This window comes from Micromonospora sp. NPDC003944 (assembly GCF_053605225.1).
The window spans coordinates 1-44,689 of record NZ_JBSGIV010000059.1 but is presented as its reverse complement, the minus strand read 5'-3'; the positions used below and the strand labels follow the sequence as shown (position 1 = coordinate 44,689).

39 protein-coding genes are annotated in these 44,689 nt (G+C 70.5%); 21 read left to right on the top strand and 18 right to left on the bottom strand.

Going from position 1 to position 44,689, the window contains the following annotated elements; translation table 11 throughout:
* Positions 1–36: 36 nt before the first annotated feature.
* Together ACWER9_RS25125 and ACWER9_RS25120 are read right to left on the bottom strand one after the other, a co-directional pair.
* Positions 37–2,940 (bottom strand): transglycosylase domain-containing protein, encoded by a 2,904-nt coding sequence (locus ACWER9_RS25125; protein WP_452304132.1) that lies wholly within the window; start codon positions 2,938–2,940, stop codon positions 37–39.
* Between the two features lie 197 nt (positions 2,941–3,137).
* On the bottom strand, positions 3,138–3,587 hold the full coding sequence (locus ACWER9_RS25120) for a DUF5318 domain-containing protein (RefSeq protein WP_355004535.1): 450 nt from the start codon (positions 3,585–3,587) through the stop codon (positions 3,138–3,140).
* A gap of 175 nt (positions 3,588–3,762) precedes the next feature.
* Between ACWER9_RS25120 and ACWER9_RS25115 the strand changes: the two genes are divergently transcribed.
* The 3 genes from ACWER9_RS25115 (at position 3,763) to ACWER9_RS25105 (ending at position 6,288) form a co-directional block, all read left to right on the top strand.
* Positions 3,763–4,401 carry a PadR family transcriptional regulator gene (locus ACWER9_RS25115; protein ID WP_452304131.1) on the top strand — a complete coding sequence of 213 codons (639 nt, stop codon included), beginning with the start codon at positions 3,763–3,765 and terminating at the stop codon, positions 4,399–4,401.
* Positions 4,402–4,424: 23 nt separating this feature from the next.
* Positions 4,425–5,504: an inositol-3-phosphate synthase gene (locus ACWER9_RS25110; RefSeq protein WP_269681798.1), complete on the top strand. Its 1,080-nt coding sequence runs from the start codon at positions 4,425–4,427 to the stop codon at positions 5,502–5,504.
* 154 nt (positions 5,505–5,658) lie between these two features.
* Positions 5,659–6,288, top strand: coding sequence for a hypothetical protein (locus ACWER9_RS25105; protein ID WP_452304130.1), 630 nt, complete (start codon positions 5,659–5,661; stop codon positions 6,286–6,288).
* Here the strand turns inward: ACWER9_RS25105 and ACWER9_RS25100 are convergent.
* Positions 6,271–6,750, bottom strand: coding sequence for a methylated-DNA--[protein]-cysteine S-methyltransferase (locus ACWER9_RS25100; protein ID WP_452304129.1), 480 nt, complete (start codon positions 6,748–6,750; stop codon positions 6,271–6,273). The two genes, ACWER9_RS25105 and ACWER9_RS25100, sit on opposite strands and share 18 nt — an antisense overlap.
* 22 nt (positions 6,751–6,772) lie before the next feature.
* On the bottom strand, positions 6,773–7,219 hold the full coding sequence (locus ACWER9_RS25095; protein WP_452304128.1) for a hypothetical protein: 447 nt from the start codon (positions 7,217–7,219) through the stop codon (positions 6,773–6,775).
* Between the two features lie 62 nt (positions 7,220–7,281).
* Here ACWER9_RS25095 and ACWER9_RS25090 point away from each other — a divergent pair, with 62 nt between their 5' ends.
* Complete coding sequence (locus tag ACWER9_RS25090) at positions 7,282–7,803, top strand: hypothetical protein (protein ID WP_452304134.1); 522 nt, start codon at positions 7,282–7,284, stop codon at positions 7,801–7,803.
* 29 nt (positions 7,804–7,832) lie between these two features.
* On the top strand, positions 7,833–9,350 hold the full coding sequence (locus tag ACWER9_RS25085; RefSeq protein ID WP_452304127.1) for a flotillin family protein: 1,518 nt from the start codon (positions 7,833–7,835) through the stop codon (positions 9,348–9,350).
* Positions 9,351–9,437: 87 nt separating this feature from the next.
* Here ACWER9_RS25085 and ACWER9_RS25080 read toward each other — a convergent pair whose 3' ends face one another.
* Both ACWER9_RS25080 and ACWER9_RS25075 read right to left on the bottom strand, forming a co-directional pair.
* Positions 9,438–11,480 (bottom strand): S8 family serine peptidase, encoded by a 2,043-nt coding sequence (locus tag ACWER9_RS25080; RefSeq protein ID WP_452304126.1) that lies wholly within the window; start codon positions 11,478–11,480, stop codon positions 9,438–9,440.
* Between the two features lie 194 nt (positions 11,481–11,674).
* Positions 11,675–13,135 (bottom strand): CCA tRNA nucleotidyltransferase, encoded by a 1,461-nt coding sequence (locus ACWER9_RS25075; RefSeq protein WP_452304125.1) that lies wholly within the window; start codon positions 13,133–13,135, stop codon positions 11,675–11,677.
* A gap of 126 nt (positions 13,136–13,261) precedes the next feature.
* Here ACWER9_RS25075 and murJ point away from each other — a divergent pair, with 126 nt between their 5' ends.
* From murJ to ACWER9_RS25040, 7 genes are all read left to right on the top strand, one after another.
* Positions 13,262–15,010 (top strand): murein biosynthesis integral membrane protein MurJ, encoded by a 1,749-nt coding sequence (murJ, locus tag ACWER9_RS25070; RefSeq protein ID WP_452304124.1) that lies wholly within the window; start codon positions 13,262–13,264, stop codon positions 15,008–15,010.
* Positions 15,011–15,455: 445 nt separating this feature from the next.
* The gene (locus ACWER9_RS25065; RefSeq protein ID WP_452304123.1) at positions 15,456–17,063 is read left to right on the top strand and encodes a protein kinase family protein; all 1,608 of its coding nucleotides are present in this window, start codon (positions 15,456–15,458) and stop codon (positions 17,061–17,063) included.
* Positions 17,064–17,106: 43 nt separating this feature from the next.
* Positions 17,107–17,823, top strand: coding sequence for an RNA polymerase sigma factor SigM (gene sigM / locus ACWER9_RS25060; protein ID WP_452304122.1), 717 nt, complete (start codon positions 17,107–17,109; stop codon positions 17,821–17,823).
* Complete coding sequence (locus tag ACWER9_RS25055) at positions 17,820–18,830, top strand: hypothetical protein (protein ID WP_452304121.1); 1,011 nt, start codon at positions 17,820–17,822, stop codon at positions 18,828–18,830. The genes sigM and ACWER9_RS25055 overlap by 4 nt, the downstream gene beginning before the upstream one ends.
* A 184-nt stretch (positions 18,831–19,014) precedes the next feature.
* A complete protein-coding gene (gene trxB / locus ACWER9_RS25050; RefSeq protein ID WP_452304120.1) occupies positions 19,015–19,965 on the top strand; it encodes a thioredoxin-disulfide reductase in 951 nt (316 codons plus the stop codon).
* A gap of 31 nt (positions 19,966–19,996) precedes the next feature.
* Entirely contained in the window at positions 19,997–20,320 is a 324-nt protein-coding gene (gene trxA, locus ACWER9_RS25045) for a thioredoxin (protein ID WP_030331849.1), read from the top strand.
* A 170-nt stretch (positions 20,321–20,490) separates the two neighbouring features.
* Positions 20,491–21,654, top strand: coding sequence for an N-acetylmuramoyl-L-alanine amidase (locus ACWER9_RS25040; RefSeq protein WP_452304119.1), 1,164 nt, complete (start codon positions 20,491–20,493; stop codon positions 21,652–21,654).
* Between the two features lie 13 nt (positions 21,655–21,667).
* Here ACWER9_RS25040 and ACWER9_RS25035 read toward each other — a convergent pair whose 3' ends face one another.
* Positions 21,668–22,333 (bottom strand): GNAT family N-acetyltransferase, encoded by a 666-nt coding sequence (locus ACWER9_RS25035; RefSeq protein WP_452304118.1) that lies wholly within the window; start codon positions 22,331–22,333, stop codon positions 21,668–21,670.
* A 295-nt stretch (positions 22,334–22,628) separates the two neighbouring features.
* Here ACWER9_RS25035 and ACWER9_RS25030 point away from each other — a divergent pair, with 295 nt between their 5' ends.
* Complete coding sequence (locus ACWER9_RS25030; RefSeq protein WP_452304117.1) at positions 22,629–23,942, top strand: aminotransferase-like domain-containing protein; 1,314 nt, start codon at positions 22,629–22,631, stop codon at positions 23,940–23,942.
* Between the two features lie 7 nt (positions 23,943–23,949).
* The gene (locus tag ACWER9_RS25025; protein ID WP_452304116.1) at positions 23,950–24,951 is read left to right on the top strand and encodes a D-alanine--D-alanine ligase family protein; all 1,002 of its coding nucleotides are present in this window, start codon (positions 23,950–23,952) and stop codon (positions 24,949–24,951) included.
* Between the two features lie 74 nt (positions 24,952–25,025).
* On the opposite strand, the gene ACWER9_RS25020 is transcribed toward ACWER9_RS25025, so the two are convergent.
* The 9 genes from ACWER9_RS25020 to rpmH form a co-directional block, all read right to left on the bottom strand.
* Positions 25,026–26,162, bottom strand: coding sequence for a hypothetical protein (locus tag ACWER9_RS25020; RefSeq protein ID WP_452304115.1), 1,137 nt, complete (start codon positions 26,160–26,162; stop codon positions 25,026–25,028).
* A gap of 1,493 nt (positions 26,163–27,655) precedes the next feature.
* Positions 27,656–28,672: a ParB/RepB/Spo0J family partition protein gene (locus tag ACWER9_RS25015; protein ID WP_452304114.1), complete on the bottom strand. Its 1,017-nt coding sequence runs from the start codon at positions 28,670–28,672 to the stop codon at positions 27,656–27,658.
* A gap of 27 nt (positions 28,673–28,699) precedes the next feature.
* Positions 28,700–29,773 carry a ParA family protein gene (locus ACWER9_RS25010; protein ID WP_452304113.1) on the bottom strand — a complete coding sequence of 358 codons (1,074 nt, stop codon included), beginning with the start codon at positions 29,771–29,773 and terminating at the stop codon, positions 28,700–28,702.
* A gap of 507 nt (positions 29,774–30,280) precedes the next feature.
* Positions 30,281–31,135 (bottom strand): 16S rRNA (guanine(527)-N(7))-methyltransferase RsmG, encoded by an 855-nt coding sequence (gene rsmG / locus ACWER9_RS25005; protein WP_452304112.1) that lies wholly within the window; start codon positions 31,133–31,135, stop codon positions 30,281–30,283.
* A 4-nt stretch (positions 31,136–31,139) separates the two neighbouring features.
* Entirely contained in the window at positions 31,140–31,757 is a 618-nt protein-coding gene (locus ACWER9_RS25000; RefSeq protein ID WP_452304111.1) for a Jag family protein, read from the bottom strand.
* A 213-nt stretch (positions 31,758–31,970) separates the two neighbouring features.
* A complete protein-coding gene (gene yidC, locus ACWER9_RS24995) occupies positions 31,971–32,960 on the bottom strand; it encodes a membrane protein insertase YidC (RefSeq protein WP_452304110.1) in 990 nt (329 codons plus the stop codon).
* Positions 32,957–33,253: a membrane protein insertion efficiency factor YidD gene (gene yidD, locus ACWER9_RS24990; RefSeq protein ID WP_452304109.1), complete on the bottom strand. Its 297-nt coding sequence runs from the start codon at positions 33,251–33,253 to the stop codon at positions 32,957–32,959. The genes yidC and yidD overlap by 4 nt, the downstream gene beginning before the upstream one ends.
* Positions 33,250–33,666 carry a ribonuclease P protein component gene (gene rnpA, locus ACWER9_RS24985; protein ID WP_452304108.1) on the bottom strand — a complete coding sequence of 139 codons (417 nt, stop codon included), beginning with the start codon at positions 33,664–33,666 and terminating at the stop codon, positions 33,250–33,252. Before rnpA ends, yidD begins: the two co-directional genes overlap by 4 nt.
* Positions 33,667–33,700: 34 nt before the next feature.
* Complete coding sequence (gene rpmH, locus ACWER9_RS24980) at positions 33,701–33,838, bottom strand: 50S ribosomal protein L34 (protein WP_007453904.1); 138 nt, start codon at positions 33,836–33,838, stop codon at positions 33,701–33,703.
* Positions 33,839–34,478: 640 nt separating this feature from the next.
* Here rpmH and dnaA point away from each other — a divergent pair.
* The 5 genes from dnaA to ACWER9_RS24955 all read left to right on the top strand — a co-directional run bounded on the left by dnaA (position 34,479) and on the right by ACWER9_RS24955 (position 40,880).
* Complete coding sequence (dnaA, locus tag ACWER9_RS24975) at positions 34,479–36,308, top strand: chromosomal replication initiator protein DnaA (RefSeq protein ID WP_452304133.1); 1,830 nt, start codon at positions 34,479–34,481, stop codon at positions 36,306–36,308.
* A 774-nt stretch (positions 36,309–37,082) separates the two neighbouring features.
* On the top strand, positions 37,083–38,216 hold the full coding sequence (dnaN, locus tag ACWER9_RS24970; RefSeq protein ID WP_357348393.1) for a DNA polymerase III subunit beta: 1,134 nt from the start codon (positions 37,083–37,085) through the stop codon (positions 38,214–38,216).
* 40 nt (positions 38,217–38,256) lie between these two features.
* Positions 38,257–39,129 (top strand): phosphogluconate dehydrogenase (NAD(+)-dependent, decarboxylating), encoded by an 873-nt coding sequence (gene gnd / locus ACWER9_RS24965; protein ID WP_452304107.1) that lies wholly within the window; start codon positions 38,257–38,259, stop codon positions 39,127–39,129.
* Between the two features lie 16 nt (positions 39,130–39,145).
* Entirely contained in the window at positions 39,146–40,279 is a 1,134-nt protein-coding gene (gene recF, locus ACWER9_RS24960; protein WP_452304106.1) for a DNA replication/repair protein RecF, read from the top strand.
* Positions 40,269–40,880 (top strand): DUF721 domain-containing protein, encoded by a 612-nt coding sequence (locus tag ACWER9_RS24955; protein WP_452304105.1) that lies wholly within the window; start codon positions 40,269–40,271, stop codon positions 40,878–40,880. Before recF ends, ACWER9_RS24955 begins: the two co-directional genes overlap by 11 nt.
* Positions 40,881–40,889: 9 nt before the next feature.
* Here the strand turns inward: ACWER9_RS24955 and ACWER9_RS24950 are convergent, their stop codons facing one another.
* Positions 40,890–41,117, bottom strand: a complete 228-nt coding sequence (locus ACWER9_RS24950) for a hypothetical protein (RefSeq protein ID WP_452304104.1) — start codon at positions 41,115–41,117, stop codon at positions 40,890–40,892.
* 125 nt (positions 41,118–41,242) lie between these two features.
* On the opposite strand from ACWER9_RS24950, the gene ACWER9_RS24945 reads away from it, so the two are divergent.
* The gene (locus tag ACWER9_RS24945; RefSeq protein ID WP_452304103.1) at positions 41,243–41,719 is read left to right on the top strand and encodes a MarR family winged helix-turn-helix transcriptional regulator; all 477 of its coding nucleotides are present in this window, start codon (positions 41,243–41,245) and stop codon (positions 41,717–41,719) included.
* Here ACWER9_RS24945 and ACWER9_RS24940 read toward each other — a convergent pair.
* Positions 41,704–42,258, bottom strand: a complete 555-nt coding sequence (locus ACWER9_RS24940) for a hypothetical protein (protein WP_238657701.1) — start codon at positions 42,256–42,258, stop codon at positions 41,704–41,706. The genes ACWER9_RS24945 and ACWER9_RS24940 overlap by 16 nt on opposite strands.
* Before the next feature lie 520 nt (positions 42,259–42,778).
* Here ACWER9_RS24940 and gyrB point away from each other — a divergent pair.
* Positions 42,779–44,689 (top strand): DNA topoisomerase (ATP-hydrolyzing) subunit B (gene gyrB / locus ACWER9_RS24935; protein WP_452304102.1); only part of this gene is annotated, 1,911 nt, incomplete at its 3' end.

The window sequence follows — 44,689 nt, the reverse complement described above, 5'->3', positions numbered from 1 at the left end:
CGTCGTCCCCCGCCCACGGGAAGGCCCCCGATGTCCTCACCACTGCGCCGCGCCCTCGCCGCCGCCACCTGGGTTGCCGCCGCCGCCGGGGTTGCCGCCGCCACCTGGGTTGCCGCCGCCACCTGGGTTGCCGCCGCCGCCGGGGTTGCCGCCGCCACCTGGGTTCCCGCCGCCACCGGGGTTGCAGAAGAGGTCGATCAGCGGGTTACAGGGCACGTTGGGTTGGTTCGGTGCCGTGGGCGGCGGCGGTGGCGCTTCACCGTTCCCGGAGTCCGGATCGCCAACGTTCGCCGCCGGCGGGAAGTCGACCTTGGGTTTGCCCTTCAGCGCCTCGTCCATGAACCGCTCCCAGATGTCGCCCGGGAGGTTTCCACCACTGACCTTGCGGCCGTCCTTGAGGATGAGTGGCTTCCGGTTCCCCACGTTGCCCACCCATACCGCGGTGGCCAACTGCGGCGTGTAACCGATCATCCAGGCGTCGCCGTTGTCCTCGCTGCCTTCCTTGAGCTCCCAGGTGCCGGTCTTGGAGGCCGCCTTGCGACCGTCGTCGAGCCGGTGGTTGACAGCGGCCGGGTAGTCCTTCAACACCGAGGTCACGTCGTCGACGACGCCCTTGTCGATCCGGCGCTTCGAGTCGAGCTTCTCGCTGTAGATCTTGTCCCACTTACCGCTGTTCGGGTTCTGCTTCTCCACCGAGTAGAGGAAGTGGGCCTTGTTGTAGACGCCCCCGTTGGCGAAGGTCGCGACGCCGTTTGCGTGGTCCAGCACCGTGATCGGGTACTGGCCGTAGCCGACCACGTTGAAGAACGGCTCCGGCGTGATGTCCTTCGGGTCGCTCTTGGTCAGGTCGTAGGCCTTCGCCGGGTTGGTGTCCGTACGCCACATGGTGGTGACGCCGGCCTGCTTGGCCATGTCGACGACCTTGTCCGCGCCGATCTCCTCGGTGACGTAGTAGAACGGCACGTTCAGGGACTTGAGGGTGGAGACCTTGAGGGTGCAGGAGTTGCCGCAGGACGGGTTGTCAGTGCCGGCGTTGCTGACCTTGAAGGTGCCCGTCGGCTTGAAGGCCTTGCCCTTCCACCGAGACTCGAGCGCCTTCTTCTCCTTCAGCGCGGCCGCCAGGGTGTAGATCTTGAAGCTTGAACCCGGTGAGTGACCACCGCTGATCGCCCCGGAGGAGTCGGTGTTCTTGCCGGCATAGTCGGTGCCGGTGCCGTTGTCACCGCCGTAGTACGCGACGACCCGACCGTTCGTGGGGTCGATCGCCACCACCGCGGCCATGATGTTGCTCTTCTGACCGTCCAGCTCGGAGCCCTTGGACTTGCGCTGGGCCGTCTCGACCGCCGCCTTCTGCATCTTGGTGTCGACGGTGGTGCGGATCCGGTAACCACCGGCCATCAGCGCCTGGGAGCACGACGGCTTGGCGTCCGTCACCTCCGCGTCCTTCTCGACACAGATGCCCTTCTCCCGCATCTCCTGCCGGACGTAGTTGATGACATTGCCGTACGGGGTGTCGACGCCGAAGTCGACGCCGATGCCGCCCTTCTTCGGGGCCTTGATGGTCTTGGGGTAGGCGTCCGGCCGTGGCTCCTTGCCGGGCACACCGAGCCAACCCTCCTTGACCATGCCGTCGATGACGTAGTTCCAGCGATCCTGGGCCGCGGTCGGGTTGATCGCCGGGTCGTAGCCCTGGTGGGTGGAGCTGGGCTCGGGTTGCTTGATCAGGGCTGCGAGCACCGCGCCCTCGGCCGGCTTGAGGTCCTTCACCGACTTGCCGAAGTAGGTCTGCGAAGCAGCCTCGATGCCGTAGGCACCTCGGCCGAAGTAGATCACGTTGAGGTAGTGCTGCATGATCTGCGGCTTCGTGTACTCGTCGTTGAGCTTGGAGGCGAAGATCGCCTCCTTCACCTTCCGGGCGTACGTGTCGTCCTTCAGGTTGTCGTAGGCGTTACGCGCATACTGCTGGGTGATGGTGGAGGCACCCTGCTTGTCGCCGCCGGAGAGGTTGTTCCAGCCGGCCCGGGCGATGCCCTTGTAGTCCACACCGGAGTGTCGGTAGAAGTTCCGGTCCTCGGCCGCGGCCACCGCGTTCTGCACGTACTCCGGAATCTGGTCGATGGTGACCAGGGTGCGGTTCTGATCGCCGACCTTGGCGATCGGCGTCTTGTTGTCGAAGGCGTACAGCGTGGTCGCCTGCGGCGGGGTGATCTCGTCGGGGAGCACCACGCTCGTCGAGTAGTACGTGAACCCGACCACGCCGATGCCGGCGAGCATGATGAAGACGGCGAACCCGGCGATGAGCAGGTTCATCCGCTTGCGCTTCTTCGCCCGCGCCGCAGCGCCCGGGTCACCCGGGCCACGGCCGCCCCGACCGGGACCACCCGGCCCGCCAGGGCCTCCCGGCCCATTGGGGCCGCCCGGCCCACCGGAGACCGGCGAGACGCTCGCCCGTGCCACCGCGGCACGGCCACCGACCGAGGCGGAGCCGACGCTGGCCCGACCGGCCGAGGCGGAGCCGACCGAGGCCGCTCCGACCGAGGCCCGGCCTGCCGGTGCGCCCGGGGCCGGGGAGACGGGCACCGAGGCCCGACCTGCGCCGGCACGGCCCGCGGCCACGCCCGGTGCCGGCGACACCGGCACCGAGGCCCGACCGGCCCGGCCGGTCGCTGCAGAACCCACCGAGGCGGACCCGGCTGCCGCACCGCCACGCGGCGGCACCGAGGCCGAACCGCCGACCGTGGCGCGACCACCGGCCGCTCGCGGCGTCACCGAGGCGCGGCCCGGGGTCGCCGCGCCGCCCTCCGAGGCTGACCAGCCGCTCCCGCCGGAGTCACCGCCGGACCGGCGGTACGCGTCGTCCGCGCCCGCTCCTGGGTCACCGTCTGGACCCGAGTACTGGGCCCTTCCGCGCGCAGAACTGGGATCGCCGTACGAGTTCATTCCTCACACCCTGCCGGTCGCGGTGGGGCGCGGCTGCGCCGCCACCGGGTTGCCGTGAGTTGCTTCACCCGGAACGCCGGCACGGGGGTGCCAGCCGAGCGGGGTCATTGCCGTATCAATCGGGCCAATCGGACCACCTTGCGGTCGACCGTCCCGGGTTTCGCCTGCGGCCCCGGGGCCGGTACAACCAGCTGAGATCACCGTTGCGCCTCTCGCCTCCGCCGGCCGGCGCCCTCGGCGCCCGCCGCGTCCTGCTCGCTGGTGCCGTCGCTGTCGCCGGTAAGACCGTCCCGGCCGAGCAGGTACTGCTCGACGAGATGGTTCCAGTCACAGCCGAGGCACACCTCCACCACGAAGACCTGGAACTCACGCAGCGTCATCGCCAGCACGGGCAACTCGGCAAGTGTCCGAGCCTGGCCGGCGGACTGCTTGAGCTCGTCCCCGTAAATGTAGTGGACGAGGGTCAGGTTTTCGCTGCGGCAGATCGGGCAGCGCCGATCGGTCGGCTCACCATGGAACCGAGCGGCGTTCTTCAGGTACGGCGACGCGTCGCAGACGTCGTACGTGCCGACTCGGCCGGCCAGGAGTTCACGCAGCACTGCTCGCTTCTGAAGCGAGTAGTCCACGACCTGGCGCTGCGTACGCATGCGGAGAAGGGTACGCGGTCCGGCCCAAGCAGGCGACCACGCTCACAATCCGTGACAACGACATCTCGGAACGGGGGTTTGCCCTGACCCGTACAAGCCGCTAACGTGCGATGTATCGGTCCGATACATCGCGGCGGTTACCACTTCACGCCGGAGGGTAAAGAGAGGGTGGCCAGTGCTCGAGTTCGCCATCCTCGGCCTCCTGCAGGAGTCTCCGATGCACGGCTACGAGCTGCGCAAGGAGTTGACCGCCAAACTCGGCGCGATCCGGGCGGCGATCAGCTACGGCTCGCTCTACCCCACGCTACGCAGACTGCAGGCGGCGGGTTGGATCACCGAAGCTGCTGAGACACCCGCCACTGCCGAGGAGGTTCCCGCGCTGACCAGCCGACGAGGTCGGGTGGTCTACAAAATCACCGCGGAAGGCAAGGAACGCTTCGCCCAGCTGATCGCACAGGCGGGGCCCGAGACGTACGACGACACGGGCTTCGGGGTGCACTTCGCGTTCTTCGCCCGGACCGACCAGGCGACCCGCCTGCGCATTCTGGAGGGTCGCCGCCGCAAGATCGAGGAGCGTCGCGAAGGTCTTCGTGACGTGCTGGGCCGGGCGGCCGAGCGCCTCGACGCTTACACGCTGGAACTGCAGCGCCACGGCCTTGATGCCTGTGAGCGCGAGGTCCGCTGGCTGGAGGAGCTCATCGCCAACGAGCGCTCCGGCCGTGCCCCGACAGTCCCGGACATCGGGACAGCCGGCGGCCGACGAGAAGACAACAGCCCGCCTCCGCCTGGAGAGACCAGGAATGAGCGGCCGTGACAGAAAAGAAGGAGGCAGACGCTATGGGCTCCGTCCGCGTCGCCATCGTCGGTGTGGGTAACTGCGCCTCGTCCCTGGTTCAGGGCGTCGAGTACTACCGGAACGCCAACCCGAACGACCGCGTCCCGGGTCTCATGCACGTCGCCTTCGGCGACTACCACGTCAACGCCGTGGAGTTCGTCGCGGCATTCGACGTGGACGCCAAGAAGGTGGGCATGGACCTCGCGGAGGCGATCGTCGCCAGCGAGAACAACACCATCAAGCTCTGCGACGTGCCGCCGACCGGCGTGAGCGTGCAGCGCGGTCCGACCTTCGACGGTCTGGGCCAGTACTACCGCGAGATCGTCGAGGAGTCGGACGCGACCCCTGTCGACGTGGCGCAGGCGCTGCGTGACGCGCAGGTCGACGTCGTCGTCTGCTACCTGCCGGTCGGCTCCGAGCAGGCCGCCAAGTTCTACGCCCAGGCGGCGATCGACGCCGGCTGCGCGTTCGTCAACGCCCTGCCGGTCTTCATCGCCTCCGACCCCGAGTGGGCCAAGAAGTTCGAGGACGCGGGCCTGCCGATCGTCGGTGACGACATCAAGAGCCAGGTCGGCGCCACCATCGTGCACCGTGCCCTCGCGAAGCTCTTCGAGGACCGCGGCGTCGAGCTGCTGCGCACGTACCAGCTCAACTTCGGCGGCAACATGGACTTCATGAACATGCTGGAGCGCAAGCGGCTGGTCTCGAAGAAGATCTCGAAGACCCAGTCGGTCACCTCGCAGATCCCGCACGAGATGAGCAAGAGCGACGTGCACATCGGCCCGTCGGACCACGTGCCGTGGCTGGACGACCGCAAGTGGGCGTACATCCGCCTGGAGGGTCGCTCGTTCGGTGACACCCCCCTGAACGCCGAGCTCAAGCTCGAGGTGTGGGACTCTCCGAACTCGGCAGGCGTCATCATCGACGCGGTGCGCGCCGCGAAGATCGCCCTGGACCGGAAGATCGGCGGCCCGATCCTGTCGGCCTCGTCGTACTTCATGAAGTCCCCGCCGGTGCAGTACGCCGACCACGACGCCCACCAGGCCGTCGAGGAGTTCATCGCCGGCGAGGTCGCGCGCTGACCCGCTGACCACCAGCACCGTCGAAGGGCCGGGTCCGTCGGGACCCGGCCCTTCGACGTGGGTCGGCCCCTTTCCTGGGTACGACATCCGTCCCGTGATCATCCCCACCGCCTACGGGACCACGGGCGGCAACGAGGCTCTCGATAATCCGGTCATGGCCTCCCGGACCGGCACCTCAGCGACTATCCCGCACCCGGGCCGGCCTCCTCGGCCCCGCTTCGTCGCTCTGGCCTGCCTGCTGTTGGCCCTGGCCGCCGCCGCGCAACTGGCCGCGCTGCCATTCACCTACTGGCACCAGGACTTCTTCCACCAGGCCGCCGCGTCCTTCGAGCCGGTGGGCGGGGTGGGCTTCGCCGCCCTGGGCAGCACCGCCGACCTGGCGGCTGACCTGTTGACCGCACTGCTGTCACTCGCACTCCTCGCGCTGGCCGCCGCCAACCTCGTGGGGGTGAACGGCGCGCGGATCGCGTCCTGGGCCACGGCGCCCTTCCTCGCCTGCTGCGCCACCGTCGGTGCGGTCCGGTCTCCCCGGCCGCTCTACTCCGTGTACTCCGCCGAGGACATCGACCGGATCACCGTGATGGCGCGGGACGCCATGCCGGGCTGGCTGGAGCCCCTGCTGCTCACCCTGGGCCTGGGCGCGCCGGTGGCGATAGTGGTCGCGCTGGTCCTGCTGGCCCTGCCTCCGGCACACGCCTTCTTCCGGCCGAGGCCCCCGGTCGACCCGCCGTGGCTGGCCCACCCGGGTGGCAACGCGCCGAAGAACTCAGTGCCAGGCGCGTAGCAGGGCGACCCCCGCCTCCAACTCCAACAGCTTGACCTTGCGGGGCAGGCCACCGCCGAAGCCGACCAGCTTGCCGCCCACGCCGACGATCCGGTGACACGGCACGATCACCGGGACCGGGTTCCGGTTGCAGGCCACACCCACCGCCCGGGCCGCCCCGGGATCGCCGACCAGGCGGGCCACCTCGCCGTACGTCAGCGTCTCGCCGTACGGAATCCGCGTCATCTCCCGCCACACGGCCCGCTCGAAGTCGGAGCCGCGTGGCATCGACACCGGGATGGTGAACGCGGTCAGCTCACCGGCGAAGTACGCCCTCAGCTCGGTCACCGCCTGCCGGGACAGCGCGTCGCCGGGCTGGTCGACCGCCGCGTCGACCCGGCCGAAGGCGGCGCCACAGACGTTCGTGCCGTCCGTGGCGACGGAGAACTCACCGATCGGCGAGTCGAGCACGGTCCAGCGCATCCACCCATTCTCCCCGACACCGCTACCAGCGTCGGGCCGAGCGCCACTCCTCGGCGGCCCGGATCGCCTCTTTCGCCGCAGCCCGTTCGGCGCGGGCCCGGTCGCGGTCGCGGAAACCCAGGTAGAGCTTGCGCCCGGCATAGATGGGGAGCAGCACAGCCCCGTAGAAGAGCACGACAGTTTCGTCGTTCGAGGCGAGCAGGTAGTAGGCGTAGTAGCCGGCGAGGGCACCACCGACACCGGCCAGTACCCGGTCGACCCGGGAAGTGGTGGCGAACGAGGTGACCGCGACGCCCAGCAGCACGACCGCGGTCACCGCCAGGCTGACGATGTAGATGACGACCACGGCGTTCGGGAGAATCGGGTCGGCCACGGGCAGGTCCTCTCGATGCGTGTTGACCGGGACGATCTGCCGGCGGCGTAGAAGATAACGCGCCTGAGCACCTGGCACCGCCCCCTTTTCGATCATCAGCAGAGAAAGATCCTTTCTGCGTCGAGCGCGACCGTCGGACGTTGCGCCACATCGCTACCGTGCAGGTCGTGGCAACGGGGACGCTCATCTTTCTGATCATCGGTGGGGCGGGCATCGGGGTGCTCGCGCTCGCCCTGCTCGGCACCGAGTTGCTCCATCTCGGCCACGCCGACGTGGACGGCCCGATCTCGGTCGAGACGGTCGCCGGCTTCGCCGGAGCCTTCGGTTTCGGTGCGGCCATCGTCAACGAACTGCTCGGCGCGCGTACGCCGGGAATGGTCGTCGGCGCGGTGGTCGGCGGCGTGCTCGCGGCCGTGCCCACCGGCTGGTTGGCCTCCCGGCTGAGCCGGGCGGCCCGGAACATGCGCACGGATCCCACCCCCACCCGCGACGACCTGGTCGGCGCGCTCGGCCTGGTCGTCACCCCGGTGCCGGCCAACGGGTACGGCGAGGTCCGCATTCGCCTCGCCGGCCAGCCGGTCAAGCTCAGCGCCCGCGCGGACCAGCCGATCCCGATCGGCGCCCAGGTCTTCGTCGTGCAGGCGCTCAGCGAGACCAGCGTGCACGTCGAGACCTACTGACCTCACCCCTCGTAGACGGGACTCCTTGTATGGCCCTACTCATCGCCATCGGTGGCGCAGTCGTCCTCGCGCTCATCCTGGTGCTCTTCGTCCTCTCCCGGATCAAGGTGGCCGGCCCGAACGAGGCGTTCATCGTCACCGGTCGCAAGGGCCGCACCACGCAGACCGCCGACGGCGGCCGGTCGACCGACACCTCGGGGCAGAAGGTCGTGCTCGGCGCGTCGGTGTTCGTGCTGCCGGTGGTGCAGAAGCTGCAGTCGCTCGACCTGTCCAGCCGACGCATCGACGTCGGCATCCGGGGCGCGGTGAGCAAGCAGGGCATCCGCGCCGACCTGCACGGCGTGGCGATCGTCAAGGTCGGCGGGACCGAGGACGCGATCCGGGCCGCCGCCCAGCGGTTCCTGCACCAACAGGACGAGATCGACAACTTCACCCGCGAGGTGCTCGCCGGTGCGCTGCGCTCGATCGTCGGCCGGCTCACCGTCGAGGAGGTCATCCGGGACCGGGCGGCGTTCGCGAGCGCGGTGGCCGAGGAGGCCGAACACTCGATGACCAACCAGGGTCTGGTGCTCGACACCTTCCAGCTCCAGGACATCCTCGCCGAGGGCTCCTACCTGCAGGACCTGGGTCGGCCGGAGGCCGCCCGGGTGCTCAAGGACGCGGCGATCGCCGAGGCGCGGGCCCGGCAGCAGGCCGAGCAGGAACGACTGCTCGCCGAGGAGGCCATCGCCGAGGCGAACCGGAACCTGGCCCTCAAGCAGGCCGGCATCCAGGCCGAGATCGACGCGGCGAAGGCGAAGTCCGCGGCGGCCGGCCCGCTCGCCCAGGCCGAACGGGACCAGGCGATCCTCTCCGAGCAGCAGAAGGTCGCCGAGCGCAACGCCGAACTCAAGCAGCGCCAACTCGACACCGAGGTCCGCAAGCCGGCCGACGCGGCCCGCTACAAGGTGGAGCAGGAGGCCGAGGCGGCCCGCAACGCGGCGGTGCTGCACGCCGACGCGCAGCGCCAGTCCGTCATCGCCGCCGCGCAGGCCTCCGCCGAGCAGGCCCGCCTCACCGGTGAGGGCGAACGGGCCCGCCGGGCCGCGCTCGCCGAGGCCAACGCCATCGAGGGCGCCAAGGAAGGTGAGGCCGAGCAGCGCCGACGCTCCGCGATCGCCGAGGCGGTGGAGCGGGAAGGGCAGGCCGACGCCGCGGCCATCCTGGCGAAGGGTGAGGCCGAGGCGGACGCGATGGCCCGCAAGGCCGAGGCGTTCGCCGCGTACGGCGAGGCGGCCGTGCTGGACCTGCTGGTCAGGGTGCTGCCGCAGGTCGTCGAGGCGGCCAGTGCGCCGATCGGGGCGATCGACAAGATGACTGTCATCTCCACCGACGGCGCGTCGTCGCTCACCAAGTCGGTGGCCGGCAACGTGGCCCAGGGCCTCCAACTGGGCAGTGACCTCACCGGGATCGACCTGCCCGGCCTGTTGGCGCGGCTCGCTGCGAGCCGGACCGCCGCCGACACCAGCGGCGCCACCACTGTCGACGGAAACGCCGTGGCGCGCTGACCTGACGGCCGGACCCGTGACGAGCGGCGCCCGCCGGCACCTTCCCCGAGGGAGAGGTGCCGGCGGGCGCCGGGGGTTGCGAACCGGTCAGGCGGGGTCGACGACGAACTGCTCGCCGACGCCGAGGCCCAGGGTTTCGCTCGCCCAGTCGATCGTCTGGTTGGGGATCAGCTGCGCGAGGCCCTCACTGCCGGCGCTGATCGCCTGCCCGTCGACGTAGGCGCGCAGGTAGACCGAGCCGTTGGCGTTGTAGTCGAGGAAGTCGAAGACCTCCCAGGTGTCGATCGTCGGACCGCTGGCCCGCAGCGGCGAGCTGCCGGCGCCCTCCGCCGAGACGTACTTGCCGTTGACGAGCGCGCGGAGGCCGAAGAACCCACCCTCCAGGTTGACGACCTCGAACTTCTCCCACGTGCTGACCGAGGTGACGAGCGGGGTGAGCGGGTCTTTGCCGGCAGCGTCGGCGGAGACGTACCTACCACTCGCCACCGACTTGATGCTGACCACCGGGGCCGGCGCCTCGACGAAGAACTTCTCCCAGGTGCTGATCGACGGCGCGCTCGCGGTCAACGCCGCGCCGCTGTTCGGTGCCGAGACGTACTTACCGTTGATCTTCGCCTTGAGGCTCACCGTGCCATCGGCGTTGTTGATGAGCTGGAACTGCTCCCAGGTGCTGACCGCCGGGCCCTCGGCCACCAACGGCTTGGTGCCCGCGCCGGTGGCGGAGACGTACTTGCCGTTGACCTTGGCGCGAAGCGCGACAAGGCCGCTGCCGGCGTCGACGACGTCGAACTTCTCCCAGGCCCCGAATGCCGGGCCGACAGCGGCGAGGGGCTTGCTGCCCGCAGCGTCGGCGGAGACGAACTTGCCGTTGGAGCGAGCCCGCAGGGCGTGTGAGCTACGCGCCGGGGAGGTGCTGCGGACGTTGAGCAGCCGATCGGTCGACCCCGCCGGGTCGTGCACCGCTCCGGCGACACCACCCGTGACGATCTGGTCACGCACCTGCTGCGGCGTCAGGTTCGGGTTGGCCTGCAGCAGCAGCGCCGCGGCACCCGCCACGTGCGGCGAGGCCATCGACGTACCGCTGATCGACAGCGTGCCATCGCTGGTGCCGGCGGCAGCGGAGACGATGCTCACGCCCGGGGCGAAGGTGTCGACGCAACTGCCGTAGTTCGAGAACCAGGCCCGGAAGTCGATCTTGTCGGTGGCGCCCACGGTGATCGCCGCCGGCACGCTTGCCGGCGAGACGTAACAGGCGTCCTGCATGCTGTTGCCCGCCGCCACCGCGTAGGTGATGCCGGTGCCGATCGAACGGCTGATGGCGTCGTTGACGGCCTGGTTGTTGCTGTTGAACCCGAGGCTCATGTTTGCCACCGCGGGCTTCACCGCGTTTGCGGTGACCCAGTCGATGCCGGAGAGGACCTGCTCGCTGGTGCCGCTGCCGGCACAGTTCAGGACACGCACGGCGACCAACTGGACGGCCTTCGCCACCCCGAAGGTGGTGCCGCCCACGGTGCCGGCGACGTGCGTGCCGTGCCCGTCGCAGTCCTGGGCGACGTCGTCCTGGTCGACGGCGTCCCACCCGTACCGGGCCCGCCCACCGAAGTCCTGGTGGGCGATGTCGATGCCGCTGTCCAGAACGTAGGCGGTGACGCCGCTGCCGGTCGTCGGGTACGTGTAGCTGTTGTCCCGCTTCGAGCCGCTCTGGTCGATCCGGTCGAGGCCCCAGGACGGCGGGTTGGTCTGGGTGTCGGTGGCCGAGAAGACCTGGACCTGCTCCACGTAGGACACCGCCGGGTCAGCGGCAAGCCGCTGCGCCTGCCGGCTGTTCATGGCCGCGGAATATCCGTTCAGGGCGCTGCTGAAGACCCGGCGAACGGTGCCCCCGTTGACCGCCGCGAGCGCGGACGCCTTGGCCTTGACCTCTTTCGAGCTGGCCTTCTTATCCTTCAGGACCACGATGTACCGGTCGGGCACCGCCTGCTGGGTGCTGGCGCCGCGCACCTCAGGTCGTTTGGCGGAGGGCTGGTCAGCCGGCGCGGCACCAGCGGCGCCCGCGCTGACGATGATGGTTGCGGAGGCGAGAGCGAGGCTCGCCACCGCCGAGCGGCGTATCACGCCACGACGCTTCACTTGATGATCTCCCCGTTGGTCGTCGCCCGTCCGACCCGAAAGTCGGGCGGGCGGAAATTCGGCGGCGGTGTTGGTCACCGCATGCCGACGGACGTCTGGACATCATGGATGAATGTCGAAGCGACAGGCTTCAGCCGTTCGGTCGATACGGCCCGTTTCGTCGTAACAATGCAGCGTCGAGACGGAGGCCTCCGTCAATCGACGAGACCCTCGGCGCGCGCCCAGCGCAGCAGTTCCACCTCTGCGGCGTCGCGGTCCAGCGGGCCGCGCTCGAGGCGCTGCTCCTTGAGGTGCTTCCACGCCCGCCCGACCACCGGCCCCGGCGGTACGCCGAGCAGCTCCATGATCGCGTTGCCGTCCAGGTCGGGTCGGACCCGCGCCAGGTCCTCCTCGGCCGCGATCCGGGCGATCCGATCCTCAAGCGCGTCGTAGTCGGCCGCGAGCTGGGCGGCCTTACGCCGGTTGCGGGTCGTGCAGTCGGAGCGGGTCAGCTTGTGCAGTCGGGGCAGCAGGTCACCGGCGTCGGCGACGTAGCGGCGGACCGCCGAGTCGGTCCACTCGCCCCGCCCGTACCCGTAGAAGCGCAGGTGCAGCGCGACAAGCGCGGTCACCTTCGCGGTGACCTCCTTCGGGTACCGCATCGCCTTCATCCGGGCCTTGGTCAGCCGGGCGCCGACCACCTCGTGGTGGTGGAAGCTGACCCGGCCGTCGGACCCGACCGCCTTCGTCGCCGGCTTGCCCACGTCGTGCAGGAGGGCGGCCATCCGCAGGATGAAGTCGCAGCCCTCCTCTTCGTGGGAGACCGCGTTCTCGACGACCGTCAACGTGTGCTCGTAGACGTCCTTGTGCTGGGCGTGCTCGTCGATCTCCAGCTTCAACCCGGTCAGCTCCGGCAGGAACCGCTCGGCCAGGCCGGTGTCGACGAGCAGCCGCAGCCCGGTGATCGGGTCCGCGCCGCAGAGCAGCTTGGTGAACTCGTCGCGGATCCGCTCGGCGGTGATCCGGTCCAGGTCGGCGGCCATCCTCGTCATCGCCAGGTGCACGTCCGGGTGCACCGCGAAACGCAGCTGCGCGGCGAACCGGGCGGCCCGCAGCATCCGCAGCGGGTCGTCGCCGAACGACTCACCGGGCGTGCTCGGGGTACGGATCACCTTGGCCGAGATGTCGCCGAGCCCGCCGTGCGGGTCGGTGAACCGGTGGTCCGGCAGGCTTACCGCCATGGCGTTGATGGTGAAGTCGCGCCGCTTCAGATCCTCGTCGAGGCTGGTGCCGTACACCACCACCGGGTTACGGCTGACCTGGTCGTACGACTCCGCGCGGAAGGTGGTGATCTCCAGCCGCAGGCCGTCGCGCTGCGCACCGATGGTGCCGAACTCCCGACCGGTCTCCCAGATCGACTCGGCCCAGCCCTTGATGATGCGCAGGGTCTCGTCGGGGTGCGCGTCGGTGCAGAAGTCGAGGTCGTCCCCGAGGCGACCGAGCAGGGCATCCCGGACCGAACCGCCCACCAGGTGCAGTTCGTGACCGGCACGGACGAAGCGACGGCCCAACTCGTCGGCGACCGGGGACACCCGGAGCAGTTCGGCGACGGCGTTGCGCTGCGCGCCGGTGAGTTCACGGCGGTCGGCGGCGTGGGGAGCGGAGGCTTCGGACATGGGATCGCCAGCTTATCGGGCCGGGGTGTGATCCGATCCGCCGGGCGCGGGTAACGAGTGGGGGTTGACTATGGTCTGTGGCGTGCGGGTCGGTGCCCGACTCGACGTACCCCTGGGAGGCTGGAGATGAGCGGCGGGCTCTACCGCAGCGCCAACGCCGCGAACGACGGCGGCCCTGACATCCGTCCCGGGGACGGTGCCACGTTCATCTCCGCCGAGCCGTTGAACCAGCCGGCCATGGAGTCGACCGCGCCGCCGCAGGAGCAGGTGGGCGAGGCGAGCGCAGCCACCAACAGCGCGGTGATGGCGATCGGCAGCCTGGTCAGCCGGGGCACGGGCTTCCTGCGGACGTTGGTGTTGACCGCCGCGCTGGGTGGGGCGCTCGTCGGTGACGCCTACACGACCGCGCAGATCCTGCCCGGGATGGTGTACGAGTTCCTGCTCGGCGGCATCCTCACAAGCGTGTTGATCCCGGTGCTGGTCCGTCGGCGCAAGGTCGACACCGACGGCGGCCAGGCGTACGCCCAGCGGTTGTTGACCTTGGCGGTGGTCACCCTGGCGGTGGCCGCGCTGGTCGCGGTGGCCGCCGCGACGCTGCTGACCAAGCTCTACACCAGCGACAACCGCGGGACGGATTACCAGGAGCTGGTCACCAACCTGTCGTACCTGATGTTGCCGATGATCTTCTTCACCGGTCTCAGTGCGCTGATCAGTGCGGTACTCAACACCCGCGGGCACTTCGCCGCCCCGATGTGGGCGCCGATCCTCAACAACATCGTGGTGATCGCCACCGCCGGGTTGTACATCGCGATCTTCGGCGCGGAGATCGTCAAGCCGGAGGAGATGACCCCCGGTCGGATCCTCCTGATCAGCGGTGGCACCCTGCTCGGTGTCGCGATCCAGGCCGCCGGCCTGCTGCCGGCGCTGCGCAAGGTCGGCTTCCGGTGGAAGCTCCGCTTCGACTTCCGTGCGCTCGGCCTGCGGGAGCTGGGCCGGCTCGGCGGCTGGATGTTCTGCTACGTGGCGGTCAGCCAGGTCGGCCTGATCGTGCTGTTCAACCTGCTCAACCGGGCGGGCGACGGGGACGCGGGCGCCCTGATCTACAACAACGTCTTCCTGCTGCTGATGATGGCGCACGGCATCATCGCCGTCTCGATCATCACCGCGTTGATGCCCCGGATGAGCGCCGCCGCCGCCGACGGCCGCTACGCCGACGTGGCCGCCGACCTGTCCCGGGGCACCCGGACGGTCTCCGCGGTGCTCGCTCCGATCGCCGTCTGCTACGCCGTGCTCGCCACCCCGCTGGCGGTGGTGCTGTTCCGCTACGGTGCGTTCAGCGACGAGAACGCCGCCGACACCTCGCTGGTGCTGCTGCTGGCCGCGCTCGCGCTGGTGCCGTTCGCGATCAGCCAGCTCTTCACCTTCGCCTTCTACGCCCTGCCGGACACCCGCACCCCGGCGTTGATCAACATTCCGGTCGTGGCGCTGCGGATCGGCGTGCAGATCGTGCTGTTCGCCGCGTTCGCCGCCCACTTCGCAGCGGCCGGGATGATGATCGGCAACGCTGTCTCGTACGTGGCGGCGGCGATCGGCTCCGCCTGGCTGCTCCGTCCACGGGTCGGCCGGATCGGGCTGGGCCGCATCATGCGCACCCTGGGCCGGGTCCTGGTCGCCGCGCTCGGCGCCGCGCTTGTCGGCCTGCTCGTGATCAACCTGCTGCCCGGTGGCGAAACGCCAAGCTGGGCCCAGGCCGTCATCCAACTGGTGATCGGCGGCGCGGTGATCGGCGGGACGTACCTGGGTCTGGCCATGCTGTTGCGGATCGGGGAGATCACCGAAGTGGTCGGGATGGTCCGCCGCCGGCTCGGTCGCTGAACGCCAGCTTCTGATTACAACAAGTTGGCATTCATACGGACCGTGACGGCGGATCACCAGGCTGGGGATGCTCCTGTGGATAACTCCGCGATTCGCCGGTCAACCACCGCTTCAGTCTGTGGATAACCAACCGTACGGCTGAGCGTGGCGACCCGATCGGTGGGAACGTACGAGGCAGCGCGAGCGCCACGCCAGCCCAGCCCCGGCGTCGGTCACTTGCGGTGAAGCCGTAGATTAGCTAGTACATGTGCCAGCAACGTGGCTGACAACGGTCGTAACCGGACGAGTTCGCCGACTGCCGGAACCCCGCCAGGTACGGCGGGAAGATGACATGTCGGAGAGACGGGCAACCCGGGTAAGGTCGCTCTCGACGGGTACGGCAGGGGCCGACGCTGGGCGTCGACACCGGTCGGCCGGTTCCTTCAACGGCAGAGCGGGAAGCCACATGCCCAGCAGTTCGGGTTCATCGATCGACACGATCACCGAGGGAGGACGGGTGACCCAGGTCGGCGAGGGTCAGGAGGCAGACGAAAGCACTCCTCCGGTCATGACCTTCGGTGCTCCCACGGCCGGTGAAGTCCTCGCCGAGCGGTACGAACTGGTTGAGCACATCAACAACGACAGCGCGGGTCGGCTGGTCTGGCGCGGGGTCGACGTCATCCTGCGCCGTCCCGTCGCCGTGGTGCTGCGTTACCCGGGTGGCGACTCCGCCACCGAGATGCTTCAGGCCGCCGTCGCGGCCAGCCGGGTCATCCACCCCAATCTGGTCGGCGTCTACGACGCGATCGACGAGGCCGACCGGGCGTACGTGGTGCGCGAGTGGGTCGACGGGCAGTCCCTGCGGGACCTGGCCGCCGACGGCCCACTGGACCCGGCTCGGGCCACCGCCATCGGCAACGCCGTGGCGAGTGCGCTCGCCGCGGTGCACGCCACCGGGATGGTGCACGGCAACGTCCACCCGGGCACTGTCATGATCAGTGACGAGGGCCGGGTGGTGCTCGCCGACGCCCGCACCGACGGCGCCGACAGCCAGGAGAACGACATCCGGGCGGTGGGCGGGGTCCTCTACTTCGCGCTCACCGGTTCCTGGCCGCACGCCGAGGCGCCGCTGCGCGGTGCCACCGCCGGCCACGGCCGTGCCGCCATTCCGGACGCCGTCCGGGACGCCGCCGGCGCCATCGCCGCACCCCGTCAGGTGCGCGCGGGCGTTCCGGCGTACCTGGACGACCTGACCATGGATCTTCTCGACGCGGAGATCGCGCCGCCGTCCTCGGACGTGCTCGCCGCCGAGTTGGCGCGACTCGACGTGCCGGCGGAGGAGGAGCACTACCTCGACAACAGCGGCCCGCTGCGGTTCGCCGCCGAGACCGGGGAAGAGCCGTCGCCGCTCGCCGCCGCCGGGGGTCGCAAGGTCGCCGTCGGCATCGCCGGCCTGCTGGCCGTCGCCCTTGTCGGTCTGCTGATCGGGATCATCGCGCTGGGCGGCGACGACAAGGACCCGCAGTCCAACCCGGTTGCCGCGCCGACCTCCAGTGCCCCGGCCGGCGCCGCCACCCCGGCTGCCGCTACGGCTCGCAAGCTGACGGTGAAGGACGTCCGGATCATCGACCCGGACAGCAAGAACCGCAGTGAGATCGACGGTGCCAAGAAGATCATCGATGGTGACGAGGACAAGGGCTGGGAGACCGAGACCTACGTGAACAAGCCCAACTTCGGCAACCTGAAGTCGGGCATGGGCGTCTGGATCGACCTCGGCGAACCGCACACCGTCAAGTCGGTGCAGGCGGTGTTGTCCGCCACCAACGCGTCGGCCCGGCTGCTCGCCGGCACGACCAACCCGCCGTCCAGCTCCAGCGGCGACAAGCAGTTGGTCGAGAGCTACAAGACCGCCATCGGCCAGCCGTTCGAGGACCACGACGGCACCACCATGACGTTCAACGGCTTCGACGCCGACAAGAAATACCAGTACCTGCTGTTCTGGATCACCGAGTTGGCTCCGGCCGAGGGTGGGTTCAAGCTGGGGGTGCAGGAGATCACGGTCCAGGGGTCGTGATCCGGGCACCACGATCCGGACCCCGCACCCGCTGGACGCGGTGATGGACGCGCGTGCGGCAGCAACGGACCTGGAGCTGTTGCGCGCGCACGTCTCCGGCGACCGGGACGCCTTCGCCGAGCTGTTCCACAGGCACCGCGACCGGTTGTGGGCGGTGGCCCTGCGGACGCTCGGCGACCGCGAGGAGGCAGCCGACGCACTCCAGGACGCCCTGCTGTCGGCTCATCGGGCGGCGGCCCGATTCCGGGGTGACTCCGCCGTCACCACCTGGCTGCACCGGATCGTGGTGAACGCCTGCCTGGACCGGATCCGACGCCGGCAGTCGCACCCCACCGTGCCGCTGCCGGACGGCAACCGGGCCGCGGACGGATCGGGCACCGGAGGGCTGGAGCCAGCGGCCCCGGCCGAGGACCACGACACCGTGCTTGTGGTCCGCGAGGCGCTCGCCGCGCTGCCCCTCGATCAACGCGCCGCGCTGGTGCTCGTCGACGTGCAGGGCTATCCGGTCGCCGAGGTTGCCCGCATCCTCGGCGTCGCCGAGGGGACGGTGAAGAGCCGGTGCGCCCGGGGTCGGGCGCGGCTGGCGGTGCTGCTCGGGCATCTCCGCCCCGCTGCCGGCGCGACGCCGTCCACCCGACTGGACCCCGCCGCCCCGGTCATCGGCGTGCCCGGCGTCACGCCGGGGAACCCCGGCCCGGTGGAGGGCGTCGGATCGGGGTCGGGCCGGTTCCGGCGCGACGCCAACCAGGAGGACACGTGACGACCGAGGGGTTCCGGGAGGTCGACGCCGACCTCCTCGCTGACTACCTCGGCGGGGCGTTGGTCGGCACCCCGCAGCAGGACGAGGTCGCCCGACTGGTCTCCGCTGACCCGTCCTGGGCCGAGGCCCACGCGCTGCTGGCCTCTGCCGTGACCGAGGTTCGGACGGACCTGACCCGGTGGGCCGAGCCCTCTGCGGAGATGCCGTCGGCGATCACCGACCGTCTCCTTGCCGCGCTGGCCTCTGCCGGGCCGACGAACGACACCTCCACCGTCTCCCGGCCCGGCGTCGATCCGGACGGTGACGCGCCGACACCGTTGGTCGTGCCCGCGCAGGGCGGAGCCGGTCGCCGGCCGGCCGTTCCCCCGCCCGGCGGGGCGGCGCGCCGGGCGTCCAGCGGTCCGGGCCGCCGCCAGCACGGCTGGGCCCGCCGCCACGCGCCGGTGGCCGCCGCCGTCATCGCCGTCATCGCCGTCGCGCTTGGCCTCAACCAACTGTCGACGCTCACCTCGGAGGACTCCGGCAGCACCAGCACCATGGACCGGCCGGCCAGCGCGCCCGAGGACGCCGCAGGGGCCGGCACGGTCCGCACCACCGGGCCGACACTGCGCAGCGGTACGAACTACACCCCGCAGACCCTCGGCAACGGCTACGGCACGGACGCGCCGAGCGCACCGGCTGCGAGTCGGGCGACCGACGACACCCTCAGCGAGCAGCCGGGGGTGGATGCCGAGGGCGGCCGCCGCCCCTCCCCGGACGGGTCGAACCAGCTGGCCCGGTTGACCGACGAGGCCGCGCTGACCACCTGCCTGGCCACCGTCGCGGCGGAGCACGGGGCGGCCCCGCTGGTGGTCGAGGTCATCGACTACGCGCGGTTCCAGGGCGACCAGGCGCTTGTCATTCGTTTCACCGATGCGACCGGGGCCCGGTGGGCCTGGGTGAGCGGCCCGGAGTGCGGAGTGCCCGGGTCCGGCTCGGACAGCCGGTATTCGGCGCGGGTAGGGTGAATCCCACGGTCGATGGCACGATGACCACCCGCGTGACCTGACCCACCGGATGCCCGGCTCGGGAATCCCCGGTTCGTACGATGACGTTCTGGAAGTCAGCTGCCGGCCCCACCCAGGCGTCGGCAACTCGGATCAGCATCGGTGCTCGCGCCGACGCCGAACACACACAACTCGGGAGACGGCAGTGGACGAGGTCCGCAACCTGATCATCATCGGCTCCGGGCCGGCCGGTTACACAGCGGCGGTCTACGCCGCGCGCGCCAACCTGAAGCCGCTGATCATTGAGGGCGTGCAGTCCGGTGGCGCGTTGATGACCACCACCGAGGTGGAAAACTTCCCCGGCTTCGCCGACGGCATCCTCGGCCCCGAGCTGATGGACAACATGCGCAAGCAGGCCGAGCGGTTCGGCGCCGAGTTCCTCACCGACGACGTGACCCGGGTCGAGCTGGTGGACACCGGCGACGCCGGCTCCGGCGCGGTGAGCACCGTCTGGGTCGGCGAGACCGCCTACCGGGCGCGATCCATCATCCTCTCCACAGGTTCGGCCTGGCGTCCGCTGGGCGTGCCCGGCGAGCAGGAATACCTGGGCCACGGCGTCTCGGCGTGTGCCACCTGTGACGGCTTCTTCTTCCGCAACCAGCAGATCGTGGTCGTCGGCGGCGGCGACTCGGCGATGGAGGAGGCCACCTTCCTCACCCGCTTCGCGGAGTCGGTCACCATCATCCACCGCCGCGACTCGTTCCGGGCCAGCAAGATCATGGCCGACCGGGCGCTGAGCAACGAGAAGATCAAGGTCGAGTGGAACAGCACCGTCGAGGAGATCCTCGGCGACGACGGCAAGGTCACCGGCGTACGCGTCCGCAACGTGCACACCGGCGAGACCAAGGTGATGGACGTGACCGGCGTCTTCGTCGCCATCGGTCACGACCCTCGCAGCGAGCTGTTCCAGGGCCAGGTCGAGCTGGACGACGAGGGCTACGTGAAGGTCCACGCCCCGAGCACCCGCACCAACGTGCCAGGTGTCTTCGCCGCGGGCGACGTGGTCGACCACACCTACCGTCAGGCGATCACCGCGGCCGGCACCGGTTGTGCCGCCGCGCTCGACGCCGAGCGGTTCATCGCGACGCTCAGCTGAAACAAGGAACACATCCCGGAGGAGGGGCATAGTGGGAACAACCAAGGCGGTCACGGACAAGAGCTTCGTCGCTGACGTGCTGCAGGCCGACAAGCCGGTGCTGGTGGACTTCTGGGCGGAGTGGTGCGGGCCGTGCCGCAAGGTGTCGCCGCTGCTCGAGGAGATCGCCCGGGAGATGGGTGACCAGGTCACCATCGTCAAGCTCAACATCGACGAGAACCCGGAGACCGCGCGGGCCTACCGGGTGATGTCGGTGCCGACGCTCACCGTCTTCAAGAACGGCCAGCCGGTCCAGTCGATCGCTGGTGCCAAGCCGAAGGGCGAGCTGGTCCGGCTCATCGAATCGGCTCTCTGACCAGCAGAAACATCAAACGAACCCCGTACCCGCCCACCGGGTGCGGGGTTCGGCGTCTTCCCGGCCGTACCGTCGACGTATTTCTCGGCCCGGCCACCTCGCCGCCCCGCAACGCATAGCCTCAAGCCTGGGCCGCCCGGCCAGCCAGCGTCGTGCAGAGGGGGTCGTGCGTGCGTCCGATCCGACCCGGTGACCGGGGACCCGCGGTCACGGAGATCCGTACCATCCTGACCGGCCTCGAACTTCTCGCCGCCGACGGCCCGCACACCGACGAGTTCGACCTCGACACCGAGCGGGCGGTCCGCGCGTTCCAGCAGTCGCGAGGGCTCAGCGTGGACGGCCGGGTCGGAGCGGAGACCTGGCGCGCTCTGGACGCCGCCCGCTGGCGGCTCGGCGCCCGCACCCTCTACCACGCCGTCCCCGAGCCGCTCACCGGCGAGGACGTCCGGTCGCTGCAGGAGCGACTGCTGGAGATGGGGTACGACGCGGGCCGCGCGGACGCCATCTACGGTGTCCGGACCTCCCGGGCGCTGGCCCAGTTCCAGCGGGAGGTAGGGCTCACCCCGGACGGCTCCTGCGGACCACACACCATGAACGCCCTGCGCCGGATCGGCCGCAAGGTCGTCGGTGGTCGGCCACAGTGGCTCCGCGAGTCAGACGCGATCCGGCAGTCCGGGCCCGCGCTGGTCGGCAAGACAGTCGTCATCGACCCGGGGCACGGCGGCACCGACCCCGGGATGGTGGTGCCCGACGGCTCGCTGCGCTGGACCGAGGCGGACCTGGTGCACGACCTGGCCAGCCGGCTGGAGGGGCGGCTCGCCGCCTCCGGGGTACGCGTGCAGCTCACCCGGGGGCCGTCGCCCGACAGCTGCCTGCCGGACACCGAACGGGCCCTGCTCGCGAACTCGCTCGGTGCCGACGTCTTCATCTCGCTGCACCTGGACGGTCACGCCAACCCGGACGCGGAAGGCGTCGCGACCTACCACTACGGCACCGACAACGGGGTGACCTCGGCGACGGGTGAACGCCTGGCGGGGCTGGTGCAGCGGGAGATCGTCGCCCGCACCGGGCTGCGGGACTGCCGCACCCACGCCAAGACGTGGGAGTTGCTGCGACTGACGCGGATGCCCGCCGTCCGGGTCGAGGTCGGCTACCTCACCTCGCCGACCGACCGCGCGCACCTTGTCGACCCCCGGTTCCGGGACCGGGTGGTGGAGGCGATCGTCGCCGCGGTGCAGCGGATGTACTACCCCGTCGAGCGGGACGTGCCGACCGGGTCGCTCGACGTCAGCGAACTGCGTGCCGTCGTGACCGCCGGCACGGTGGTCGACTGAGCCGTCGCCGACGTCAGCCGTTCGTGGAACGGGTGGCCGGGGCGGGACGGACCGGCCGGAGCAGGGTCTCCGGGCTCATCGACCCGAGCAGCTTCTCCAACGCGTACTCGACGTCGGACTTCCAGCTCAGCGCCGTACGCAGCTCGAGACGCAGCCGAGGGAAGCGCGGGTGCGGACGGACGGTCTTGAAGCCCACGGAGAGGAAGAAGTCGACCGGGGCGACGCAACCACCGGCCGGGTCGTCGGCGTTGCCGAACTTGGCATCACCGAACGCCTCGATCGCCTTGATCCCGCGCTTGGTGAGGTCCCGGGCGACCCCCTGCACCAGCATTCGCCCCAACCCACCGCCGGCGAACGCGGCGACGACGTTGGCCGTCATCAACAGCACCGCGTCCGCGGAGACCGGTGAGGTCGGGAAGGCCATCGAACGGGGCACGTAGGCGGGCGGGGCGTACATCACGAAACCGGCCGGCATGCCGTCGACGTACGCGAGTTTGCCGCAGGAGCCCCACTCCAGCAGCGTCTGGGAGACCCACGCCTCCTTCTCCAGGCCCGGGTCACCGGCCGCGCAGGCCCGGTCCGCGGAGACCGGATCGAGCTCCCAGTAGACGCACTGCCGACATGGGCGCGGGAGGTCCTCCAACGTGTCGAGGGTCAGGCTGACCAGACGTCGCGACATATGGCGCATCCCCACAATAGGCTCGGTGGTGAGACCGGCATGGAACGACAGCGCCGCCTTCCTGCCCCCGACGAGCGATCGTACGCCGCCGATCGGCGATGCGGGAGGGGACGCGCAGATGCCCACCGCTGCGGGGGACGCCGACGACGGTCCGCCATGTGGTCGATCTGCCTCGGCACGGCAGCAGCCCGCCGCAGGCGGACTAGGATCGACAATCGGTGTGTCCGCCGCCATGGTCAGCGGCGTGCGGGGTACCCGGGGCGGGAACCACCCGAGCAGCGATCGAGGTGAGGTCATGACCGGCACGACACTCGACGACTACACCGACCGGTACGCCCGGCGGGTCCGCGGCATGACCGCCTCGGAGATCCGAGCACTGTTCGCGGTGGCCAGTCGTCCGGAGGTCGTCTCGCTCGCTGGCGGTGCACCGTACATTGCCGCCCTTCCGCTGGACGCGGTCGGCGAGATGCTCGGCCGGCTCGGCTCCGAGCACGGCGTGAGCACCCTTCAGTACGGCATCGGTCAGGGCACCCTCGATCTGCGCGAGCGGATCTGCGAGGTGATGTCGCTCTCCGGGATCGACGCCGCGTGCGGGGCCTCGCCGGAGGACGTCGTGGTCACCGTGGGCGGGCAGCAGGCACTCGACCTGGTCGCCCGGCTCTTCCTCGACCCGGGCGACGTGGTGCTCGCCGAGGGGCCGACGTACGTCGGGGCGCTCGGCGTGTTTCAGGCCGCCCAGGCGCAGGTCGTCCACGTACCGATGGACGAGGACGGGCTGATCCCGGAGGCGCTGGAGACGGCCATCGCCGACCTGGCCCGCGCGGGCCAGCGGGTGAAGTTCCTCTACACGATCCCCACCTACCAGAACCCGACAGGTGTGACGCTCAGCGAGGAGCGCCGGGAACGGGTGCTCGACATCTGCGAGCGCGCCGGCCTGCTCGTCGTCGAGGACGACCCGTACGGTCAACTGGGGTTCGAGGGTGAGGCCCCGGCTCCGCTGCGGGCCCGCCGCCGGGACGGCGTCTTCTACCTCAGCACCTTCTCCAAGACCTTCGCCCCGGGGCTGCGGGTCGGCTGGATCCTGGCGCCGCACGCGGTCCGCGACAAACTGGTGATCGCCAGCGAGGCGCAGATCCTCTGCCCGAGCGGTTTCGCCCAGGCCGCAGTGGCCACCTACCTGCGCACGATGCCCTGGCGGCAGCAGCTCAAGGTCTACCGCGAGGTCTACCGGGAACGCCGGGACGCCCTGCTCGACGCCATGGCCGACCTGATGCCCGAGGGCACCAACTGGACCACGCCGACCGGCGGTCTCTTCGTCTGGGCCACCCTGCCCGACGGGCTCGACTCGAAGGCCATGATGCCGCGCGCGGTCGCCGCTCGGGTCGCCTACGTCCCCGGCACGGGCTTCTACGCCGACGGCACCGGCACCGGCGCCATGCGGCTCAATTTCAGCTTCCCGCCGCCCGAGCGGATCCGCGAGGGCGTCCGCCGGTTGGCTGGTGTCATGGAGCAGGAGATCGCGATGCGCCGGGTCTTCGGCGCGGTGGGTGGCGCCGGCGGCCGACGTGGCCGGGCCGGCTCCGACGTGCCCGGGCCCGACTTGGCATGATGCCGGCATGGGTACGACCGCCGAGCGCCTCCTCGTGACCGATTCCGCTGTCGCGGCCGACCTGCGCGTCGTGGTGCTCGCGGGTGGGCTCTCCTACGAACGGGACGTGTCGCTGCGCTCCGGTCGTCGGGTGCTCGACGCGCTGCGCGCCGTCGGGGTGGAGGCCGAGCTTCGCGACGCGGACGTGGCGCTGTTGCCGGCGCTCGCGGCCGACCCGCCGGACGCGGTGGTCATCGCACTGCACGGCGCGACCGGCGAGGACGGCTCACTGCGCGGAGTGCTGGATCTCTGCGACATCCCGTACGTCGGCTGCGACGCCCGAGCTTCCCGGGTCGCCTGGGACAAGCCCTCGGCCAAGGCAGTGCTCCGCGAGGCCGGCATCCCCACCCCGGACTGGGTGGCGCTCCCGCACGACCGGTTCTCCGAGCTTGGCGCGGTCGCCGTCCTGGACCGGATCGTCGACCGCCTGGGTGTCCCCCTGATGGTCAAGCCGGCGCAGGGCGGGTCCGGGCTGGGTGGGGCCGTGGTCCGGGACGCCGCCGCATTGCCCGCCGCCATGGTCGGCTGCTTCGCGTACTACTCCACGGCACTCGTCGAGCGGTACGTGTCGGGGATGGACGTGGCGGTCTCCGTCGTCGACCTCGGTGACGGCCCGCAGGCCCTACCGCCGGTCGAGATCGTCCCGCGCAACGGCGTGTACGACTACGCTGCCCGCTACACCGCAGGACGTACCACCTGGCACGCCCCGGCCCGACTGGACCCGGAGGTGGCTGTCCGGGTCGCTGACGTGGCTCTCGCCGCACACACCGCGCTCGGTCTACGGGATCTCTCTCGGGTGGACGTGATCGTGGACGCGGCCGGCCAACCGCACGTCCTGGAGGTCAACGTCTCGCCGGGCATGACTGAGACGTCACTGCTCCCGCTCGCCGTGCAGGCGGCCGGGCTGGACTTCGGCCGACTCCTCGGCACCCTGGTCGCCCGGGCGGCGGCCCGCCTCGCCGCCCACTGACCTACCGCGCTGCACCGCCCGCGGGTCGGCCAGAGGTAGACCCGACGGGGTCCAACCTCATGGCCGGTTCCGGGTCAGCGGCTCGCGCGTACGTCCGGAGTGCCGCTGCCGTTGGTGCGCGCGTCTCCGCCCGCAGTGTTGGTCTCCCCGTCGCCGGACTCCGGAACGGTCTTGCTGACGGCATCCCCGTCGGCGGGAGCGGGGTGGACGGGGGTCCCTGTCGTGGCGGCACTGTCGGTCGACGCGCTGTCGGTCGACGCGCTGTCAGATGCGGCGGTGCCGGATGCGGCGGTGGGGGCCGGGATGTCAGCGGCCAGGGTGCCGGGCGGGTTGGTGGCGGATGCCGGCCGATCGGAGTCGGTCGCCGAACCGCTCTCCATAGCCGGCCGAGCCGGCTCGGCCGATTGGTCGGTGACTGTCGCCGTCGGGCCGGCGTCCGTGCCCACGACCGGTTCGAGCGGGGGCGCGCTGTCGGCGTCGGTCGAACCTGGAGTCGAGTCGAGCGCCGGCTCCGGGATCTCCTCTGCCGCCTCGATGACCGAAACCGCCTCAGCGGCCGCTGCGGCTGCGGCGGCCTCCGCTGCGGCAGCGGCATCCGCGGCCGCGGACTGCGCAAGCAGACTCGACGGTGCCTGCCACTGGATGCGGGGCGGCTCGGCGAGCGGACGGCCGCCGAACTCGGCGAGCCAGGCGGCCACCAGCGCCAGATTCTCCCGCCACTGTGCCTCGGAAATCGGCGGCAGGATCGAGTCCCACAGGGACAGGAACGTCCCCCGCAGTTGAAGGCGGCCGTACGGACGGGCGAGGAACCACATGTGCAGATGAGCCGAGCCGTCGCCCCAGCGGTTGACGTGCACCCGCGCCACGCCGTCGAGCGACCGGATGGCCCGCTCCAGACGTACGGTCATCACCCCGAGCTCGGCGGCCAGGAGGTTCGGCAGGTCGCCGAGGTCGAGGTGGCTCCGAGACTCGAGGATGAGCACCATGGGCAGGCCGGTGGGCCGGTCCATGGCGCGTACCCGCCACCGTTCGCCCACCCAGATGTAGGCGTCGTCGGGTGCGTTGCAGGCGGTGCATTCCCGGAGACCCTCGCCCTTCCGGGGCGGTTCGACCGGGACCGGATCATCGAGATGCTTCACGTGGAGGTCGCCCTCGAAGGGGAACGACGGCCACTGGGTGAAGTCCGGGACTGAGGGAGGGGTGTCGTGCACGACGCTGACCCTAACCGAGTCTGGCACCGCTGTCCCTACCTGTTCGAGCCGTCCTGGACCCCCGGATCGGTGCCCGTCGTCCGCCGAGACCGCGAAGTCGCACAGGCCCCGAGAGGCGATATCCACAGGCTGCCGAGATCCTGAACACAGGCCGTCATCCACAGGTCCACACCCGCTCCCACGCGCTGTTTCACGTGAAACGGGGGGTGCCTGTGGACAACCGGTGTGGATAACTTTTTGGCCACTCGGTCGTTGTCCGCGAACCACCAGATCGCCGGCGTCGGCCATTCCCGGGTCCCGCTCTGGACGGGTCGCCTCCGATCGCAGCGCGGGCCGCAGCCGATGCGACATCCGCCGACCCACCGCCCGCCACCGACTCACGGCACGGCCCCGGGTAGACGGCTGGTCCGCTCGCCGTACCGTGTCGGCGCGGGCCCTCGACCCAGCGCCGGAACCGCCGGCAGCTCTCGCTCCGGGAAGCGGCAACCGACCCCACGTCGGACCTCCGATGGCGCGTTGACGCCGCAGGCACGCCACTCCGAGGTCGCGGGGTTCGGCTGCCCCCCGAACCGGGGGTCTCTGTTTCACGTGAAACGAGGCGCGCGGTGCCGAGTCGCCGGCTAGCGCCCCGCTGCCTCAGTCGGCTATCGGCGGGTGCCGCCAGACCACCACGCCCACGTGCTCAGCCGCGCCCATGGGGTTGACCATCGAAAGGGCGTTCCGCGCCACTCAGCGGCTCACTGACGCTTCAGGCAATGCAAGGGGTGGTTGCGGTCGAGTGAGCCAATCCGAAGCCTTCAGCGAGACGCCCAGCGGGCCGCCGTCACCGCATCCGCCCGCGGGGGCCGCTGCCCGGTAGTACCGCCCCGGCGTCGCCCCACCCGCCGCGTCCGCCGCCACCCACCCGTCGCCCACTCGCTGCGCCCGCCGCCGCCCGCCCGTCGCCCGCCCGCCCGTCGCCCGCCCGCCCGCTCGCCGCCCGCCCGCCCGTTGCCCGCTTGCCGCCGCCCACTCGCCCTCCGCTCAGGCCGCCCGCCCGCTGCCGCCGACCCCATCGCCCGCCGTCGCCCGTCCGCGGTAGTGGTTGCGAACAACAGGCACGCGCACCGCTCCGGCTGACAGCGCAGCGCATCCGAAGTCGGGTCGGCGTGGGTCTTCCGCCCCTGCCCCCACAGCACCTCATCGCGGCGGACAGGGTGAGCCGGGGTGTGACCGAGGGTTCGAGGACGAACGACGCCTCGTCGGGTGCGTGGATCGGCTGAAGCGTTCGGCCACCGCCGTTTCACGTGAAACCCGGCGACCCGCGCCGGCGCCGCGCCGCGCCGGGACGACCTCAGCACTCGGATACCGCAGATCGAAGCGACCCGGCAACCCGGCAACCCGGCAACCCGGCAACCCGGCAACCCGGCAACCCGGCAACCCGGCAACCCGGCAACGCAGAACGGCCGCGCCCCCGTGTGGGTGACGCGGCCGTTGTACCGGGAGTACGGGGGTCAGTCCCCGCTCTCCTCCTCCTGCTGCACGCCGATGATCCCGACGATCCGCTCGAGGTCGTCGACGGTGGCGAACTCGATCGTGATCTTGCCCTTGCTGCGACCGATGTCCACCTTCACCCGGGTGTCGAACCGGTCGGAGAGCCGATCGGCGAGATCGGTCAGGGCGGGCGCGTGTGCCTTGGGTCGCCGCTTCGCGGCCTGACCCTTCGCCGACCCGTCGTTGAGTGCCAGGGCCACGATCTCCTCGGTCGCCCGAACCGACAGCCCTTCGGCCACGATCCGCAGGGCCAGCTGCTCCTGCGCCTCCGCCTCGTCGAGGCTCAGCAGAGCGCGGGCGTGCCCGGCCGACAGGATGCCGGCGGCGACCCGGCGCTGCACCTGCGCGGGCAGGTTCAGCAGTCGGATCGTGTTGGAGATCTGCGGGCGACTGCGGCCGATCCGGCGGGCCAGCTCCTCGTGGGTTGCCCCGAACTCCTCCAGCAGTTGCTGGTAGGCGGCGGCCTCTTCCAGAGGGTTCAGGTTGGCGCGGTGGATGTTCTCCAGCAGGGCGTCGCGGAGCATCGCGTCGTCGCGAGTGTCCCGGACGATCGCCGGGATGCTCTCCCGCCCCACCGCCTGGGCGGCCCGCCAGCGCCGCTCGCCCATCACGAGTTCGTACTTCTCGTCGTCGAGCTGCCGAACGACGATGGGCTGGAGGAAGCCGACCTCCTGGATCGAGGTCTTCAGCTCCTCCAGTGCCTCCTCGTCGAAGATCTGGCGGGGCTGCTTCGGGTTGGGGATGATCGCGTCGACCGGGATCTCGGCGAATCGAGCACCGGGCACCGGGCTGAGCACGGGCTCCGGCTCGCGGACCGGCGCTGCTGAGGGCGCCGTGGCGACGGCGACGGCGCTCCCGTCGTCCATCGGTTCGTGCTCCGGCTCAGCCGTCGCGGTGCCGGCGGCATCCGGCGCCGGCCCGGTCGGGATCAGAGCCCCCAGGCCCCTACCCAGACCGCCCCGAGGACGGTTCTTCATGCCACGCCTCCAAGCGACTCGTCCGCACTACGCATTCCGGCCCACCGGCTCCTTGACGCCCCGCTCGGCGATCTCCTGGGCGGCCTCGAAGTAACTCGTGGCACCCCGCGATCCGGGATCGTAGGTCATCACCGACTGGCCGTAGCTCGGCGCCTCGGAGACCCGGACGTTGCGGGGGATGACCGCCTGGAGGACCTTGTCGCCGAAGTGGTTCCGGACGTCCTGCTCGACGGCGTCGGCCAACCGGGTGCGACGGTCGTACATGGTCAGCAGGATGGTCGAGACGTCGAGCTTCGGGTTGAGGTGCTGGCGTACCAGGTTGATGTTGTTGATCAGCTGGTTGAGCCCCTCAAGCGCGTAGTACTCGCACTGGATCGGGATCAGCACCTCCTGCGCGGCAACCAGAGCGTTGACCGTGAGCAGACCGAGCGAGGGCGGGCAGTCGATGAAGACGTAGTCGAACTCGCCCGGGTAGGCGGCGATCGCCCGGTCCAGACGCGACTCCCGGGCCACCACCGACACCAGCTCGATCTCGGCGCCGGCCAGGTCGATGGTCGCGGGTACGCACCAGAGGTTGGGGATGCCCTCGACCGCCTGTGCCACCTCGGCCAGCGGGACGCTGTTGATCAGGCAGTCGTACACGTCTGGGATTCCGGTGTGGTGTGGGACGTTGAGCCCGGTCGAGGCGTTGCCCTGCGGGTCGAGGTCGACCACGAGCACCCGGTTGCCGTGCAGGGCGAGCGCCACCGCAAGGTTGACGGTGGTGGTGGTCTTACCCACGCCGCCCTTCTGGTTGGCGACGCACATGACCCGGGTCCGGTCCGGCCGAGGCATGGTCACCTCGCCACTGGGATTCAGGATCTGCACGGCGCGCATCGCCTCCATAGCCAACGGTGGGTCATCCTCTTCGCGCGTCGGGGTTTCACGTGAAACGTACGTGGGGTCGGCCGCCACGGCAGCCAACGACTCGGTCGAAGCGACCGGTGCGGCGGCGACCACTGGTGCGGCGTCCCGAACGACCGCCGCGGTGGGCTGGTGCGGGACTGCCGGCTCGAAGCGCACCGCAGCGGCGGTGTTGCGGCGACCCGAGGTCGACCGCACCTCGGCGGCGTTTACCGGTCGACTCGATGCCTCAGGTGGCCGGCGGACACCCGCCGACTCCGGAGTGCCCGCGCCCTCCGGCCGCCCCGAGCCCGACGGCGGGTCCAGCGTCGCCGGCGGATCGCCGTCAATGGGTCGAGTCGATGGCCCGGTCGCGCCGGGCGACCAGCTCGGGTAGTCGGTTTCACGTGAAACGGGATCGCTTGTCGACCCGGTCACGCGTGGATCGTCGTACCTGCCGTCGTCATGCACCTGTCATCCCTGCCCGCTTCGGATGGTCGGTCCGCGCCCCGGTCAACTTGGCCGCACCACGCCCGCAACCCGGAGCGTACGGCCCACGGGAGCGGTCGGAGACCCGCGACGTCCGTCACCCGCTCCACACTATCGACGCGCGGTCAGCCTACGGCGGACAGGCGCGGCCGGTCCACGTCGGGTTCTCATCCCCTCGTCCATCCGTACCGGTACAACGAGGCAACCCACCGGCCGGAAGCCCGATGGCACGAAGTGTCAGCCTCGGCGGGGGCGCCCGGAACGGGCGCGCTTCTTGGCCGCCGGACGGGCCGGGCCGACCATCCGCTCACGCACGACCTCCACCACAGTGGTGGGCGGATCGACCACCCCGACGCCGCAGAGCCGCACGGTCGGCTCCCCGCCGCCGAGCCGCGCCACCACCTCGGCGTGCTCCTCGATCTCCGCCGCGGCGGACGACCCCTTGAGCGCCAGCAGGCGGCCACCGCGAACCGCCAGAGGGAGGCTCCAGCCCGCGAGCCGATCCAGGGGCGCGACCGCGCGGGCGGTCACCACGTCTCCACTGATCGGATCTCGACCGCTCGATCCGCTTGCTGCCTCGTCGGCCCGGCCGCGGAACACGCGGACCGACTTGGCCAGACCGAGCCGTTCCACGACCTCGATCAGGAACGACGTCCGTCGGGCGAGTGGCTCGATCAGGGTCACCGTCAGGTCGGGGCGGGCGATGGCCAGCACGAGACCCGGCAGACCGGCGCCGGACCCGACGTCAAGCACCGTCGCGCCGGACGGGATCCGCTCGGCGACCGCCGCGCAGTTGAGCAGGTGCCGATCCCAGATGCGAGGTGCCTCCCGGGGGCCGATCAGACCGCGGACCACGCCGTCGGTGGCAAGCAGTTCGGCGTACGCGGCGGCCAGGTCGAGGCGGTCACCGAAGAGGGTGAGCGCGGCCGGCGCCAACTCGGGCGGCAACGCCGCGTCGGCCGGGGACGGGGCAGTGTCCCGCCCGGTCGAGTCGGCGTCGACCTCGGAGGCAGCAGGGCGGACAGCGGACGGCCCGGGCGGTGTGCCGCCCGGGCCGGACACGGCGTCGGCCGTGGCGTCGTCGTGGGTCACCCGGTCAGTCCGCCGGCCGTACGACGATGCGCCGGTTCGGCTCCACACCCTCGGACTCGCTCGCCACACCGGACATGGCGTTGACGACGTCGTGCACGCACTTGCGCTCGAACGCGGACATCGCCTCCAGGCGGACCGGCTCGCCGTACTCCTTGACCTTCTCGACGGCGTTCTTGGCCACCGCGGCGAGTTCCTTGCGGCGGTTCGCCCGGTAGCCGCCGACGTCGAGCAGCAGGCGGCTCGGGGTACCGGTCTGCCGGAAGACGGCGAGGCGGGTCAGCTCCTGGAGCGCCTCCAGGGTGGCCCCGCGCTGGCCAACCAGGTTCTGCAGCCGCTCGCCGACCACCTCGACCATCGGACGGCCGGCGGCGACCAGCTCGTCGATGTCGCCGTCGTAGTCGAGGATGTCGAGCAGGCCCTCGACGTAGTCAGCGGCGATCTCGCTCTGCCGGAACAGGTCGCCCTCGCCCGCGGTCTTCTTCGCCCGGGTGCCAGCGGCGGTGTCGGTGTCGTCGTCCGCCTCGGTGTCATCGGCTTCGGTGTCGTCGCCGTCCACCGCGAGCGTGGTGGTCTCCTCCTCGTCGAGGGACTGCTCGGCGCGGGGGATGCTGGTCTCGGTCACGGTCTCATCTCCGTACTCGCTCGGCCGGACCCTCGGGTCCGACTGGTTTCCCATGGCCGGCGGGAGGTCGCCGGTGCCCACGGGCACGTCTGTACGGGCAGTCTCGCCCGTGGCCGCGCGGTGCGCGGTCGGTTCCACCCGGCGCCGGCCGTACGGCGGCTGCGCGGTGCGGAACGGGCCGCCGTCGGCGCTCCGACGGCGGCCCCTCACACGTCAGCCCTGCCGCTTGGCGGGGCGGCCCTTCTTCGGGTTGTTCACCGGCTTGGCACCCGGCTTCGGCCCGGCAACCTTGGGCGCGGCGGCCTTGACCGGCGCCGGCGGGGCCGTCTTGCCGCGACCGAACAGGCCGCCGGACTTGGCGGGCTGCACCGGGTTGCGGGTGGCAGCGGGAGCGGTGGCCTTCTTGGCGGTCACCGGCGGCGGGAACTTCCGCAGCACCCACTGCTGCTGACCGAGGGTGAAGAGGTTGTTGGTGACCCAGTAGATGATGACGCCGATCGGGAAGATCGCGCCGGAGATCAGCAGCGACGCGGGGATGCCGTAGAGCATCAGTCGCTGGATCATCCGCTGCTGCGGGTCCTCGGCCCAGCCGGTCTTGAGGATCATCTGACGGCTGGTCAGGTAGGTGGTCGCGATCATGACCAGGACCAGGACACCAGCAATGATCTTCACGGTGCTGCCGTTGGCGCCGAGGCTGGCCAGCTCGTCGGCCGTCGAGCCGAACTTGCCGGCGATCGGCGCGGTGAAGAGCTTCGCCTGCGAGGCGCTCTGGAACTGGTCGACGGTCCAGCCGTAGAGGGTCTTGTTCTGCTTGTCTGGGTCGAGCCGGCGCAGCACGTGGAAGAGCCCCAGGAAGACCGGGATCTGAAGGAACATCGGAAGGCAACCCATGAGCGGGTTGGCCTTCTCCTTCTTGTACAGCTCCATCATTTCTTTCTGGAGCGTCTCCCGGTCACCCTTGTGCTTCTCCTGAAGCTCCTTGACCTTGGGCTGGAGCGCCTGCATCGCCCGCTGCGACTTGATCTGCTTGACGAAGACCGGGAACAGGATCACCCGGACGGTGACCACCAGGAAGATGATGGCCAGGATCCAGGCGAAGTTGGTGCCGATCACCGCGCCGACGGGCACCCCGATGGCGTCCCAGGCAGAGTGCCAGGTCAGCAGGATCCACGAAATCGCGTAGTAGATCCAGTCGAGACTCAATTCGGGGCTCCAGTCACATCAGCACGGCGGCGGTCGCCCGGCTCCGGAACCGGGTCGTATCCACCAGGGTGAAAGGGGTGGCAGCGCAACAGCCGCCGGACCGCCAGCACAGCTCCCCGGAGCGCACCGTGCCGCACGACCGCCTCCTGGGCGTACGCACTGCACGACGGGTAGAACCGACAGCGAGCCGGCAGTGCCGGACTTATCCACCGACGGTACGCGATGATGGGCGCGATCAGCACCTTGGCACCGGTTGTCGACGGGCGTGGGCTGGTCTGGTCGGTGCCGCTCATCGGGGCCGCCGCTCGCGGGGTGACCGGGCGACCGCGATGGCGGCGTCCAGGTCGGTGGCGAGTCGAGGGTAGGACGCCTGCGCCGCGGCGGGGAGCGCCCGGACGACCAGGGTGCTGCCGACGGGCAGGGCGGCCAATCGCTCCCGGACCAGCGCCCGCAGTCGACGGCGGACCCGGTTGCGGGTCACCGCGTTGCCGACCGCCTTGGACACGACGAAGCCGGCACGGGACGGCACGGACGACTGCTCCGCACTGTTGTCCCGTACCGGCTCCGGCGAGGTCGGTGTGCTGGGGCCGACGGACACCGGCACGGTCAGGTGGACCACGACGGCGCCACGTCCGGCGCGTCGGCCACCGCGAACCGCTGCGGCGAAGTCAGTGCTGCGCCGCAGTCGCTGTGCGGCGGCCAGCACGACTGCCCACGTCCCCTGGACCGGCCCGGTCGGCTCAGGCCGACAGGGTGGTGCGACCCTTGGCGCGACGGCTCGAGAGGATGGCACGGCCGGCACGGGTGCGCATGCGCAGCCGGAAGCCGTGGGTCTTCGCGCGCCGGCGGTTGTTCGGCTGGTAGGTGCGCTTGCTCACGTCAGGCTCTCCGTTTTCGTACGCGCCCCGCGCGACGGGATCGCCGGGGTCGTGTGGTGGTCCAGGCCACCTCGACGGTGGCCCACGATCGGTGCTGTCCGGCGGAGCGGGACCTCGGCGATGCGGGGATGCGACCGCGGACAGCAAGCACCCATCACCCTAGCAGAGGGCGAGAAAGCAGCCGTTCCAGCCTACGCAGGGGTGCAATGACCGTCAAACACCCCGAGCGGCGGACAACGGGACGCGCCCGAGGCGGGACGGCGGTTTTCGCTGATGCCGACAAGGGCGCCGCCGCGTCGCCGGTTGATGGCGCAGGGACAACGCTGTTACCGTGCCCGATTGCGGTGAGCGTCGGAAGCTCCGGTCGTCGCACAGGCAAGAGTCGCACAGGCAAGACCGGACCAGGCAGTGAATCGTTCGGCACGGTGAACCCGCTTCAGCGCCCGATCAGGCAGGGGCAGGTCCCACCCGCGTCCGGCGGCGGCCACAATCGGTCGGTACACAGGCTGTGGATAACTTGTGGATGACCACCGGTCGACCGTCCGGGTGGGTGTTGTTCCACCCGCGAACGCGGCGGGCCCGGGACGGCCGGCTGGCAGACAGCGGCGGCCGGGAGCAGAAGCGAGGGGGTGGCACGACGGTGGCCGGTACGACCGACCTTGCCGCAGTGTGGTTGGCGGCGACCGACGAGCTCGCCGACGAGATCATCTCCGCCCAGCAGCGTGCCTATCTCCGACTGACCCGGCTGCGGGCGATCGTCGAGGACACCGCACTGCTCTCCGTCCCGGACGCGTTCACCCGCGACGTGATCGAGTCACGGCTGCGCCCGGCCATCACCGAGGCGCTCACCCGCCGGCTCGGCCGACCGATCCAGGTGGCGGTCACCGTTCGGGTGGCCGAGGACGCCGCCGGCCGACCGGCTGGCACCGTCTACCGCAGCGCCCCGGAGCCGGGGCCGCTCGACATCGACGGGCCGGGTATCGCCCCGTTCGACGACGACCAGGGTGCCCGGCCGTCTGCCGACGCGATGATCCCCGAGCAGTCAGCCGCGCCGCGTACTTCGGATCCGGTGGCGCCTCCCGCGCCGGCAGGGCCGCCGCTCGCGCCGGCCGTCGACGGGCACCGCCCGGGGCTCATTCCCGCAAGCAGGGACGGCCAGGAGGCGTTGTTCAGCGCCGCCTTCGCGGAGCCCATGCGGTCGCCCCGACCGGGCCCGGACCGGCGCGGCTACGACGAGCAGGCCGCTCGCCTGGACCCGCCCGGCCCGGACACCCGGCCCTACGAGCCCCGCTACCGGGACGACTCGGCGTCACCACGCGACCAGCACGTGATCCGCTCGCTTCCCCGGGACAGCGGAACGGACAGCGGCCCGGGCCGCAGCGCGGTGGACCATCGGCCCGGTGGCCGCGACGACCGCCGGTTGCCCGGGGCCGACTCCGGCGGCAACCGGCTCAATCCGAAGTACATGTTCGAGACGTTCGTCATCGGCTCGTCCAACCGCTTCGCCCACGCGGCGAGCGTCGCGGTGGCGGAGTCACCGGCGAAGGCGTACAACCCGCTCTTCATCTACGGGCACTCCGGGCTGGGCAAGACCCACCTGTTGCACGCCATCGGGCACTACGCCACGACGCTCGGCAACGCCCGCTCGGTCCGGTACGTCTCGACCGAGGAATTCACCAACGACTTCATCAACTCGCTCCGGGACGACAAGACCAGTGCGTTCCAGCGGCGCTACCGCGACGTCGACATCCTGCTGATCGACGACATCCAGTTCCTGGAGAACCGCGAGCGCACCCAGGAGGAGTTCTTCCACACCTTCAACACCCTGCACAACGCCAACAAGCAGATCGTGATCACCTCCGACCGGTCGCCGCGGCAGCTCGCCACCCTCGAGGACCGGATGCGCACCCGGTTCGAGTGGGGGTTGCTCGCCGACATCCAGCCACCGGACCTGGAGACCCGGATCGCGATCCTGCAGAAGAAGGCGGCGCAGGAGCGGATGTACGCCCCGCCGGACGTGTTGGAGTTCATCGCCTCCCGGGTGTCGAACTCGATCCGGGAGCTGGAGGGCGCGCTGATCCGGGTGACCGCGTTCGCCAGCCTGACCCGGTCGACCGTCGAGCTGTCGCTGGCCGAGGAGGTGCTGCGGGACTTCATGCCCGACGGCGCCGGCCCGGAGATCAACGCCGACCAGATCATGGCCTCGACCGCCGACTACTTCGGGGTGAGCCTGGAGGACCTGCGGGGGCAGTCCAGGTCCCGGGTGCTTGTGAACGCCCGTCAGGTGGCCATGTACCTGTGTCGGGAGTTGACCGAGCTGTCGCTGCCCCGGATCGGGCAGGCGTTCGGTGGCCGGGACCACACCACTGTGATGCACGCCGACCGCAAGATTCGTCAGCAGATGGCGGAGCGGCGCTCGTTGTACAACCAGATCGCCGAGCTGACCAACCGGATCAAGCAGAACAGCTAGGCGTACGACCGCCGTCGCGGCGGCACACAGCCCGGGACACGCCCGGCCGGATCGCCGGCCGGGCGTTCTTTTTGGTCCGCCAACTGGACTCTCGACATGGTGGAGACCACATCATCGAGGCCGTGACCGCCTCGTCGTCCACTCGTTGTCCACAGCTCGTTGTCCACCGTCGGTGGATAACTACGGTCCGTCCTCCGTCGGTTACCCACAGGCTGTGGAGAAACCCTGTGTACGACGCTGTGGACGCCTGGGGACAACCGCCACGTTTTCCACCGATGACCGACGACCTGTGTACGAGCTGTTGAAGGTTCTGGGGATGACGGCAATGGTGATCTTCCCCGCGATCCACAGGCTTGGGGAGAAAGTCGGTGGATTACCGGTGGACAACCGGTGGACAACGGTGGACAACCGGCCGCCGAAGCCGGCCTGTGGACACACAGGCCGGTTGTACCCCCGGTTCTCCACAGCTAAATCACCTGTAGATAACCTGTCTGACCTGCGCAGACCTCGGTTTTCCACAGTTTGCACAGGTGCGATGAAGACGATGAGTTATCTCTTCTAAGAGAACAAAAACCAATCATCACCGTTGGGCTTTCTGTGGATCGGGCCGAACGCTGTCGGATCAGCCGGTCAGCACCGACACGAAGCATGGGGTCGGGCGCACAGCCGATAGCCCCGCGCCCTAAGGTGCGATGGGTACCCGCACGGTTGGGCGGGACGGTAGGCAGCGGTCGGCATGAGAGAGTTGTCGTCGACGTCGACGCGGAGGCATTGATGAAGTTCCGAGTGGAGCGCGACGCGCTCGCCGAGGCCGTGGCCTGGACCGCGAAGAGCCTGCCCAACCGGCCATCCGTACCGGTGCTCGCCGGGGTGATGCTCCGCGTCACCGACGGCAACCTGCGGGTCTCCGGGTTCGACTACGAGGTCTCCAGCCAGGTGACCGTCGAGGTGCAGGGCGATGCCGACGGCGCCGCGCTCGTCTCCGGCCGCCTGCTCGCCGAGATCACCAAGGCGTTGCCGGCCAAGCCTGTCGACATCGCCGCGGTCGGCGCGCACCTCGAGCTGGTCTGTGGCAGCGCCCGGTTCACCCTGCCCACCATGCCGGTGGAGGACTACCCCGCGCTGCCGGAGATGCCGCAGAGCGCCGGCACGGTGGACGCGGCCGCGTTCGCCACCGCGGTGTCCCAGGTGGCCATCGCCGCCGGTCGGGACGAGACGCTGCCGATGATGACCGGTGTCCGGGTCGAGCTGTCCGGCGACACGCTGTCGATGCTCGCCACTGACCGTTACCGGTTGGCGCTGCGCGAGATCCAGTGGCGCCCGGACGACCCCGAGGTGAGCATCAACGCCTTGGTGCCCGCCCGCACCCTGAACGACACCGCCAAGGCCCTCGGCCCGCTCGGCGGTGAGGTCACCCTCGCTCTCGCCCAGGGCGCTGCGGGCGAGGGCATGGTCGGCCTCGCCGGCGGCACCCGACGCACCACCAGCCGCCTGCTCGACGGCGCCAACTACCCGCCGGTGCGGTCCCTCTTCCCGGCCACCCACAACGCCACGGCCCTGGTGCCGGTGAGCACGCTCATCGAGGTGGTCAAGCGGGTGGCGCTCGTCGCCGAGCGGACCACCCCGGTGCTACTCAGCTTCAGCGCCGACGGCCTGGTCGTCGAGGCCGGCGGTTCCGAGGAGGCACGGGCCAGCGAGGCGATGGAGGCCACCTTCACCGGCGACCCGCTGACCATCGGCTTCAACCCGCAGTACCTCATCGACGGTCTGGCAAACCTGGGCTCCCAGACGGCCGTGCTCTCGTTCGTCGACGCCTTCAAGCCCGCGGTGATCTCTCCCGCTGGCGAGGATGGCGAGGTGATTCCGGGGTACCGGTACCTCATCATGCCGATCCGCGTCTCGCGCTGATCGCGCCCAGCAACACCCAGATCCACGGAGGTAGGAACACATGCAGCTCGGCCTAGTAGGACTCGGCCGTATGGGCGGCAACATGCGGGAGCGGTTGCGCTCCGCCGGGCACGAGGTGGTCGGGTTCGACCACAACGCGCAGATCAGCGACGTGACGACCCTTGCGGGCCTGGCTGAGAAGCTCGAGTCCCCGCGCGCGGTCTGGACCATGGTGCCCGCCGGTGTCACCGACGCCACCATCGACGAGCTCGCCGAGGTGCTCGGTGCGGGCGACATCATCATCGACGGCGGCAACTCGCGCTTCAGCGACGACGCGCCCCGTGCCGAGCGGCTCAACGAGCTGGGCATCGGCTACATCGACGTCGGGGTCTCCGGCGGCGTCTGGGGCCGGCAGAACGGCTACGGGCTGATGGTCGGCGGCGCCCAGGAGCACGTCGACCGGCTCATGCCGATCTTCAACGCGCTCAAGCCGGAGGGCGAGTTCGGCTTCGTGCACGCCGGCCCGGTCGGTGCCGGGCACTACTCGAAGATGGTGCACAACGGCATCGAGTACGGCCTGATGCACGCCTACGCCGAGGGCTACGAGTTGATGGCCGCCTCGGAGCTGGTGACGAACGTGCCGGGCGTCATCAAGTCCTGGCGGGAGGGCACCGTCGTCCGTTCGTGGCTGCTCGACCTCCTGGACCGGGCGCTCGACGAGGACCCGGAGCTGGCCGACCTGAGCGGCTACACGGAGGACACCGGCGAGGGCCGGTGGACCGTCGACGAGGCGGTCCGGCTGGCCGTTCCGCTGAACGTCATCACCGCTTCGCTGTTCGCCAGGTTCGCCTCGCGGCAGGACGACTCGCCCGCCATGAAGGCCGTCTCCGCGCTGCGTCAGCAGTTCGGTGGCCACGCCGTCCACAAGCGCTGAGCGGTATCCACAACCTGTGTACGTTCACCGGCTGGAACTTGTCGACTTCCGCTCGTACGAGCGGGTAGCAGTCGATCTTCAGCCGGGGGCGAACGTCCTGGTCGGTGCCAACGGCGTCGGCAAGACGAACCTCGTCGAGGCGTTGGGTTACGTGGCGACCCTGGACTCGCACCGGGTCGCCACCGACGCGCCGCTGGTCCGGATGGGCGCCGCGTCCGCGGTGATCCGCTGCGCGGTGGTGCACGACGGCCGCGAGCTCCTTGTCGAGCTGGAGATCGTGCCCGGCAAGGCCAACCGGGCCCGCCTGGGCCGTTCGCCGGCGCGGCGGGCCCGGGACGTGCTCGGGGCGCTCCGGCTGGTGCTCTTCGCTCCGGAAGATCTCGAGCTGGTCCGGGGCGACCCGGCCGAGCGCCGTCGCTACCTGGACGACCTGCTGGTCAACCGGCAACCCCGGTACGCGGGCGTGCGGGCCGACTACGAGCGGGTCGTCAAGCAACGCAACGCCCTGCTGCGTACCGCGTACCTGGCCCGCAAGACCGGTGGGTCGCGGGGTGGTGACCTGGGCACCCTCGCGGTCTGGGACACCCACCTGGCCCAGCACGGCGCGGAACTGCTCGCCGGCCGCCTGGAGCTGGTGGCGGCGCTCACCCCGCACGTGGCCAAGGCGTACGACGCGGTGGCCGCCGGTCGGGGCGCGGCGGGCATCGCGTACCGGCCCTCGATCGAGCTGGCCGAGCCGACCACCGACCGGGCCGCGCTCGCCGAGGCGTTGACGGCGGCCCTCGCCGCGTCCCGCTCCGCCGAGATCGAGCGGGGCACCACCCTGGTCGGCCCACACCGCGACGAGTTGGCCCTGAGCCTCGGCCCGCTGCCCGCCAAGGGGTACGCCAGCCACGGCGAGTCGTGGTCGTTCGCGCTCGCGCTGCGGCTGGCCGGGTACGACCTGTTGCGCGCCGACGGCATCGAGCCGGTGCTGGTGCTCGACGACGTCTTCGCGGAGTTGGACACCGGCCGCCGGGAGCGGTTGGCGGAGCTGGTCGGCGGTGCGAGTCAGCTCCTGGTCACCTGTGCGGTGGACGACGACGTTCCGGCCGCCCTGCGCGGCACCCGTTATCAGGTCGGCGAAGGGGCGGTACGCCGTGTCGGATGAGCCACGCACAGGTCGACCGGCGGCAGGCGACGGCCCGGCTGCGCGTACCCCGAAGGCGGCGGAGGGGTCGACGGGCGGTGAGCCGGCGGCGGCCGCCAGCGGGCCGGAGCTGGCCCGGGCGGTGCTCGACGCGGCACTGTCCCGGCGGCAGGCGGCGGCCCGCGCCCGGCGCACGCCCGGCGGCGGTGACGCCGCCGGCGGCTCGGGGCGGCGGTTGCGCGGCTACTCCGGCCCCGGCCCCGACCCGCGCGATCCGCAGCCGCTCGGTGCCGTGTTGAACCGGCTGGTGAAGGCACGTGGCTGGCAGCAGCCGGCGGCCGAGGCCACCGTGTTCGGTGCCTGGGAGCGGGTCGTCGGCGCCGAGATCGCGCAGAACAGCCGCCCGGTGAAGTTGGAGAACGGTGAGCTGACCGTCGAGGCGCGGTCGACCGCGTGGGCCACCCAGCTGCGGCTGCTCGCGGGCTCGCTGCTCAAGCAGATCGCCAGCGAGGTCGGCCACAACGTGGTGCGCAAGCTGCACATCCACGGCCCGGCCGCGCCCTCCTGGGGGAAGGGACCACGCCGGGTACGCGGGCGGGGTCCCCGCGACACGTACGGCTGACCCGCCCGCTCAACCGTGCCTGTCGGCCTCGCGGGCTGCCCGCTTGCGATCCCGCTGTTCCCGGGTGAAGCGCTTGCGCTCGGCCAGGTCGCGTTTCCACGCCTCGCGGGCCTCGGCCGAGCCGCCCTGCACCGCGCCCTGCACACCCTCGGCCGGGCCGGCGAGGTGTCGGAAGGCCCAGCGCATCAGTCGGCCACCCTCGCCCGGAGCCTTGGTGACCGCGCCGTCCTCGCTCATCTGCCGCCCTCTTCCGCGCGTCGCCCCGCCGGCCTGCATTCATCGCGCGAGCAGACCTTTGGGGTGCCAATGGTTGGTGTACCAATGATCGGTACGATAGTCATCGTGGCAGGAGAGAGCAACCGATGAGCGAACGACCGGACGGCGTCGACCCGCTGGCCCTGGAGCAGCAGGTCTGTTTCGCCCTCTCCGTCGCCGCGCGCAGCGTGGTGGCCGTCTACCGGCCGCTGCTGGAGCCGATGGGGCTGACCCACCCGCAGTATCTGGTGATGTTGGCGCTCTGGCAGCACGCGCCGTTGTCCGGTCGCGACCTCAGCCGCCTGCTCCAGCTCGACCCGGGCACGCTGTCGCCTCTGCTCAAGCGGCTGGAGGCGGCAGGTTACCTACGTCGGGAGCGCGACCCGAGCGACGAGCGCAGCCTCGCCGTCACCCTCACCGCCAGTGGTGCCGCGCTGCGGAGTCAGGCGGAGCTGATCCCGGCCGCGATCGTGCAGCGGCTCGGGCTGCCCCTCGACGACCTGCAACACCTGCACGCCGTGCTGACGCAGTTGATCAAGGCCGCCAACCAGCCGGCGGACGCGGCGGCTCAGGCGTCGGCGTAGACGGCGAACCCGCGCTCGGCGCAGCGCCGGTAGAAGGCGGCCAGCACGCCCAGCTCGGCGCAGGTGAAGTTCCACTGCGGGGGGTCACCGCGCTCGTCGCGAAGCGCGTCGAGCCGGCTCTCCAGCCAGCGCAGCTGCTGCTCGGCCAACCGACCATCGCCGAGCAGGGAGCGCAGCACGGTGCTCACCGACTCGAAGGTGACCGCCTCTCCGTTCGGGCGGTGTGCGGCCACGAACCGCTCGATGCCGCTCGCGATCCAGGAGCAGCCGTCCGGGTCGATGACCGGGTCCTCGTCCTCGGCGGCGGCGTCTGTGGCGTACAACACACCTTCGAGGCCGAGCAACAGGTCCACCAATTCGGTGTACGCGGTCGCCCGGATGGTGCCGGTCTTCGCGATGAGCTCGGCCAGCGCCGCAGTCGGCGCCGAGATGCGCGGCAGGTCGACGATCTCGCCGAAGTCGACGAACTCGGCCGGCGCCACCGGATCGTAGAAGCGGCCGGTCCGCGGCCAGTGCACCGCGACGTTGTCCAGCCCCATCTGTCACCTCTTAAAAGAGCACGTGTCGGGTCGATCGGGTCGATCGTCCCGGTTCCAGGCCATAAAGATCAAGGCTGGTTCCGGGGCGCCGCAAACGTACGGCACTCACGCCTCGGCCGCGACCCCCGACCCGCCCGACCGCGGGTCAACCCGTCCGGCGGCGGCGCGTGCGATCCGAGCCTGGCGTGTGGGGGGAGTCGTGGGCGACGGGGTTCTGCCGGCTATGGACTTCTCAGCCGCCTCGCTGAGGGTGCCGAGTGGTGGTTCTGTCCTCCGCGCACAGTAGGATTGACAGCGAGACGAAGACCCGGTGCGGGGGGACGGGGGCCGGTGGCCCCAGGTTCATTCTCCACGTCGGGTCGAGCCGATCGCGATCCGCGGGCAACCGCGGCGACCGGCGCGTTCGACCCGCTGTCCGGAGGTCTCCGGCACCGGTCCGCGCGCCGACGTCGCGTCCTGTCCGCCGAACCCGCGCCCGCTGCGCCCTACCGGCGCGGCTGACGCGAGAAAGTGGCCGAGGGTGGCAGCGCAGGACAAGCAGGAGTACGGCGCAGAGTCGATCACCGTTCTCGAGGGGCTGGAGGCGGTTCGCAAGCGGCCCGGTATGTACATCGGGTCCACCGGCGAACGCGGTCTGCACCACCTCGTCTGGGAGGTCGTCGACAACGCGGTCGACGAGGCGCTGGCCGGATACTGCGACACCATCGACGTGGTGCTGCTCGCCGACGGCGGCGTCCGGGTCACCGACAACGGCCGTGGTTTCCCGGTCGACCTACACCCGAAGCTCAAGAAGCCGGGTGTCGAGGTCGCACTGACCGTGCTGCACGCCGGCGGCAAGTTCGACGGCAAGGCGTACGCGGTCTCCGGTGGTCTGCACGGCGTCGGTGTGTCCGTGGTGAACGCGCTCTCCACCCGGATGGCCGTGGAGATCCACAAGTCCGGTTTCGTCTGGCGGCAGCAGTACACCAACTCCAAGCCCAGCCCGCTGGAGAAGGGCGAGACCACCGACCGCAGCGGCTCGGCGGTCTCCTTCTGGCCCGACCCCGACGTCTTCGAGACCGTCGACTTCGACTTCCAGACCATCTACCGGCGACTCCAGGAGATGGCCTTCCTCAACCGCGCCCTGCGCATCCACCTGCTCGACGAGCGGGTCGCCGAGGAGGAGGACGGCCGGCAGCGCGAGGTCACCTTCTTCTACGAGGGCGGCATCTCCGACTTCGTCCGGCACCTCAACGCCTCGAAGAACCCGATCCACAAGACCGTGGTCGAGTTCGGCGCCGAGGAAGAGGGCATGTCCGTCGAGATCGCCATGCAGTGGAACGAGTCATACGGCGAGTCGGTCTACACGTTCGCCAACACGATCAACACCCACGAGGGCGGCACCCACGAGGAGGGCTTCCGGTCCGCGCTGACGAGCGTGGTCAACCGGTACGGCACCGACAAGAAGCTGCTCAAGGGCGACGAGAAGCTCTCCGGCGAGGACATCCGCGAAGGGCTCGCGGCGATCATCTCGGTCAAGTTGGCCAACCCGCAGTTCGAGGGCCAGACCAAGACCAAGCTCGGCAACACCCCGGTGAAGAGCTTCGTGCAGCGGGTCTGCAACGAGTGGTTGGTCGACTGGTTCGACCGCAACCCGGCCGAGGCCAAGATGATCATCACGAAGGCCTCCCAGGCCGCCCGGGCCCGGATCGCGGCCCAGCAGGCGCGCAAGCTGGCCCGGCGTAAGTCGCTGCTGGAGTCCGGCTCGATGCCGGGCAAGCTCGCGGACTGCCAGTCCACCGACCCGCGCGAGTCCGAGGTGTTCATCGTCGAGGGCGACTCGGCCGGTGGCTCGGCCAAGCAGGGCCGCGACCCACGGACCCAGGCGATCCTGCCGATCCGCGGCAAGATCCTCAACGTGGAGAAGGCCCGGATCGACCGGGTGCTGAAGAACAACGAGGTCCAGGCGCTGATCACCGCGCTGGGCACCGGCATCCACGACGACTTCGACATCGAGAAGCTGCGGTACCACAAGATCGTGCTGATGGCCGACGCGGACGTCGACGGCCAGCACATCCAGACGCTGCTGCTCACCCTGCTGTTCCGCTTCATGCGTCCGCTTGTCGAGTTGGGGCACGTCTACCTGGCCGCCCCGCCGCTCTACAAGATCAAGTGGAACAAGAAGGGCGACGACGCGCAGTACGCCTACTCCGACCGTGAGCGGGACGGGCTGATCGCGCTGCGCCAGCAGAAGAAGGCCAACGCCAAGCCGGACGACATCCAGCGCTTCAAGGGTCTCGGCGAGATGAACTATCCCGAGCTGTGGGAGACCACGATGAACCCGGCGACGCGTACCCTGCGTCAGGTCACTCTCGACGACGCGGCGACCGCCGACGAGTTGTTCAGTGTGCTGATGGGTGAGGACGTCGAGGCGCGCCGGTCGTTCATCCAG

Coding starts and splice junctions, on each gene's coding strand:
- ACWER9_RS25125 (WP_452304132.1), bottom strand. CDS start 2,940: ATGAACTCGTACGGCGATCCCAGTTCTGCGCGCGGAAGGGCCCAGTAC.
- yidD (WP_452304109.1), bottom strand. CDS start 33,253: ATGAGCGGCACCGACCAGACCAGCCCACGCCCGTCGACAACCGGTGCC.
- ACWER9_RS25025 (WP_452304116.1), top strand. CDS start 23,950: ATGGGTACGACCGCCGAGCGCCTCCTCGTGACCGATTCCGCTGTCGCG.
- sigM (WP_452304122.1), top strand. CDS start 17,107: ATGGACGCGCGTGCGGCAGCAACGGACCTGGAGCTGTTGCGCGCGCAC.
- ACWER9_RS25110 (WP_269681798.1), top strand. CDS start 4,425: ATGGGCTCCGTCCGCGTCGCCATCGTCGGTGTGGGTAACTGCGCCTCG.
- ACWER9_RS24940 (WP_238657701.1), bottom strand. CDS start 42,258: ATGGGGCTGGACAACGTCGCGGTGCACTGGCCGCGGACCGGCCGCTTC.
- ACWER9_RS25030 (WP_452304117.1), top strand. CDS start 22,629: ATGACCGGCACGACACTCGACGACTACACCGACCGGTACGCCCGGCGG.
- ACWER9_RS25015 (WP_452304114.1), bottom strand. CDS start 28,672: ATGAAGAACCGTCCTCGGGGCGGTCTGGGTAGGGGCCTGGGGGCTCTG.
- ACWER9_RS25075 (WP_452304125.1), bottom strand. CDS start 13,135: ATGTCCGAAGCCTCCGCTCCCCACGCCGCCGACCGCCGTGAACTCACC.
- ACWER9_RS25105 (WP_452304130.1), top strand. CDS start 5,659: ATGGCCTCCCGGACCGGCACCTCAGCGACTATCCCGCACCCGGGCCGG.
- ACWER9_RS25095 (WP_452304128.1), bottom strand. CDS start 7,219: ATGATCGAAAAGGGGGCGGTGCCAGGTGCTCAGGCGCGTTATCTTCTA.
- ACWER9_RS25085 (WP_452304127.1), top strand. CDS start 7,833: ATGGCCCTACTCATCGCCATCGGTGGCGCAGTCGTCCTCGCGCTCATC.
- ACWER9_RS25100 (WP_452304129.1), bottom strand. CDS start 6,750: ATGCGCTGGACCGTGCTCGACTCGCCGATCGGTGAGTTCTCCGTCGCC.
- ACWER9_RS25035 (WP_452304118.1), bottom strand. CDS start 22,333: ATGTCGCGACGTCTGGTCAGCCTGACCCTCGACACGTTGGAGGACCTC.
- gnd (WP_452304107.1), top strand. CDS start 38,257: ATGCAGCTCGGCCTAGTAGGACTCGGCCGTATGGGCGGCAACATGCGG.
- ACWER9_RS25065 (WP_452304123.1), top strand. CDS start 15,456: ATGCCCAGCAGTTCGGGTTCATCGATCGACACGATCACCGAGGGAGGA.
- dnaN (WP_357348393.1), top strand. CDS start 37,083: ATGAAGTTCCGAGTGGAGCGCGACGCGCTCGCCGAGGCCGTGGCCTGG.
- ACWER9_RS24950 (WP_452304104.1), bottom strand. CDS start 41,117: ATGAGCGAGGACGGCGCGGTCACCAAGGCTCCGGGCGAGGGTGGCCGA.
- ACWER9_RS25120 (WP_355004535.1), bottom strand. CDS start 3,587: ATGCGTACGCAGCGCCAGGTCGTGGACTACTCGCTTCAGAAGCGAGCA.
- ACWER9_RS24945 (WP_452304103.1), top strand. CDS start 41,243: ATGAGCGAACGACCGGACGGCGTCGACCCGCTGGCCCTGGAGCAGCAG.
- murJ (WP_452304124.1), top strand. CDS start 13,262: ATGAGCGGCGGGCTCTACCGCAGCGCCAACGCCGCGAACGACGGCGGC.